We start from the raw sequence: 55474 nt of genomic DNA on the forward strand, positions 1-55474 counted from the left end.
CTCCGGGTCCCCGTCGACCCGGTAGAGCCACTCGGTCCCGTCGGACCCCCGGATGTACTTCTCCTCCCGCGTGCGGACGGCCCGGAGCGTCCGGTCGAACGCGCGGACGCGGTCGGGGATCGACCCGAAGCGCGCTTCGAGCGCCTCCGGCGACGGTTGCGGTCCGAGGTACTCCGCGTAGACCGCGGAGCGCGGCGGGTCGTCCGCGCTCGGGTGGAGCGACCGACCCTGCGCCTCCGCGCGCAGGCGCGGGGCGTCGACGTCCGCCGCGTCGAGCAGGGTCGGGACGAGGTCGAGCGTCTGCACCAGTTCGGTCCGGCGGGCGGCACCGAATCCGCCGCCGTGGACGACGAACGGGACGTGCAGCAGGGTGTCGTGGAGGTCGTACTGGTGGCCGAAGAGGCCGTGGTCGCCGACGTTCTCGCCGTGATCGCCGAGCACGACGAACACGGTGTCCTCCCACTCGCCGGCCGCCGCGAGCGCCGCCCGCAGTCGGCCGAGGTGCTCGTCGAGCGCCGCCAGTTCGCCGAGGTAGAGGGCGCGGAGCATGTCGAACTCCCGCTCGTCGATCGAGTAGTCGCCGACGTCGTAGGCCCGCGGGTCCTGCCTGATCGCCGTCGCCTCCTCGTAACTCGCGCCCGGCGGCAGGTACGGTTCCGCGAACTCCCGCGGCGGTCGGTACTCGACGTGCGGCTCGATGTAGTTGAGAAAGAGGAAGAACGGCGCGTCCCCCGGGTCGCGGCCTCGCAGCCACCCCTCCACCCACGAGGTCGTCCGCTCCGCGCCCTCGTCGTCCGCGAGTTCGTTGTACAGCACGTTCACGGCGTTCACGAACGGGTTACCGTCGAACAGCCGGGCGCGGAGCGCGCGGAGCTTCGCTCGCGGGTGCTCCGCGCGGACCACCTCCCCGAGGTCGACGTCCGACTGGACGTACTGCCAGCCCCGGCGGAGGGTATCGAACCCCCGATCGAAGCCGAACTCCTCGGTGATCCACGTGTTGTTCGACACGCCGACCGTCTCGTAGCCCGCATCGCGGAACGCCTCCGCCAGCGTGGGCAACGAGCCGTCGAGGACGGTGTGGCCCCCGTGAGCGCCGTGTCTGGAGGGGTACGTCCCGGTGAACAGCGAGGCGTGCGCCGGCAGCGTCCACGGCGCGGGCGAGAAGGCGTTCGTGAACTCGGTGCCGGCGGTGGCGAGCGAGGCCAGCCTCGGCATCGGTGACGCGGCGGCCGGGACGGTGTCGCGACCCCGGGCGGTGTCGAGCACGACCACCGCGACGTTCGGTCCGCTCATCACTTCGCACCCGGTCCGCCTTCGCGCGGGCGGCACTGTTCGACCTCGACGGCGATACCCACCGCTCCGGGTCTACACCGGCCCATCACTGCCATACTGATCGATACCTCTCTCCGGGGTCGTTTTGCCTTTGCGGCGGCATACGCAAGGACGTCTGGCGTACGCCCGTCATCGACCGCGGGGCGGCGGAGCGCTCCGCGGCGGCGGGGCCTCCCGCGATCGGCGACGGATCGCCGACCGGGTCGCTCATTATCGCGGGGCGGCGACGGCAACCATGCGAGCGTTCCGGATCGCGTACGACGGGACGTCCTACTTCGGCTACCAGCGCCAGCCGGACGTTCCGACCGTCGAGGGCGAACTGTTCGCCGCGCTCGCTCGCCTCGGCGTCCACGACACCGACGATAGCCGACCGGCGGGCTACGCCGCCGCCGGCCGCACCGACGCGGGCGTCTCCGCGGTGGCGCAGACGGTCGCGCTCGACGCGCCGGAGTGGCTCACCCCACGCGCGCTGAACGGCGAACTCCCCGCCGACGTGCGCGCGTGGGCGAGCGCGGACGCGCCGGCTGACTTCCACGCCCGACACGACGCGACGCGACGGGGGTACGCCTACCACCTCCACGCGCCCGACGCGAACGTCGAACGGGCGTCCCGCGTCCTGGATCGGCTCTCCGGGACGCACGACTTCCACAACCTCACGCCCGACGACGAGGGGACGCGCCGGACGCTCGACGCCGCGCTGGACGTCGAGGGACCGTACCTCGTGGTCCGCGTTGAGTCGCCCGGGTTCGCGCGACAACTCGTCCGCCGGATCGTCGGGCTGGTCGCCGACGTCGCGCGGGGAGAGCGCGAGGTCGCCGTCGTCGATCGAGCGCTCTCGGGGGAGGTGCTCTCCGGTCCGGAGGGCGTCGCCCCCGCGCCGCCCGAACCGCTCGTGCTGACCCGCGTGACGTACCCCGACCTCGACTTCGTCGTCGACGAACGGGCGGCCGAGAGCGTCGAGGGGGTGTTCGAGGCGCGACGCGTCGAGCGGTTGACGGGCGCACGGGTGGCGGCGACGGTGCTCGAAGGGGTCAGCGGTGGGCCGCGTCGATCGGACGACGAGATCGTCTGACGTAACGTTATTACCACCCAACCGTAACGATAGTGCATGTCCTCCGTCACGATGAATCCGAGCCGAATGCCGCAGACCGTCGGGGCGCTCTCGCTCGGAAGCGTGCTCGTCGCCATGGGACTCACGGGGATCGTCGAAGTCGCCTCCGTCGTCCTGCAGACGCACGCCTACCTCGGACTGACGGGCGTGATCCTGGAGTCGCTCGTGCCCGTCGCGGCCGTGTCGGTGTCGGCGCTCGTGCTCGGCTGGATCGTCCTCGGGTACGGGCTCGTCGGCCTCCTCCGCATCGGCACCGCCTGACGGTCCGACGAGGGCGAGTGGGGGCCGAGGACGGATTCCGGGTCCGAATACCGAGATACTTAACGCGGGCGGGGCCAACGGCACAGGTATGAGTACCGTCCCCGACCGAAGCGAGATCGCCGAGGAGCACAAGTGGGACCTCGGCGACATCTTCGCGAGCGACGAGGAGTGGGAGGTCGCCTTCGAGGAGGCGGAGGCGCTCATCGAGGACCTGGCCGCCTACGAGGGGCGGACGACCGAGGACGCCGCCACGCTCCGCGAGGTGCTCGACGCCTACGAGCGGACGATGCGCGCCGTCTCGAACGTTGCCGCCTACGCCCGGATGCGCTCCGACGAGGACACCCGCGATCAGGAGTACCAGGCGCTGTTCGCCAGGGCGCAGTCGCTCACGTCGCGCGCTCAGAGCGCGTCGAGTTACATCGAGCCCGAACTCCAGGCGGAGAGCCGCGAGACCATCGAGGCGTACGTCGAGGAGGAGCCGGAACTGGGGGAGTACGAGCACTACTTCGACGACGTGCTCCGGATGAAGCCCCACACCCGCTCGACCGAGGTCGAGAACCTCCTCGCCGAACTGGGCGAGGTGACGGGCGCGGCCGGCGAGGTCTACACGATGCTGACGAACGCCGACATGGAGTTCCCCACCGTCGAGGACCCCGACGGCGAACCCGTCGAGATCACCCAGAGCAACTTCACGAAGCTGCTGAAGCACCCGAACCGGGAGTTCCGGCAGACGGTCCACGAGTCGTTCTACGAGGAGTGGGCGACGGTTCGCAACGCGGTCGGCGTGGCGTACAAGAACAGCGTGAAGGCGGACGTGAAGCTCGCCAAGGCGCGGAACTACGACACCGCCCGCGAGGCGGCCCTCGACGGTCCGAACGTCCCCGTCGAGGTGTACGACACGCTCGTCGAGGCCGTCCGCGAGAACCTCGGGACGCTCCACGCGCACGCCGAACTGAAGCGCGACGTGCTCGGCGTCGACGAACTCGAGATGTGGGACCTCTACGCGCCGCTCGCGGAGGGCGAGAGCCCCGAAGTGCCCTACGACGAGGCCGCGGAGCACGTGATCGAGGCGGTCGCACCGCTGGGCGAGGACTACCAGCGACGGCTCGCCGAGGGCCTCGAATCGCGCTGGGTCGACGTCTACGAGAACGCGGGTAAGCGAGCGGGAGCCTACAGCGGCGGGACCTACGACTCCCAGCCGTACATCCTGCTCAACTACCAGGACGACATCGCCTCGATGTTCACGCTGGCCCACGAACTCGGCCACTCGCTCCACTCCGATCTCACCAGCGAGGAGCAGCCGTACGTCTACAGCGGCTACGAGATCTTCGTCGCCGAGGTGGCGAGCACGGTCAACGAGGCGCTGCTGACCCACCACCTGCTCGAGACCGTGGAGGACGAGCGCTTCCGAGGGCACGTCCTCGACGAGTACCTCGAGCGGTTCCGCTCGACGCTGCTCCGCCAGACGATGTTCGCCGAGTTCGAGCACGCCGCCCACGAACTCGCCGAGGAGGGCGAGGCGCTCACGCCGGATCGCCTCGACGAGATCTACGGCGACCTGAAACGCGCCTACTACGAGCCGGCGCGCGTCGACGAGCACATCACCCGCGAGTGGATGCGCATCCCCCACTTCTACCGGGCGTTCTACGTCTACCAGTACGCGACGGGCATCAGCGCCGCCGTGGCGCTGGTCGATCGTATCCTCGACGAGGGCGAACCCGCCGCGGCGGACTACCTGCGCTTCTTGCGTTCGGGGTCGAGGGAGTACCCCCTCGACCTGCTCCGGGACGCCGGCGTCGACATGTCCAGTCGCGACCCCATCGAGACGGCGTTATCGACGTACGAGGAGTACGTGAGCGAGTTCGCTCGTCTGACGTAAGGCTGACGGTACCCAAAGTCACTTTTAGCTCAGATGCGTACCTTCGACAACCACATGTCACGCAGCCCCTCGATACCGGATCGCCCCCAGCTCGAACTCGATCCGGAGATGTCGCAGCGAGAGCGACTCGACGCGCTGCTGGATCACTTCAGCCGCCTGTCGGCGGTCAACGAGCAGCTCGAGGAGCAACTCGACGACGCCCAGTCGCGTCGGAACGCGCTGCGCGACGACGTCGACGAACTCCAGCGCGAGAACGAGGCGCTCAAGTCGGCCGCGCGGTACATCGCCACGGTCGAGGAACTCACCGACGACGAGGCGGTGCTCAAGCAACACGGCAACAACCAGGAGGTCCTGACGGACACGCCGCCGCGCCTGCGCGACGGCCTGGAGGTCGGCGACCGCGTCGCGATCAACGACTCGTTCACGATCCAGCACGTCCTCGAACAGGAGACCGACGCCCGGGCGCAGGCGATGGAGGTCACGGCGCGGCCCGAGGTCACCTACGACGACATCGGCGGTCTCGACGAACAGATACTCGAAGTGCGCGAGGCCGTCGAGGAACCCCTGCTCGACCCCGGCCAGTTCGAGGCCGTCGGCGTCGACCCGCCGGCGGGGGTACTGCTGTACGGCCCGCCCGGCACGGGCAAGACGATGCTCGCGAAGGCCGTCGCCAACGAGACCGACGCGACGTTCATCAAGATGGCCGGCTCCGAACTCGTCCAGAAGTTCATCGGCGAGGGGGCGCGACTCGTGCGCGACCTGTTCGAACTGGCGAGCGAGCGCGAACCGGCGGTGATCTTCATCGACGAGATCGACGCGATCGCGTCGAAGCGGACCGACTCGAAGACCTCGGGCGACGCGGAGGTCCAGCGCACCATGATGCAACTGCTCTCGGAGATGGACGGCTTCGACGACCGCGGCGACATCCGCATCATCGCGGCGACGAACCGCTTCGACATGCTCGACCGCGCCATCCTCCGTCCCGGCCGCTTCGACCGCCTCATCGAAGTACCCGAACCCGGCCCCGAGGGGCGAACGCGCATCCTCGAGATCCACACCGAGGGGATGGACCTCGACGACGACGTCGACTTCGCGACGCTCGCGGACCGCACCGAGGGACTCAGCGGCGCGGACCTCGCCAGCCTCGTCACCGAGGCGGGGATGTTCGCCATCCGCGACGACAGAACCCAGGTACGCATGACGGACTTCGAGGCCGCCCACGAGAAGATCACCGGAGACGACGACTCGCCGGGGACCCCGGTCGCGTTCTACTAACGCACCTTTTTGCTGCGCTCACTCGGCTTCGCCTCGCTCGCTGGCAAAAATCTGCACCAAAAACCCTCGTCGCTCCCGTTGGTCGCTTCTCGGTCCGCTCGCTCACGGATGCACCGCTGGTGTAGACGGTGAATCTCCGGTCGGTCCTCCGTACCTTTATACCCGAGAACGGGACCAGAGACCTCCGTGACGTGACGTTCGTCGCGGGGTGCTCGCGGTCGTGCGACGCCACGCCCCGCGAACCGGATCTCGCCCACGGCGTCGCCTGCACGCCCACCGTTTACTGCGCTCGGCGGCTTCGCCGCCTCGCTGGCAAAATCTGGACCACCGCCGCGACGCGATGCGACGCGGCGAGCACTCCCGTGGACCGCCCCGCGAAGCGCAACCGCTTTTCGCGCGCTCCCCCACGTACCGGTAATGGGACTGATTCGGGTCGTGCGGGGCACGGCGAACGCACCCACGCGGATGGCGTCCTACGACGCCGCGCTGGCGGAGGCGGGGATCCACAACTACAACCTCGTGGCCGTCTCGTCGGTGATCCCCACGGGAGCGCACGTAGAGCGCGTCGGCACCGCCCCGGACCTCGGACCGGCGGGAGAACGCCTGACCGTGGTCGAGGCGCGCGCGACCGTCGAGTCCGGGACCGCCGTGGCGGGGCTGGCCTGGGCCACCGAGGCCGACGGCCGGGGGATCTTCTACGAGGCCGGCGGGATCGACGAGTTGGAGGTGCGAGCGCGCCTCGAGGAGGGGCTGGCCGCCGGGAAGGCGCTCCGCGACTGGACGTTCGTCGACGAGGGGCGCGAACTCGTCGCCGTCGACGCCGCGAGCGACGGCTACGCGACCGCCGTCGCGCTCGCGGTCTACGGCGAGAGCGCGCCGCTCCTCTGATCTCGCATCCTTTTTATGCTCGCGCGCCGAGCATCGGGCGAATGCACGGCAACACCCCCCACGCGGGACGTCCGACGGAGGGCCAGTTCACCCCCGAGCAGGTCGAAACGCTGCGTGCGGACCTCACCGCGATGACGGAGGGCGTGCGCGCCCTCCTCCCCGCCGAGTTCGCGGTCGGCTCCGAACTCCGGGAGGGACTCGACGGCCCCGAGGCGACGGTGGCCATCCAGCCACCCGTCGGACCCGTCGTCTCGACCGGCGTTCCCACCGACGCGACCGAGGAGGAGCGGACCGCGCTGGTCCACGAACTCGCCGCCGGAGCCGCGATGCAGGTGAAGCACGCGATCGACGACGTCGCGCCGACGGCCGGATAGGGACGCCGACGGCCGATTCGGAGTCGCTCACAGGAGGACGCCGGACTGGAGGAGCGCGATGAGCGCCGTCAGCGTCACCACGCTCAGCAGCGTCGAGGTGAGCACGGCGGCGCTGACGAACTCCCCGCCCGACAGCCCCTCCGTCTCGGGGCCGAACTCGACGAGCAGGATGAGCGGCGTGATCGCGACGGGCGTCGCGCACTCGAGGACGAATACCTTCGCCGCGGTCGAGTTGGCGGGATCGAGCGCGAGGACGACGACCACGGCGACCGCGGGTGCGACGACGAGTTTCAGGACGTTGACGGCGCTCACGCTGCCGAGCGCCGCGCGCACGTCGGTTCCGGTGAGTTCGCTCCCGAGCATGACGAGCATGAGCGGGATGGCGCTGTCGCCGACGAGCTTCAGCGTCCGCATCGCGCTGCCGTCCGGGGGTGGGAGGACGCCCAGCCAGCGCAGTCCGACGGCGGCGACGACGGCGTAGACGAGCGGGATGGCGAACACGTGGCGGACGCCGCGCAACGGGTTTCCGCCGCCGCTCCGCGAGGCGATGTAGACGCCGACGGTGTACATGATGACGCTCTGGACGGCCGTGAAGAGCACGGCGGTGCTCCGCCCGACCGCGCCGAACGCGAACGTCGACAGCGGGATGCCGAAGTTGCCGCAGTTAGCGAAGGCGCTCGTCAGCACGAACGCGCTGAACAGCGGTTCGCCGTCGGCGGCGAACCGACCGACCGCCGCCGCGAGTGCGATCATGACGAGGACGAACGCGGTGACGCCGACGACGAGTTTCGTGACGGTGGCGGCGTCGAGTGTCGTCGTCGCGAGGCTGTGGAAGACGAGCGCCGGCGCGAAGACGTAGACGACGACGGTGTTCAGGGGATCGACGTCGAGGTTCCGCGTCCGACCGAGGACGTAGCCCACCGCGCCGATGGCGATGATCGGCGCGATGGCCGACGTGAAAATCGAGACGAGCGCCACAGCGCGTCCCTCGAACGGGGCGAGTACAAACGTTGCGTTCGACGGTCACGTCGCCGGCGGATCGACGAACAGCGCGTACCCCACCAGCCCGGTCGCGGGGACGCTCCCGATCGCGAGGCCGACCGCGACCGGGATCGCGAACGCGAACCCGACGAGACCGCCGACTGCGAGCGCGACGGCGACCGCTGCGAGCAGTGCGTCGTATCGACAGTGGACCGCGGCGCTCTCGGTCATGGCATTAGGACGGACGAGCGCCGGCTAATTAATAGTTATTACCGACGCGCGTTAATTTCGTCTCTCATCTCCTGTCTGAAAGGACGGTGGAGGATCGTCGGGCTGGGGTGGGTCGCGACGGGCCGGCGGTCACTTTCCCCAGAAGGGGTCGACCTTGCGCTGCCGCTCCAGGTACTGGCTGAGCGCCTCGCGCTCGTCCGCGGGGATGTCCTCCAAGACCTCCTGTTCGAGGATCTTCGCGTGTTTCTCGGGGAGTTCCGTCCAGAGTTCGTCGCCCTCGTCGATCTGTCGGCCGACCGTCGGGCCGTCGATGGCGGCGGCGACCTGTTCGCCGCTGCGCGCCTCGTCCACGTCCTCGCCCTGCGCTTGCAGGCTCTTGAGGACGCCGACGCGACGCGGGGTGTTCCCCTGGAAGGCGACGACGGGGGAGTTGCGCCGGAGCGTCCCCGACACGATCTCGACGCCGACGACGGCGGGGTTGCTCTGCCGGAAGACGTGATCGTCGAGGATGCGGAACCGACACGGCCGGGAGATCTTGTCCATCACCGCCGTCTGCTGGGCGCGCTCGATCTCGTCGACGTACTCCTCGTACTCATCGACGAGTTGATAGATGACGTCGTCGTCGAACACCCGGATGTCGCGGTCGCGGGCCTGTTGCTCGGCGTCGGAGAGCACGTCGACGTTGAACGCGAGGATGACCTCGTGCTTCGGGTCGTCGGCGGTGCTCGCGACGGCCACGTCGCGGGGGGCCACGTCGCCGACCTCCGCCCGGACGATGGGGACCTCCGCCTCCTCGAGCGCGTTGGCGATGGCCTCCAGCGAGCCGAGCGTGTCGGCCTTGACGACGATGCCGTTCTCGGCGGTGTCCACCTCGATGTCCGCGAGTTCCGCCTCGACCTCCTCGATCACCTCCTCGACGGCGCGCCCCCGGACGACGCGGACCGGCGCGCCCGCGAGGGCGTCGTCGAGGTCCGGGGCGGCGATCTTCACGCCGGCCGCCGCCGTGACCTCCGCTACCTGCTCGAAGCGCTTCTCCGTCCGGATCTCGGCGAGCGGTCGCGGCTTCAGGAGCGCGCGCACCTCGGTGACGATCGGTTCGTTCTTCGCGCCGATGACGATGGTGTCGTCGGTGCGGATGACCCCGTCGTAGAGCACCACGTCGAGCGTCGTCCCGAAGCCGCGTTCCTCCTTCACCTCGAGGACCGTCCCCGCCCCGGGGCCGGTGAGGTTCACCTCCATGTCCTCCTTCATGTACCGCTGTGAGAGCCCCATCAGGACGGTGAGCAGGTCCGGGACGCCCTCGCCCGTCAGCGCGCTGACGGGGACGACGCCGATGTTCCCCCGGAAGTCCTGCACGCGCCAATACATGTCCGCGGAGAACCCGTTGTCGCTGAGTTCGCCGATGATCTCGTAGAGCCGCTGGTTGAGCGTGTTCTCCGCGCGCTCGCTCTGGGCCTCGATCGTCCGGAGCGTCGGCGCGTCCTCCTGGGGGTTCCACCCGGGCGTCGTGTCGATCTTGTTGGCGGCGACGACGAACGGCGTCTGCGTGCGCTTGAGGATGTCGAGCGCCTCGAGCGTCTGGGGCTGAAAGCCGTCGTTCACGTCGACGACGAGGACGGCGATGTCGGCCAGCGCGCCGCCGCGCGCGCGCAGCGTCGAGAACGAGTGGTGGCCCGGCGTGTCGATGAACAGCAGGCCGGGCAGGTCGAAGTCCGAGGGGTCGATGAGGCTCCCCGCGATCTCGGAGATGACGTCGAGGGGGACGGCCGTCGCCCCGATGTGCTGGGTGATCGCCCCCGCCTCGCCCTCGATGACGGCCGACCCGCGTATCTTGTCCAGGAGGCTGGTCTTTCCGTGGTCGACGTGGCCCAGTACCGCCACTATCGGCGTCCTGAGGTCGTTAGCCTCGCCGCCGGCGTTCGGCCCGGTGGTGGTGTCCGTGTCAGACATAAAGAGAAACCCCGTATAGACCTACACCTCGTCGCTCCGGTTAAGTCTTTCAGAACGCGCCGCGTCTCACCGGACGGTCAGCGATCCGCGCATCCCCATCGACTTGTGCGGGACGCAGACGTACTCGTACTCGCCGGGGACGTCGAACGTGTGGGCGTACTCGAACCCCGTGTCGTAGAGCGTCGAGCCGTCGCCCGGCGTCCCGGACCAGTCCGCCCCGTCTGGCTGCGCGGTCGGCTTCACGTTGTGGCCGTCGTCCTTCCAGCGCCAGACGACGGTCTCGCCGGCCCGGATCTCGACCGACTCGGGGTCGAACCGCATCTGGTTGTTCGGCGCGACCGCCACCACCGCGGCGGGGGCGTCGCCTCCGGACCCCGTCGCGTTCTCCGACTCGTTCCCCGTCCGGTTTCCGCTCGACTCGTTCCCGGTCGCGTTTCCGGTTTCGTTCTCCGTTCCCGCGTCGGTGGTCGCGTTCCCGCCGTCTGTCGCGTTTCCACCGCTGGTCGCGTTCCCGTCCGTCGTGTCGTTCGTCGCGTTCGTCGCGTTACCGCCGGCCCGCGAGCCGTTTCCGTCGCCCTCGCCGTCGTCGCCGCCGAGACAGCCGGCGACGCCGACGGACGCGATCACCAGTCCCCGCCTGAGCACTGTTCGTCGATCCATACTATCAGGGACGGCTAGAGGGACTTAATTAACCGCCGCGAAACGCCGCTCAAGGACCGGATAACCGCAGGGGAGCGACCGTTGACCGGAGGGACCGACCACCGACTGGGGCGATCACTGACCAGGGCGACCACCGACCGGGGCGATCGATCGCCGCCCGCTCGCGGACGCGCCGGGAGACGACGCGTCAGACACCTCCACCGAGTTTATATCGGATCGACGGGAACGGTGCGGTGATGGCAGAGATACTGGCGGAGAACCTCTCGGGGAAGGACGTCATCGGCACCGACGGCGCGAAGCTGGGACAGCTCTACAACATCACGATGGACCTGAAGACGGGCGCGCTGAACGAACTCGTCGTGCAACCGCAACGGCACGTCCACGAGGTCGGCTTCGAGGAGAACGAGCAGGGGCACCTGCTCGTTCCGGTCAACGCGGTGCAGGCGGTCAAGGACCACATCGTCATCCGGCGATAGATGCGCGTCCTCGACGCGTCCGCGTTCATCCGCGAACACGCCGTCGACGGGCCGACCGCGACGGTCCCGGGCGTCCGGGAGGAACTCACCCAGCGGAGCGTCTACCGCTTCGACGCGCTCTCCGGCGGCGGGATGCGCGTCCACGCGCCGAGCGACACGTCGCTCGACCGCGTCCGGCGCGCCGCGACCGAGTCGGGCGACCGGGAGGTGCTCTCGGAGACGGACGTCAGCCTCGTCGCCGCCGCGCTCGACCTCGACGCGACGCTCGTCACCGACGACTACGCCATGCAGAACGTCGCGAGCAGGCTCGACGTTCCCGTGGAGTCCATCGAGCGGGAGGGGATCACCGAGGAACGGGCGTGGCGGTTCCAGTGCACCGGTTGCGGCCGAACGTTCGACGACGACGCGGATCGCTGTCCGATCTGCGGGAGCGAGTTGACCCGCAAGCGGTAGTCACGAGCGTTAGCCGCAGTCCGGTCCGGGGTCCGCCTCGATGCCGGAAGCCTCGTCGAGGCCGTCGTCGAGACTTTCGAGTCCCGCGACGACGAGCTGCCGGAGGACGTCCTCCTGTCTGATACCGTACTCGTGGGCGAGTGATTCGACTTCGCGCGCCAGGGACTCCTCGCAGAGCAGGGTGTACCGCCGCATGCGATGGGAGTACCCGAGCGCGACGCATAAACACCGGTCAGACGCCCGTCTGTCGCGGGTCAGACCCCCCCGGTGACCTGCAGGTAGGCGACGAGAAACTGCGTGGCGTTGTAGAGCCCGTGGACCAGCGCGGGGACGGCGAGCGTCCCGGACAGTTCGTAGAGCGCCCCGAGGACCAGCGAGAGGGAGAAGATCGCCGCGAGCGTTGCGACGACGGCGAGCGGTGATCCGGTGAGTCCGAAGACGTGGATCGGCGCGAAGACGGCGCTCGTCAGCACGACCGCGCCGGCCGGGCCGACCGCCCCCCGCAGGCGACCCTGGATCACCCCGCGGTAGAGGAGTTCCTCGGCCGGGCCGACCAGGACGACCGAGAGGCCCGCCAGCGCAAGCAGCAGCGTCGGGTTGGCGAGCCCCGCCTCGACGATGTTCGACTCGGCCAGGCCGACCCCGAGCGCCGCGAAGACCGTCTCGATCCCGAACAGCGCGGCGAGCAGTCCGAGGAAGCCGACGACGACCAGCGCGAGGTCGCGGGCGGTCGGCACCCGGACCGACAGGAGGTCGGTCCGACCGGAGCGCCGGAGGTAGACGGCGACCGCGCCGCAGTAGCCGACGCCCTGGATCGCGAACGTCCCGAGGATGACGAGCAGGGCGCGATCCGAGAGCAGGGCGACGCCGGCCGACTGGAGGGTGGCGGCGGCGACCGCCAGCACGACGTTGCCGGCCGCGTAGGCGACGAGCGCCATCCCCACCGCGAACGAGAGCGCCCGCAGCTGCTCGTCGAGGCCGGAGCGGGTCGTCGCGTCGGTCGCCTCGCTCATGCGCTCCCCCCGGCGGACCCGCCGTCGCGTGCGCTCATCGGCGGGGGTACGTCCACCCCGCGAATAGGTCTTTTGCGACGCGTCGCGCGCCGGGCGTCGCGGTCGGGCGACTCCGTCCGGGTGACCGCCTTCGCGCGACCGCGGTCCGACGTCGGATCGCGGTCGCGGTCACGCCGTCGCGTTCAGGTGCTCGACTCGCGGGCCGGTCCCCTCGGGTCGCTCGAACGTCGCCAGCGCGCGCCCGTCGACGACGATCCGAACGTCGTCGTAGTCGAGCGGGAGCGCCGCGCTCGCGGTCAGCGTCGTCCCGTAGCCGGCCTCGCAGTCGGGCGTACCGCCCTTGCCGCCGGGGACCGTCCACACGTCGAGGACGTACGCCCCCGGCGCGCTTCGGCGGAACTCGGCGCGAACGTCCTCGTCGGCGTCGTGTTCGACCGCGAGGTGGGCGACGAACGTCCGCGATCCGTCATCGACGGCGCGGTAGACCCACCCGTCGGTGTCGTCGAGACAGCCGGTTCCGGCCGAGATCGAACTCGGGATCGACTCGCCGGTCGTTTCGGCACTCGGCGGTTCGGCGCTCGACGGGCCGAACGCGGCGACCAGGCCCCCGCCGACCAGCAGGCCGACGAGGAAGGCGGAGAGGAGGGCAACGCGCGTCATCGTTCGATGCTTCGCTCGTGTCGGCATAACTGTACCGTCGTCTGAAACTACCCGATCTCGAGGCGCTCCTTCCCGGCGACGGCCTCGGCCTCCTCGAAGTCGCCCCCGCCGAGCAGGCCGCGGGCGGCGCGCTTGCCCCACTCGACGGCGGGCTGGGTGAACGTCGAGACGCCCATCAGTTCCCCGGCGAGGACGCAGGCGGCCTCCAGGTCGTAGAGCAGTCGGCCGAGCGACTCGGCGTCGAGGGCGTCGATCTCGATCCGGACGGTGGGGAGGCCCGCCGCCGCGAGGCTGGCCTCCGTCGCCTCGAACTCGGCGTCGAGCAGCGTCCCGAGGTCGGCACCGCCGAGGTACGACAGCCCCTCGATGTCCGTCTCCGGGATGGCGCGCTCCGGTCGTGCGCGCGGGCGGACGAGCGTGACGAGCTTGTCCCGGCGACCGGCCCGGTAGAGCTGGAGCTGGGAGTGCTGGTCGGTCGCGCCGAGCGCGCGGCCGGGCGTCTGGCCCAGCCCGTCCTTGCCCAGGCTCTCGGCCCACAGCTGGGCGAACCACTCCGCGAAGTACTCCAGGCGCTCTGCGTAGGGCATCAGCACGTTCGTCGTCGCGCCGCGCGCCTCGAGGGCGTGGCAGGTCGCGCCGTAGCCGTAGGCCGGGCAGTCGTAGAGGCTCGGCGCGAGCGCGTCCATCCCGGCGCGCCCCCCGGCGAGCAGCCCGTCGAGGTCGTGACCTTGGATCGCCGCCGGGACGAGGCCGACCGACGAGAGCACCGAGAAGCGGCCGGGGACGCCCTCGGGCACGTCGAGGGCGGGCAGGTCGTGTTCGTCCGCGAGCGCGCGCAGGGGGCCGTCCTCGCCGGTCGTGACGACGGTGCGCTCGGTCCAGTCCACCCCGGCGTCGGCCATGGCCTCGCGGACGACGAGGAAGTTCGCCAGCGTCTCCGCCGTGGTGCCGGAGCGCGAGACGACGTGGACCGCCGTCTCGGAGAGCGGGAGGGTCGCGAGGAGTTCGTTCGCGCGCCGCGGGTCCACGTTGTCGAGGACGTAGGCGTCGGCGTCGCCGCGACCGAGGGCGGCCGAGACCGTCGCCGCGCCGAGGGCGCTCCCGCCGATGCCGACGGTGAGGACGGCCTCGCTGTCCGCGAGCGGGGCGACGGCGCGCTCGATCTCGGCGGCGTCGGTCGCCTCGGGGAGCGCGAGCGCGGCGTACCCGAACTCGCGGTCGTCGACGCCGCGCGCGATCCGTTCGTGCGCCCGGGCGACGCGGTCGTCGAGGCGGTCGAGCGAGTCGCGGGAGACGCCCGGCCGGGCGACGCCGGCGAGCGCGTTGCCGATGTCGAGGTGCATGTGCGTGGACTCGCCGCGGGGGGTGATAGATGAACCGACACCCGACCGGCTCGCTCGAGCGACGAGGACCGGGCCGCTTAATCGGCGGGACCGCCAACGGGCGCGCATGACCACGGCGACCGAGGAGCGGACCTACCGCGGGGTGTTCGGGGCGATCCCCTACGCCTTCCGGTCGAGCGACTCCCTCCTCTTCAAGCTCTACGTCGTCGTCGGTGGGTTGCTCGCGTTCGCCGTCGGCGCGCTCTTCGGCCTCGCGCTGGTCGTCCTCCTCGGGAGCACCGCCGCCGCGGGCGCGGGGACGTTCACGTTCGTCCGGTCGCTGTTCGTCGTCATCGCGCTGTTCGCCGTCGCGCCGCTGCTCGCGCCCATCCTCTTCGTGGCCCGACGCCACCGCCGCGGGACGCACGACGCCCGCTACGACCGCCTGTTCGCCGCGACGGGCTTCCTGTTCATCCTCTCGCTCTACCTCGCGGCGGTCGTCACGACGCCCGCGGACCAGCAGGCCCGGAACGCGGGGGCGATCGCCGAACTCCTCTACTCGCTTCCCCGCGCCGTCGGACTCCTCCCCCCGGTCGCCGTCGCCGTCGGGATGTACCTCCTCCACCGCCGCCTGCGCTGACGAGACTGGTCGGCCGGCCTCGACCGCCCGCCGTCGATCTCGACACCGACAAGGGCCGCGCTCCCGTACCCGGAACCATGACGGAGTCGCAGGGCGAGAAGGAGGGTACGTACCTCGTCACGCACGCGGAGGCCGACAGCGCGGTGCTGAAGGACGTCCACGACGGCCAGGTGCACGCGCTCGCGGGGAACCCCGGCGTCGAGGAGCGCGACGTGCTGGAGGCGACGATCGCGCCGGAACCGCCGCTCGACGTCGCCTGGCGGGTGGTCGACGTCGAGTCGCGACGCTCGCTGTCGATCGAACGGAGCGACGAACCGCCCACCGCACAGGAGCGCGAGATCGCGGCCGACCAGGCGGTGGGCGACCTCACTCGACGGGAGCGCGCGGGCGTCGGGGAACTCCACGTGTTCACGGTCGAACCCGAACGGGTTCGGGTTACGGTCGACGACGTGCTCGAGGACGAGGCGACGCTGACCCGGGCGGCCCGCATGGGCGTCGACCGGGTCGAGGTGCGCGCTGCCGACGGCGTCGTCAGCGTCCGGTACCTCCCCTGACACCTCGTAAGCTGATTATAACCATCGATTCGTGCGAAAACAGGCGGCTCGTTCTCCACCCGGACACCACAAGACGTATGCTATCGTGATACACCCGGATTCGTAGAGGTCAGAAATGGGAGAACGTTTGGTGTATGATTCGGCATAATTACGCCATAACACTGAGAATGTTCCCAGCTACTGAGTGAAATAAGGATGAAATCAGTAACGTCAGGGCTGTATTCCCCATATATGCCCAATTTGAAGCCGAATAGTTTATCCGCGTGGAACCTGGCGGTTTAAGCGATGATTTCGGGCCGGGTTACGAACGAGAACGCGGTCACCACGCTCCGCGTCCTGTCGGTGGGAGCCCCGTGCGTCGGCACGGTGGACAGGACGGACGGGTTGACCGTCGGGCGCGTCGCCACGGGAGCGCAGGGGCTAGACCGTATCAGCGGCGGTGGGCGCATCGACTGCGTCGTCTGTAGTTACGACCTCCCTGACATGACCGGGGTGGAGTTCGTCGACCGGGTGCGGGCGCTCGACGTGGGGCTTCCCCTCGTCGTCCACGTCGCGCCGGACGACGACGTCGCGATCGCGGACGCGATCGCGGCGGGAGCGACCGACGTCGTCCGTTCCGAGGGTATCGTCGACGCGACGCTCTTTCGGGCGCGAATCAGGAACGCGGTCCAATCCCACGGCGGGTCGGACACGGCCGAGTACGACGAGGCGATCTCGTCGCTGCGACAGCAGGCGCTCGAGGGCGTCGTGCTCGAGACGCTGTTCGACGACGCGCTCTCGCTCGTCACGCGCGCGCTGGGCGCGACCCGTTGCGGGCTGTTCGAGCGACGGGAGCGGGAGGACAGCCTCGTCCTCCGCGCGGGCGTCGGCTGGGACGACGACGCCATCGAATCGACGCGGGCGAGTTCGAACTCCCTCGCCGTCGCCGCCCTCGGCGCGGACGAGGTGTACACCCACGAGGTCGACGGCGAGGTGCGGACGCTCGCCGTCGGGCTGTCGGTCGGCGACGAGCCGTGGGGTGCGCTCGCCGCCGTGGCACCGGACGACGGCGCGTTCGAGAAGCCCGACACGACGGTCCTCGACACCGTCGCCGGGGTGCTCGAACCCGCCATCGCGCGCGACCGGCGCGCTCGCGAGTTGAAACGGTACGAGACGATCGTCGAGACCATCGACGAGGGCGTCTACGCGCTCGACTTCGACTACCGCATCACCGAGGCGAGCGACGCGCTCTGTTCGATGCTCGGCGTCGACAGGGAGAGGCTCGTCGGCACGGACGTTCGGACGCTCATCGACCTCTCGCTCGAGGAAGCGGACTGCTTCGCCGACGCCGAGGAGCGAAACGGCCAGCGGATCGGGTCGTGCGAGGTCGAACTCGAGACGGCCGACGGGACGCTCCCGGTCGAGACGCACTACTCGGTCCTCCCCGAGGCAGACGGGGGGGAGATCCTGGGCGTCGTCAGGGACGTCTCTCGACACCGGCGGTACGAGCAGACGCTGACGGCGTTGAACAACTCGACGCACGGTCTCCTCCGAACGGAGTCCAGGGAGGAAGTGAGCGAGCGCATCGTCGCCACGGCGAGCGACGTGCTCGACCTCCCCGGCGTCACCGTTTACCTCTTCGACGGAGATACCGGCCGTCTCGAACCCGCCAGCGTCTCGGACGCGATGACGGGGCTGGTGGGCGACCTGCCGCCCCTCGGTCCGGGCGACTCGTCGCTCGTCTGGCGGGCGTTCGTCACCGGCGAGGAACTGCGTAGCGACGACGTCCGCGAGATCGACGAGGTCTACGACCCCGAGACGCCGTTCCAGAGCGGTCTGTACGTCCCGCTGGGCGAGCACGGCGTGCTCGTCGCCGAGTCGACGCGACCCGCCGCGTTCGACGAGACGACCGTCGAACTGGTCGACCTACTCGCCGCGAGCGCGGAGGCGGCGCTCAACCGCGTCGAGCGCGAGACGGAGTTGCGCGCCCGCGACCGCGAACTCAGCGAGCAGAACGCCCGTCTGACGGGACTCCGACAGACGAACGACATCATCCGGGCGATCGACCAGGCGCTCGTGCAGGCCGACACGCGCGAGGAGATCGAGCGGGCCGTCTGCGACGGGCTGGCGACCGCCGACAACTTCGCCTTCGCCTGGATCGGCACGCCGGCCGACGACGGCGCGACCCTCGAACCCCGGGTGTGGGCGGGGAGCGAACGCGGGTACCTGGACACCGTCTCGCTGTCGCTCGAGGAGCCGACGGAACCCGCGTCGCGGGCGACCACGACTCGTCGTCCCACCGTCGTCTCCGAGGTGACGAGCGGCTTCCGGACCGAATCGTGGCGACGGACCGCCCTCACCAACGACTACCTCTCCGTGCTGGCGGTGCCGCTGGTGCACGGGGACGTCCTCTACGGCACGCTAACGGTCTACGCGGACGAGGCGGGGGCGTTCGACGAGATGACCCGGACGGTGCTGAGTGAGGCGGGCGAGACGATCGCCCACGCCATCAACACCGTCGAGACCCAGCGCACGCTACTGGCCGACCGCGTCACCGAACTCGAACTCCGCATCGACGACCCCGACCTCTTCCTGCGGACGCTCGCGACCCGCCTCGGAACGCCCCTCGTCGTCGACGACATCGTCAACGAGTCCGGCGGCGCGTCGCTCGTCTTCCTCACCGTCGAGGACGTGGACGCGGAGGTGCTCCCGCCCCTCGCCGACGAGTTCGTCACCGTCGAGCGCGTCGACGTGATCGCCGAGCGCGACGACGGGATCCGCTGCGAACTGCGACTCGCCGGACCGACCGTCACGTCCGACCTCACGGAGTACGGGGCGATCACGCGCGAGCTGACGGCGGACGCGAACGGGATCCGTGCGGTCGTGGAACTCCCGCACGACGCCGACGTTCGCGAGTTCGTCGAGTCCGTGCAGGCGACGTACCCGAACACCGACCTCGTGGCGCGGCGCAGTCAGGTCTCGTCGGTCCAGTCCGAACGCGACGTCCGGGCGGGCGTGACCGACCGCCTCACGGACCGGCAGTACGAGGTGGTGCGGACCGCCTACGCGAGCGGCTTCTTCGAGTGGCCCCGCGACCGGACGGGCCAGGAGGTCGCGGCCTCGCTCGACATCTCCCAGCCGACGTTCAACAAGCACCTGCGCTCTGCCGAGCGCAAGCTGTTCTCGATGCTGCTCGACGACTAGCACCGATGACGATGCACCGCTCACGACGACGATACCGGTCGGACCGTCCCCCGGACCCGCTCGTGACGGGGCGTCGACGCCCGTCCCCCCGGGGAGGCGCATGAGCGCGAGAGACGACCGGGGGATCGCCGCTCGCCGACCGCTGGACGAGCGGATCGTCCGAACCGTCGCCGCCGTCCGGGGCGTCGACGCGACGTCGCTCGAACAGCGCCTCTACGACGCGATCGATCCCGACGCGCTCGAACGCCTGTTCGCCAGTCGACCGGACGGGTCCCGCCGGGCGCGCGGGCGGACCACGTTCGAACTGGCCGGCTGTCGCGTCGTCGTGGACACCGAGGACGGCATCACCGCCTACCGACTCGACGAGCGGCGCTGATCGGATCCGGGGCGAGAACGAGATAAGAACCCTTATTCGAGGCCCCCGCAGACCGTCGATATGGTTCGTTTCGAGGTGCCGGAGGTCGATTATACCCGGTACACGAACCGCCAGTTAGCGGCCGTCCCCGTGGCCCTGCTGGCGGTCGCGCTCCTGATAATCGCCGGGTGGTACGTCGCCACCGGGACTCCCGTGGCGCTCGGCGTCGACTTCACCGGCGGCACGGAAGTGCAGATCCGGACGACCGACTCGGCCGAGCAGGTCCGCGCGACGTTCGAGGAGCGCGTCCCCTACCCCGTCGAGTCCGTGCAGGCGGTCGGCCTGGGCGAGAGCGACCAGTACATCGTCACCTTCCAGGCGACGAAGGACAGCCAGGTCCGGGAGATCACCGCCGCGGCGAGCGACGCCGGGTACGACGTGCTCGCCTCGCAGTCGCGCTCGCCGACGTTCGGGGCGGACGCCCAGCGCCAGGCGCTCCTCGGCGTCGGCGCGGCGTTCGTCGGGATGAGCGTCCTCGTGTTCCTCCTCTTTCGGACGTTCGTCCCCTCCCTCGCCGTCGTCGCCAGCGCGTTCTCCGACATCGTGATCCCCGTCGCCCTGATGAACCTCTTCGGCATCAAGCTCTCGCTGGGGACGGTCGCCGCCCTCCTGATGCTGATCGGGTACAGCGTCGACTCCGACATCCTCCTGAACAACCACGTCCTCCGGCGCAGCGGCGGCTTCTACGAGTCGACCTACCGCGCCATGCGGACGGGGGTGACGATGACGCTCACCTCGATCGCCGCGATGGCGGTGATGACCGTCGTCGCCTCGCCGTTCGTGTTCGGGATCCCGCTCCTCCCGGAGATCGGGCTGATCCTCGTCTTCGGCCTCACCGCCGACCTCGTGAACACCTACCTCCTCAACGTGAGCCTGCTTCGGTACTACAAGTACGAGGGTGTCGCCCGATGAGTCGCCTCCGCGACAACTGGCGGATCCTCCTGCTGGTCGTCATCCTCGTCGCCAGCAGCGTGGCCCTGTTCGCGCCGCGGGGGAGCGGCGGTGCCGCGGCCGCGAGCGACGGGAACGCCACGGCCGCCGCCGCGACCGGCGGGGGACCGACCAACCTCGACTACGGCCTCGAACTCGCCGGCGGGACGCGGCTTCGCGCGCCGCTCGTCGGGCTGACCGCCGAGGGCGTGAACGTCGACCCGCAGGAGCAACGGAGCGCGCAGCGCGAGATCGCCTCGAACCTCGGCGTCTCCCAGATCGACGTGCAGGTGAGCGCGAACCCCAACGCCAGCGGGGGCGGCACCGTCGAGGTGTTCGCCGAGAACGTCACGAAGGCGGAGTTCGCGCGGGCGCTCCAGAAAGCGGGGTACGACGTGCCGAAGAGCGACATCAGAGACGGCGTCACCCGGCAGACGATGGAGACGGCGGCGGAGGTGCTCGACCGGAAGATACAGGGGTCCGCCGGCTTCGCCGGCGGCGGGGCGAGCGTCGTCACGTCCGCCGACGGGGAGTCGTTCATCCTCGTGGAGGCACCGGGCGTGAACCGCTCGCAGCTCGTCGACCTCATCGGCGACCGCGGGCGCGTCGAGATCGTGGCCGTGTTCCCCGCGCAGGGGAACGCCACGGGCGGCGGGAACGGCACGAACGCCACGAACGGGACCGACTACCGCCGCGTCTCGCTGCTCACGCAGAACGACCTCGCGGACGTGCAACCCGTCACGCGCGACCAGCAGGGGCGACCGGTCGTCCCGGTGGCGCTCGAACAGCAGGCCGCCCGGAACTTCTCGAACGCGATGCAGCAGTTCGGGTTCACGGGGCCGGGCGTCGCGAACTGCCGGTACGAGCAGAGCCCGAACGATCCGGGGTACTGCCTGCTGACGGTCGTCGACGGCGAGGTCGTCTACTCCGCCGCCATGGGCCCGAGCCTCGCCTCGAGCATCGAGCAGGGCGAGTTCGTGACCACTCCGTCGTTCCAGACGAGCGCGCGGAACATATCCGAGGCGCAGGAACTCCGACTGAACCTCGAGGCGGGGGCGCTCCCGGCCCGCCTCGACATCGACTCGGGGACGACGTACTTCCTCCAGCCGAGCCTCGCCGATCGGTTCAAGACGTTCTCGCTGGTGACGGGGCTCATCGCGTGGGTCGCCGTCGCGGGCGTCGTGGCCTACCGCTATCGCAAGCCGAGCGTCGCCGCCCCGCTCATCCTGACGGCCGCCGCCGAGGTGTACATCCTCCTCGGCTTCGCCGCCGCGGTCGGCCTGGCGCTCGACCTCTCGCACATCGCCGGGTTCATCGCCGTCATCGGGACGGGGGTGGACGACCTCGTCATCATCGCCGACGAGATCCTCCAGCAGGGGGACGTGCGCACGGGCAAGGTGTTCCGCTCGCGCTTCCGGCGGGCGTTCTGGGTCATCGGCGCGGCCGCCGCGACCACCATCGTCGCCATGTCGCCGCTCGCGGTGCTCTCGCTCGGCGACCTCCAGGGGTTCGCCATCGTCACCATCGTCGGCGTCCTCATCGGCGTGCTGATCACGCGACCGGCGTACGGCGACGTGCTCCGAAACCTGGTGCTGGGTGAGTAATACGAGGTCGTCTCTGACTGTGCTCACCTGAACTCCCCTCTCATCCGTCCGTCGTATCGAGGAGGTACCGTGCAGTGCCCGGATACAGCGTTACGGCAGGTTCTCGACGGCGTCAACGAGGTCCTCGTCGGTTCGCCATCGATACAGTCGTCCTCCGTCTTCGAGCAGTTCGAAGACGCCGTTCTGCATCCATCCGAACGGGTGGTCTTCGTCTTCGTATTCCCGTTTGAGGACGTGACTCTTCGCGAAATATTCGACCGTCCCGACGAGCAGACCCTGTTCGACGAGGAAGTCGCTGGGGTCCTTCTCGGCGACGCCCACGACGTACGTGACGAGATCGGCGATGAGACAGAATTTCTGAATGCTGTTGTCCCACTCACCGCGGATATCGACCATTCGGAATGCATAGGCATCTTCTCGGCGGTTCAGACGGTCGACTACGAGATTCAATCGACGAATCGGTTCGCGATCGTAGTTCCCGAGGACGAAGTACGAGCGGTCGTTCTCGTATACGGGCGTAAGTTCGCTCAGCGCACGGAGGATCTCCTCGTTGTCTGCCAGCGATAACTCGTCCTGATCGAGTCGATCCCTCACGCTTGTGAGGACTTCTTCGGGAACCGGTGACTCGTCGGTCATACTCAACGGATTGTACGGGAACTGAGCATGATTTACTGAGTAATCTACCGATTCAGGAACCTTTTGTTTACTCCAGAGTAATTTACCCAAGGGTAAATTACTTGCCGCGGCACCTCGTACAGGTCGGTATGAGCGTCGACGTAGGAACGCCCGAAGGCACGGACGCCCGCGAACTCGTTCACTTCGTGACCCAGCGGACGCGGTTCGCGCTGGTCAACAACATCCTCCAGCACCCCGAACAGCTCCCGTCGATGTACGAACTCGAGCAGATGAATCCGAGCGTGAGCGACGCGACGGTCTACAAGCACATTCAGAAGCTGATCGACGCCGGCATCGTCAGAGGGGTCGCGCTCCCGGACGACGAGCGCCGTCAGGGGTATCCGTGGAAGTTTTACGGGCTAACCGACGAGGGCCGGACGTTCCTCGAGGATCACAACCTCCTGGGGGCCGAGGAGACGCTCCAGCGCATCTACGAGACGATCGCCGACAAGCCCGAGAAGATGATCAAGTACGAGAACGCTCCCCGACCTGCTGTCGAATAGTCGGGTCAAAACGCGTCGAGCGACGACTGCTCGGCCGCCGCCAGCACGTCGTCGCAGGTCTTCCACGACGAGCGGGCGCACGCCGGGAGCGCCCCGTGCTCGCGGACGTACTCCCGAAGGAACTCGCGGGTGATCGGGTCGCTCGGGTAGCCGCTCCCCACCTCGCCGTACTCCGCCGCGATCCGGGCGACGCGGGCGTCGCGCTCTACCTTGGCGATCACGCTCGCCGCCGCGACGTGCGGGTGGGTCTCGTCGGCGCGGTGCTCGGGGTGGACCTCGACCTCGGCGTCGAGGGCCGCGGCGACCCGGCGGCCGAACCGCGCGGCGTCCACGTCGCCCGCGTCGACGACGCCCGAGAGCCCCCGCCCCGGGACGCCCGCGTCGGCGATGGCCTCGGCGTGGGCGGCGACCGTGAGCGAGTTCATGTCCGCGCCGGGGTCGTCGATGCGCGCGACCGGGATCCGTGCGACGCCGACGGTCACGTCGGCGTGGGCGCGGAGGGAGGCGGCGAGCGATTCCCGGCGCGCGGGCGCGAGGCGCTTCGAGTCGTCGATCCCGTCGGGGAGCGCCGACGCCGGGGCGACGACGCAGGCGGCGACCATGGGACCGAGCACCGGTCCCTTGCCGGCCTCGTCCGCGCCGAAGTGCATACTCGCCCCGGAGACGCGCAGCGACAAAGGCGTGTCGTCCCGGCGGGAGATAGATACGGGCGGCCGACGCACGGACGGACGATGAGCGCGAGCGGCCCGTGTGAGGTGTGGCGATGGCGGTAGAGGGCGTCGTGGCGGCGCTCGCGGCGGCGAGCCCGCTAGTGCAGGGGCTGGTCGGCGGGACGGTCATCGCGCTGTTCAACGCCTTCGGCGCGCTGCTCGTGCTTGTCTGGCGCGACCCCTCGGAGCGCGCGCTCGACGGCGCGCTGGGGTTCGCCGCCGGCGTGATGCTCGCCGCGTCGTTCACCAGCCTCCTCCTGCCGGGTATCGACTTCGCCTCGCGGCCGGCGTACCGCGCGCTCTCGATCGGCGGCGTCGCGCTGGACGGGATCGTCCCGGTGCTCGTCGGCTTCGTCCTCGGCGCGCTCCTGCTCGACCGGGCGGACGACTGGGTGCCGCACGTCCACGTCGTCGTCACGGGCGACACCCGCCGGGACCCCGGACGCGGGAACCCGCGCACCGCGTCCGTCCTGCTGTTCATCGTCGCGATCACGCTCCACAACATGCCCGAGGGGCTGGCCGTCGGCGTCGGGTTCGGATCGGGGAACGTCGGCGACGCGCTCGCGCTGATGCTCGCCATCGGCGTCCAGAACGTCCCCGAGGGCCTCGCCGTCTCCGTCGCCGCGATCAACGCCGGCTTCGGGCGCTACTTCTACGCCGCCGTCGCGGGCGTCCGGGCGGGGCTCGTCGAGATCCCGCTCGCCGTCTTCGGGGCGCTGGCCGTGACCGTCGCGGCCCCGGCGCTCCCCTACGCGATGGGCTTCGCCGCCGGCGGGATGCTGTTCGTCATCAGCGACGAGATCGTCCCCGAGACGCACTCGCGGGGCCACGAGCGCGTCGCGACCCTGGGGACGATGCTCGGCGTCGTCGTGATGCTCTCGCTCGACGTGGCGCTCGCCCCGTAGGGTAGCCACCGTTCGTCGCCGTTCGCGGCCGTTACGCGCCGATTACCGACGGACGCGCGGGACGTCGGAACCGTCGGCGCGCGTCACCGAGACGGGTTAGTGACCGTCACGTCCGCCCGAGTTCGTCCTATCCCGAACGTAACGATCGTGTAGACACTCACTTACGATGATACGTGACGGCGAGGGGTCGGACATGTCACCCGACAGGCGGCGGACGACCCGTCGCGCGTTCCTCGCGACGGGCGCGCTCGCGCTGGGATCCGGCTGTACCGGCCTCGTGGACACCGAGTCGACGCGACCGAGTCGGACGAACGGTTCCGATCGGACGCCGGGGGGAGGTGGGGGTTCCGAGACGGGGACGGACGCCGAGGCGGAGACGGAGACGCCCGACTCGAGGGCGGTCAGTCCGCCGTACCTCGGTCGGTACTTCTCCGGCGGGCGACTCGTGGACGACATGAGCGACCTCTCGCGCTGGTCCGGCGAGGGGACGATCGTCGCCGACCCGGACGTTCGCTTCGGCGCGTCCCAATCGCTCCGGTACGAGGGACGCCACCAGATGGTCCTGATCGGCGACTACGCCGACGACCCGATCGACCTCTCGGATGCGGCTCTGTCGTTCGCCTCGTACTTCGAGCGCCCCGCGAACTCCCAGCCGACGTTCACGCTCACCGCGTACGCGCCGGACGACGACAACTGGGTCGAGTTCGGGTACCCCTACATCGCGAACAAGGACCTCCGCTGGCAGCGGTTCGACCTCGCGCCGACGCGGACGAAGGGGTCGCCGGACCTCTCGAACGTCACGAAGCTCGTGTTCATGATGTACGCGGGGAACCACCGCCCGATCCGCCTCTGGCTCGACGACCTCCGCGCGCACCCGAAGCCCGACCGCGGGAAGCTGATCTTCCGGTTCGACGACAGCCACCGCCACCACTACACGGACTACTTCACGACGCTCCAGGAGTACGGCTATCCGGCCGTCGAGGCGGTCGTCAAGCGGGAGATCGGACGCAGGACGCGGCTCACGGTCCCGCACCTCCACGAGATGCAGGACGCCGGGTGGGACCTCTGCAACCACACGACCGCACACCAGAACGTCACGGAGTTCTCCGAGGCGGAGTTCCGGGCGAACATCGAGGAGATGAACGCGTTCTTCGACGACATCGGGATCACGCGGGGGACGAACTTCCTCGTCCGACCGTACGGAGCCTACGACGGGACGTCGATCACGGTCGCCGACGAGCACTTCGACCTCGCGTTCGGCGGGAGTTCGCCGACGAACTACGCGCTCACCAACCCGTTACAGGTCGGGGCCGACGACGTCCACGGCGACCTGGAGAGCGCGAAGGAACTGGTCGACCTCGCGGTGGAGCACCGCTCGCTGTCGATCCCCCTCTTTCACCGCTTCGAGGGGTCGAAGTTCGAGAAGCTGGTCGAGTACGTCCACCGGCGGGAGCGGGCCGGCGAACTCGACGTGATCACCGCGAGCGACCTCTGGGAGCACCTCCAGACGGTCGATCGCTGGTGAGCGCGAGTCCCGCCCCGTCGCCGGCGGGAACCGACGAACGGGGACCGACGAACGGGGACCGACGAACGGGGACCGACGAACGGGGACGACGAACGGGAGCGTCAGTCGTCGGCCTCGAGCGGGACGCGTTCGGCGTCCGGCTCCTCGTCGTCGATCTCCCGCGTCCGATCCAGCTCGGTTCGCGCCTCGCGTTCGTAGTGGTAGGCGTACTCCTCCGTGAAGTGGTGACACATGATGCTACACCCTACCACGTCATTGTTACTCAATATCTATAATGGTTGTGGCTCGGATAGCCGCGTACCGCACGCTCGGGGGTGAGAATCGAGCGGGAGGGAGCGTTCGGAGGCGTCGTCAGTGACGATCACATCGACCGAGCCTCCGTATTCGAACCCCGCTGGACGGGGAGGGAGATCACTCGACGGGTTCGTCGCGGAAGAACTCGGGCCGTTCGAACGGCTCGTCCTCCCCCTCCACGCTGAGCACGTCGAGCGCGGTCACCGTCGCGCCGACGCCGAGCAGTCCCGCGAGGCTGGGCTCGGTGCGCCCCTCGTCGCCGGAGACGAGTTCCTTCACGTAGAGCCCGCCCTCGCCGCGGATGTCGACGGTCGCGCGACGCTCGTCGGCCAGTTCGCCGTCGATCTCGTAGACCGTCCGGGTGCGGACGATGTCGGCGCGACGGTGGCTCACCCGATGGGGCGTACGCTGGTCGACCGTGGTCCCCTCGAGTTCGTCGAGCGCCGCGCGCAGGTCCGCCGCGGTCACGGGTTCGGAGAACTCGACGGTCGCGCGGTAGGTCTTCGCCGCGTCGAGGCCCTTCACCCGCTCGACCATGTCGTGGGTCGCGAGGCGGAGTCCCTCGACCTCGGCGCGGCCGTCGGCGAACTCGTTGATCTCGCGTTCGAGTCGCTCGACGTCGACGTCGCGCCGACGCGGCTCCTTCACCTCGATGACGAACGGGCGGCCGCCCTCCAGCATGAGCGCGTCGACGTCCTCGCGGCCCGCGCCGTGGAAGACCGCCTCGCTCCCGTCCATCGCCTCCAGGACGACCGGCGCGGTGAGTTGCTCGACGCTCGTCTCGTAGCGGTAGCCCGTCCCGCCGCACGTCTCGCAGGGTGCCCCGCGGCGCAGTCCCGACGCCCCGCAGTCGGAGCACGGCCAGCGCGTCTGGGGGATGTCGCGTTCGAGCTTCCGGTAGCGGCCGTAGACGAACGCGGAGTTCACCTGCACCTCGATCTCGTCGGTCGCGAGGTCGATCAGCACGAGCACGTCCGGGCGTTCGAGGTCGACCTCGGCGTCGGTGGCCGCGCCGATGCGCTTTCCGACCTCGCGGTTGAACTCGCCGTTCATCCCCTCGCCGGCGTCGGCGGGGAGTCCCGCGTCCTCCCGGAGGAAGCGGTCGTTCTCCTCTAACAGGGGTGGGACGCGCGTCCCCACCTGGTAGGTGCGGAAGTCCCGGCCGTCGAGCGCGGCGAGCGCGCGGTCGGCGTACTCCTCGAAGCGGCCGCACTCGCCCTCGCAGACCCAGCAATCCTCGACCGGGGGGGCCTCGTAGGGATCGTCCGCGGCGAGCGCCCGCGCGACGCGCAGGGCGTCGCCCCGCTTCTCGTTGGTCAGCCCGAAGCTCCGGTCCGCGAGGAGGCGGCCGAGACAGGAGTCACAGACGGGACCCGTCGCGAGCGCCCCCTCGGCGACCTCGATAACGTTCATCGGGAGGACGGACGCCGCCACGCACCTTTGGGCCTTCGGATTCGAGGGCGGGGCGGACGAAGCGTCCGGCGGGGAACGCCGCGTCCTCACGCTCGCACTCGATCCCGCGCTCGCGTCCCCGCGCTCGTCCCGGACCGGCACCGATCTCGTCGGTCGATCCGACGGTCACGACGCGGGCAACAACGGTTTTCCCACCGCGTCGAGAGGGACCGGCAATGCGACAGATGGAGGTGCTGGTGCCGACGGACCAGCGCGAGGCGGCGGAGCGGGTGTTCGAGGAGATGGGGGTGAAACACGTGATCGTCGAGGCCGTCGAACGCGACGGCGTCGTGTTCCACGTCCCCGTGCCGACGGGGGCGGTCGAGGTGGTGTTCGAACGCCTCGAGGAGGCGGGCCTCGACCCGGGCGCGCACACGGTCGTCACGTCCGCCGAGACGATCGTCGGGGCGAACGTGGACGGCCTGACCGAGGAGTACGTCGAGGGACCGCAGGGACAGTTCGGGGTCTCTCACTCGGAACTGCGAGCGCGGGCGCAGGACCTCTGGCCGAACCGGCCGACCTACGTCGTGCTCTCGGCGCTGTCGGCGATCGTCGCCGCCGCGGGGCTGCTGCTCGACTCCTCCATCGTCATCGTCGGCGCGATGGTGATCGCGCCGTTCGCGGGATCGACCCTCTCGGGGGCGGTCGGCATCGTCATCCGGGACCGGAAGATGGTCGCCGACAGCGTCGGGTCGCAGGCGCTCGGTCTCTCCGTCGCGATCCTGACCTCGACGGTCGTCAGCGTGGGGCTCGCCCGGCTGGGGTTCGTCCCGCGGTCGCTGCAGGTCTCGCAGCTCGAACAGGTGGCGTTCTTCCTCACGCCGAGCCTGCTCGCGCTCGCCATCGCCGTCTGCGCGGGCGCGGCGGGCGCGCTGGCGCTGGCGACGGACCTCCCGGTCGCCATCGCCGGGGTCGCCGTCGCGGCGGCCATCGTCCCGTCGGCCGCGACGGTCGGCCTCGGCGTGGTGTGGGGCGACGCGCTGATGTCGGTCGGCGCGCTCGTCCTCCTCCTGATGAACATCGTGTTCATCAACGTGACCGCCTACGCGACGCTGCTCGCGCTGGGATACCACTCGTCGGTCGTGAGCGGCGCGTGGGGCGACCTCGGGTTCGACCTCCGGAGCGCGGCGTACGTCGTCGCGGTGACGTCGTTCGTCGTCATCGGGGTGGTCACGGCCGGGGCGACCTACCAGCACATCACCTACGAGCACGCCGTGGCCAACGAGGTCGCTGGGACCGTCGACGAGGGCCAGTACCGCCAGCTCCAGCTCCTCGGGATCAGCACGCAGTACAACGACGTCGGGCTGTTCGAGCGCCCGGAGACGGTGACGGTCACCTTCGGGCGCACGAGCGAACGGGAGTATACGAACCTCGCGGCGACCATCCAGCGGCGGATCCTCGAACGGACGAACCAGTCGGTCGAGGTCCGCGTTCGGTTCATCGACTACGAGGTCGCCCCGCCGAACGAGCGGCGATCCGGGAGGGGGCGCGCGCCGCGCCTCGCCGGCCGCCCGCCGCTCACAGTATCAGTGCGATGACCGCCAGCACGAGGAACACGAGGACGAGGATCCGCGCGATCTCCATCGAGAGTCCCGCGACGCCCCTGAACCCCGCCAGTCCGGCGACGATCGCCAGCACGAAGAAGATCAGCGCCCAGTAGAGGAACTCGCCGCTGAACTGGAGCGGCAGGAGGGCGGCCGAGAGCGTCATCGGCGGACCCCCTCGCCCGCCGGGCTCGTCCGGGTCGCTCGGATCGTCCCGGTCCCCCGGGTCGACGGGGTCGTGAAACGCGCGTCCGTGGTGGTAGTTCGTAGCACCATACCGGAAACAGTACGCGAGCAGGATATAACAGTTGTCGCCAATACGACAGAATCTGGAGACGAAATCCTTGCCTGTGCGTGGCGAGGTCGAACGCCGGGTGGAAAGTCACAGACGGGTGAGAGTGCCGCCAGCGATCAGGAGGGCCGCGAGGGTTTTACTCCCGACTCGTGTAGTGTCACGCCATCATGGTCTCGGCATCGAGCGAGTCAGCGGCGGACGGGCGGTCGTCGGACCGGCAGAAGTCCCAGGAGGACATCCTGAGCGAGCAGATCCGCGAGGGCCTGAGCGAACTCCGCCGCCCCACCGACGGGCTGTTCCTCTCGGCGCTCTCGGCGGGCCTCGACATCGGGTTCGGACCGCTGCTGATGGCGATCGTGCTGACGCTCGCCGGCTTCTCGTTCTCGAGCGAGTTGCTGAAGGAGTTGCTCATCGCCAACTTCTACGCCGTCGGGTTCATCTTCGTGGTGCTCGGCCGCTCGGAGCTGTTCACCGAGCACACCACGCTCGCCGTCCTGCCCGTCCTCGACCGGCGGGCGTCGGTGGGCGACCTGGCGCGGCTGTGGGGGGTCGTGTACGCCGGGAACGTCGTCGGCGCGGTCGCCTTCTCGGCCATCGTCGTGCTCGTGGCTCCCGCGATCGGCGTCGTCGAGTCGAAGGCGTTCGTCGAACTCGGCTCCAGCCTGGTGAAACACGAGTGGCCCGTCCTGCTGGCGGGAGGCATCCTCGCCGGTTGGTTGATGGGTCTGCTCTCCTGGCTGGTCGCCGCCGCCCAGGAGTCCATCGCGCGGGTGTTCTTCGTCTGGATCATCGCCACCGCCATCGCCCTCGCCCACCTGCCCCACTCCATCGCGGGGACCGTCGAGGTGCTCATGGCGGTGTTCGCCGGGACGAAGCTCACCCTCCTCGACTACGGCTACTTCCTCCTGCTCTCGACCGTCGGAAACGCCATCGGAGGGACGGTCTTCGTCGCGCTGCTCAAGTACGGCCACGTCGTGCGGAGCGGCCCCCAGGTCGAGACGACGGCCGTCGACGACTAGCTAGCGGAGCGCCGGGAAGAACCGCCCGTGGAAGTCGAACGGGATGGCGTGCGGGACCGCCGCACGCGCTCGTTCCTCGAGCGTCTCGCCGTCGAGGAACACCAGCCACGAGTGCGCCTCTTCGGTGTCGAGCGCGACGGCGAGCACGACGCCGTCGTCCTCCGTCGCCGGCCGGGGGGCGGGGACGAAGACGGGCTCGCCGAAGTACCAGCCGTCGCGGGAGAACCGGCGCGTCTCGCCCGTCGTCGCGTCCACCTTCACCACCCGGTGGGCGAAGTCCGTCGCGCGTTCGTCCGTCCCCTGCCCGTAGACGAACCGGTGTTCCCGCTGGCGGACGAGGGGGGAGACCCGCGGCAGGGTGATCCCGCCCGCGTAGCGCGTCTCGCAGGAGACCGGCGGCGGGCCCCGGGCGCGGAGTTCGATCCGGAGGCGCGTCAGCGCGCCGCCGGGCGCGTCGTACGCCTCCCGGCGGAGCACGTCGAGGTACGTTCCCTCGATCGGCGAGGGATCGGGAAACGTCACGAGGTCACAGACCAGTTCCTCGCCGCGCTCGTAGGCGTTGACGTGGTGGAACCCGAACAGCGGCTCGGCGACCGGGCGGGCGACGATGCCGCCCGTGCGCCGGTCGAGGACGGTGACGCGAGTTCCGCGGTCGGGCTCCCATCGGTAGGCGTCGACGAACGACCCGCCGCTGTCGGGTCGGATCATGTCGAGCGGGTCGACGACGAACGGGAACTCGGTCAGGACGACGTAGTTCGGCGTGAGCGCGAAGCTGTGCATGTACGACGGCTCGCGGACGTCGATCGAGGCGAGGAGCGTCCGCTCCCCGCTCGCGTCGGTCGCGTGGACGAGGTACCGCGAGGGCCACCCGAAGCGCACGTCGTACCCCACGACATCGCCCGTCGCCCGGTCGTGGTGGAGGTGGGCGCAGGTGAGGTGCCCCCTGGGCGGGTCCGGACGGACGGTTCCGAGCGTCGCGAGGGTCTCGGGATCGACCGCCACCCGGTAGGGGGACTCGGTCAGCGCGACGTACTCGCCGCCGATCCGCTCGACGATGACGTTCGCGTTGTCCCCGGGCCGTCGCCAGGCGTCGAGCGCCGTCGAGGAGATCGTCGCTCCCTTCCCATCCCCCACTTCGGCGGCGACCAGCGCCTTGAGGCGAGCGAGCGTCGAGTCCGGCGAGCCGACGTCCGCGAACCCCGGGGCGAGCCGTCCGGCGCGAACGGCGCGGTAGGCCTCGCCCCGGAGGAAGCGATTGCGGTAGCGGACGCCGTCGTCGACGGCGAACGCGTGGAGCATCGCGAGTCCGTCGAACCAGTGGACGACGGATCGACCGGCCGCCTCGAACAGCGCGGGGCCGTTCCGAACGAGCGTCCCCGAGAGCCACGGCGGGATCGACCCCTCGACCGGCAGGGAGGCGTCGACCTCCCCGTCGAGCGAGCGGAAGCCGAGTCGATAGCCGGACGTCATCGCAGTCTCTCAGGAGCGACCGGGGTTTACGCTTGTTGGGGGTGATCGGAACTCCCCGAGGGAGTCCACCCCAGAACCATCAGACGACGGCGTCGTGTTCCTTCCGGGCGTGCTCCCTGAGTTCCTCCGCGGTGTCGAAGGTGGCCCCACAGCTACACTTGTGGACGGGTTCAACCTCGTCGAACGACATACCCCCGGTTCGCGTGACGCGACGTTATATGTTGTGTGTCATCACGAACCAGACAGTGCGCGGGGTCGAGTGGTCGCGTCGCCGGTCGATCACCCCATCGCTCGGGAGAGCGGGTCGCGCCACGCCCGGCGCTGGTCGTACGTCGCGAGCGTCTCCCGGATCCGCTCGCCGAGGAGCGGTTCCGCGAGCGCGTCGCGCTCGGCCGACGCGTCCAGACGGCCGAGCGCCCCGGCGAGCGCCCGGCCGTCCTCGATGGCGTCGCTCGCCCCCCGGAGGGTGGGTGCGGGGACGTAGGGGACCGACGCGGCAAGCGTGACGGCGTCGTCGCCCTCGTACCGTTCCGAGATGACGTCGAAGACGGAGCCCTCGGTCGCCTCGACCGGGTGTGAGACGAACCAGTCGACGGCCGAGTCGGGATAGCCGAGCGCCTCGCCGTACTCGCGCTCGGTGCGGGCGCTCGGCTCCGTCCCGGCGGCGTCGAGGAACCGCGGGATCGCGTCGGGGGCGGCGCTCACGAGCAGTTCGTACCACGTTATCTCCTCGTCGACCGTCCGAACGTCCTCGACGGGGGTGAGGTGCCAGTCGAGGTTCGCGGCGTCGAGCCGATCGCCGAGCGCGTCGCGCGTGAGCCGGGCGTCCGGTGCGACGGCGTCCCACGCGGGCGTCCCGGCGGCCGTGAAGCAGGTCGCGACGCCGGCCATGGGCTTCGCGCCGACGCCGGCGGCGAGCACGTCGACGACGTCGCTCACGGAGGCGGCCGGCGCGAGATCCCTCCCCAGCGCGAGGAGCCGGCGCGCCTGCTGGGCGTCGATCCGGGCGGTCGTCCGGGTGGTCGTCCGGGCGGTCATCCGGGAGGTCCGTCCGCCCCGGTGGACGCGGAGCGGCGGTGCGTCGGGACGGTGGCGGCGGGTCCGATACTCGGGGCTCGCGAATCCATGGGGGCAACCGGGACCCTCGACGCATGTAGCTATCGCCTGCTCACACAGGGTGGGAACTGTCACGTTTCGATGAGTTATCCGAGCGTCGACACCGAATCGGTTATGTCGGTCACGGAACGCGAGGAGGTATGGAGGACTCGCTGGCGCTCGCGCTCGTCGTCGGTCTCCTGCAGGGGATCTTCGAGTGGTTGCCGATCTCGAGCGAGGGGCAGATCACGCTCTACCTGACCGTCGTCGAGGGGCTTCCGGGCGTGGTCGCCACGCGCTTCTCGCTGTTTCTCCACCTCGGGACGGCGCTGTCCGCGACGGCGTACTACCGACGCGAGGTGGCGACCGTCGTCCGGTCGATCCCCGAGTGGCGGCCGACGAGCGCCGTCGAGCGAACCCCCGAAGTGACGTTCCTGGCCGTGGCGACGCTGGTCTCCGGGGTGGTCGGCGTCGCGGCCTACGCGACCGTCGAGGGGGCGGTCTCGACGCTGAGCGGCGGTGCGTTCGTCGCGCTCGTCGGCGTCCTCCTGATCGCGACCGGCGTCCTCCAGCGCACGGCGGCGGGAACGGTCGGCGGCCGGGAGACGCTCACGCTCGCCGACGCGCTCCTCGTCGGCGCGATGCAGGGGCTCGCCGTCCTCCCCGGCGTCTCGCGGTCGGGGAGCACGACGGGGGCGCTCCTGCTGCGCGGCCACGACGGGCCCGAGTCCTTCCGGCTCTCGTTTCTCCTGTCGATCCCGGCGGCGATCGGCGCGGGGGCACTCGTCGTCGCAGACGAGGGGATCCCCGCGCTCGCCCCGGAGACGGCGCTGGTCGCGCTGGCGGTGAGCGCGCTCGTCGGCTACCTCACCATCGACGCGTTGATGCGGGTCGTCGAGCGCGTGGCGTTCTGGGGGGTGTGCGTCGGACTCGGGGCGCTTGCGGTGGTCGGCGGGGCGCTGTTGCTCGTCTAGCTACCGATAGAGCGAGATGTAGAGCATGCTGAAGCCGACGATGAACGGGACCGTCTCGACGATCCCGAAGGCGATCGCCCACGACCCGGTACGGGGACCCATGCTGGTGAGCGCCGCGCCCATGCTGATGAACGCGAACCCGACGAACGCGTACTGGAGGGCGGCCGTCTGGCGCTGTGAGTACGCCTGAAAGCTGATGAGCGTCAACCCGAGCGAGAGGGCGAACAGGACGAGTCGCATCCCCATCAGGACGAGTTCGAGCGGCGACGCTACCGCGATCACGGGACACCTCCGGGCCGGCGTCTCGGTCGCATCGTCACGCCCGCTGGAGGTCGTCCCACAGCCGGGTGAAGCGGTCGGGCAGGTTCTCCTCGTGGTAGATCCGGACGTCGTACTCGCTGTCCTCGAGGGAGATGACCGTGCTGTTGAAGTTACACTCGTAGCGCTTGTAGTGGTTGCCGTCGTCGACGACGGTCGTCCGCCCGACGACGAGGTCGTGCTCCTTCAACATATCGAGTCTCCGGTATATCGTCGGCTGCGAGAGGCCACAGAGTTCGCTCAACTCCTTCGCCGAACGCGGCTGGCGACTGATCTCCGCGAGGACGAGCCTCGCCTTCCGGTCGCCGATCGTGTCCAGGACCTCCTCGACGTGCTGTTCGTCCGTCACCGTACCCGACTCTACTCCTCCGCTCTCTTAGCTTTTTGGATAATTTCTACTCTCGTGATATTCACGTATTGATAATAATACCGATAATTTATAATTGATGAGCGTTGATAGTCGAAGCGGTTGTATGCAGAGAGGCGGCAACGAGGGACGGCGATCGCGGAATCGCGTGACTATCGAGGAGTTGTACGACGAACTCACCGAGCGGTCGGCCGACGGGCGGACCGTGGTGGTCGAGCCCGGCGACTCGACCGCCGCGCCCGGCGTGCGCACCCAGCGGCTGGTCCGGGGCGTCGTCGACGACCTCTTTCCGGAGGGGTCGTTCACCTTCGACGAGGCGCTCGTGAAGGACAACCTGGACGAACTGCTCCTGGTGCTCGTCGGCATCAGGGAGTCGAAGACCCACGGCAAGGCGTTGATGGGCGACCTCGCCCGGTCGTTCGACTCCCAGTTGAGCCCGGGGACCGTCTACCCGCGGCTCCACGGGCTCGCGACGTCGGGGTTGCTCACCCCCCAGGAGATGGTCCGCACGAAGGAGTACCGACTCGACGAGCGCGCCGAGGTCGTGGGGCGACTCGAGCGATCGATGCGCCAGCACCTGACGCTCGCGGCGGTGCTCTACGCGGCGCTGGAGGAACTGTAGCGCGGCGCGCCGCCCCTCGGATTCCGGTCGACGCCCGAGAACAGAACTTTGACGGCGGCGGGCGACGCTGATGGGACATGGACATCGACACCGGCGTCGTACTGGCGGCCGGTGAGGGGAGTCGACTCCACCCCCTCACCCACAACCGCCCGAAACCGATGCTCCCCGCGGCGAATCGCCCCATCCTCGAATACGTCCTCGACGCGCTCATCGACGGGGGCGTCGAGCGGATCGTCCTCGTCGTCGGCTTCAAGCGCGACCGCGTGCAGGACCACTTCGGTCCGAGCTACCGCGACGTCCCTATCGAGTACGTCGTCCAGTCGAAACAGCTCGGGAGCGGCCACGCCCTCCAGCAGGCCGCGAGCGTCGTCGACGGCTCGTTCGTCGTCGTCAACGGCGACCGCGTCATCGACACCAGCCTGGTCCGGTCGGTCGTCGAAGCGGCCGACCCCGAGGACGCGGCGACGCTCGCGGTGCTCGAACACCCGCACGCCCGACGGTACGGCGCGGTGACGATGGACTCGGAGACGAACCTCATCACGGCGCTGGTCGAGAAACCGAAGGACGACGACTACCGGCTCATCAACGCCGGGGTGTACGTCTTCGACCGCTCGGTGTTCGACGCGCTGGCCGACAGCGAGTACGAGAACGGGGCGCTCCCGCTGACCACCGGCGTCGAGCACCTCATCGACGAGGCCGACGTGCGCGCCGTCCGCACGGACGGCCTGTGGGTCGACGCGACCTATCCCTGGGACCTGCTCACGGTCGCGAGCGAGGTGCTGCGCCACGGGATCGTCGACGGCCACCAGCACACCCCCGGCGTCTGGGTGGCCGACAGCGCCCGCGTCAACGACGACGCCACCCTCCAGCCGCCGGTCGTCGTCGGTCCCGACTGCGAGGTGGCCGCGGGCGCGGTCATCGGTCCCAACGTCGCGCTCGGGCGCAACACGACCGTCGGGGCGAACGCGACGCTCGCGCGGTCGGTCCTCGACACGGACGCGCGCGTCGGCCCGGGAACCACGCTCCTCGACTGCGTGACCGGGCAGGACGTCCACCTCGGCGCGGGGACGGTCGTCCCCGGCGGCCCGGCGGACGTTCGCGTCGGCGATTCGGTCTTCCGCGAGCGCCTGGGTGCGGTCTTCGCCGACCGCGTCCGCGCCGACGGCGGCGTCACGTGCGCGTCGGGCACGCTCGTCGGGCCGCACGCGCGACTCGACACCGGCGTGATCGTCGAGGGTCGGATCGAAGCGAACGCCCGGGTGGTCCGATAATGTGCGGGATCATCGGCTGCGCCGGGCGCGGCGACGAGACGCTCGACACGCTCGTCCACGGCCTCTCGAAGCTCGAGTATCGCGGCTACGACTCCGCGGGCGTCGCCCTCTCGGGGGCCGACGTGGCGGTGAGAAAGCGCGCCGGCGAACTCGACGCCTTGCGCGCCGCCCTCGCCGAGGCCGACGAGGACCTCTCGGGGAACGTCGGCGTCGGTCACACCCGCTGGTCGACTCACGGCCCGCCGACCGACGCCAACGCCCACCCCCACCGCGACTGCACGGGCGAGGTGGCCGTCGTCCACAACGGCATCATCGAGAACTACCAGTACCTGCGCGATTACCTGACCGACGAGGGCCACGAGTTCAGGAGCGACACCGACACGGAGGTCGTCCCGCACCTCATCGAGGAGCGGCTCATGGCGGGCGACGACCCGGAGACGGCGGTCAGGGCGGCGATCGATCAGCTCGACGGGAGCTACGCCATCGCCGTCGTCGTCGCGGGCGTCGATCGCGTCTTCGCCGCGCGCAACGACTCGCCGCTCGTGCTCGGCGTCGGCGACGACGCCCACTACCTCGCGAGCGACGTCCCCGCGTTCCGCGAGTTCACCGACCGCGTCGTCTACCTCGAAGACGGGGAGTTCGCGGTCATCGACGCCGATAGCTGGCGGGTCACCGACGGCGCGGGAGCGCTCGTCGACAAGCAGGTCGACACCGTCAACTGGGACCCCGAGGAGACCGGCAAGAGCGGCTACGACCACTACATGCTGAAGGAGATCCACGAACAGCCGCGCGCGCTCCGGCAGTGCCTCAGAGAGCGGGTGAACGAGATGGAGGGGCGCGTCTCGGTGGACGTCGACTTCGACCCCGAACGCGTCCAGTTCGTCGCCTGCGGGACCTCCTACCACGCCGCGCTGTGCGGCGCGCACCTCCTGCAGCGGGCCGACATCCCCGCGCAGGCGTTCCTGGCGAGCGAGTACGCCACCTCGCCGCCGCCGATCGGCGAGGACCTCGTGATCGGCGTCACGCAGAGCGGCGAGACGGCGGACACCCTGAGCGCGCTCCGGGAGGCCCGTCGGCGCGGTGCGCGGACGCTCGCCGTGACGAACGTCGTCGGCTCGACGGTCTCCCGCGAGTGCGACCAGGCGCTCTACGTCCGCGCGGGGCCGGAGATCGGCGTCGCCGCCACCAAGACGTTCGCCGCACAGGTCGTCGCGCTCACCCTCCTCTCGCTGACGACGAACGGCGACGAGCGCGAGGCGATCGCCGCGCTGCGCGACCTGCCCGGGAACGTCCAGGCCGTCCTCGACCAGTCGACGGCCCGGGAGGTGGCCGAGGAGTACCTCGACTCGGAGGCGTTCTTCTTCATCGGGCGGGGGCTGTGTTACCCGGTCGCGCTAGAGGGGGCGTTGAAGTTCAAGGAGATCACCTACGAGCACGCCGAGGGCTTCGCCGCCGGCGAGTTGAAGCACGGCCCGCTCGCGCTCGTCACCGAGAACACGCCCGTCTTCGCGGTCGTCACCGGCGACGGCGAACTCGCGCGCAAGACCATCGGGAACGTGAAGGAGGTCGAGGCGCGCGACGCGCCGGTCGTCGCCGTCACCGACGGCCAGTCCGACGTGGAGCGCTACGCCGACCACGTCCTCCGGATCCCCACCAGCGAACCCCGGACGGCCGCCGTGCTGGCGAACGTCCAGCTCCAGCTCGTCGCCTACCACACCGCCGCGATGCTCGGCCGATCCATCGACAAGCCGCGCAACCTGGCGAAGAGCGTCACCGTGGAGTGAGTACGGATCTCCCCGCCGACCACCGTCCGCCTCCCGTGGCGGACGGACGCCGGAGGCGGGGAGGGCTACGGATCTCCCCGCCGACGCTCCCGAGCGTCTCGGCGCTCGTCGGTTCTGACGGCGGGGCGTCGCCGCGGGACGCGCCCGGACGTTTCATTTGACTAATCTCCACCGTTTATGTTTCAGTGATCTCTATGGAACACAAATGGAGGACCGGGTCGCGTGAGACTTGATCGAGCGGAACCCCACCCGTTCACGGGTGGGTCCGAGCGGACAACGCGGCCACAACTGCCGACGGTGGCCCGGCCGGGGTCTGAATGGATACGATACACGTACCGGTGTGGCTCATCTATATACAGTCGATGCCTCGCGGGTACAGCAAAGAGCGGACCTCGGTCCACCGCTTGCACTACTACTTCATCTGGTGTCCGAAGTACCGCAAATCGGTACTCACTGGCGAGGCAAAGGACCGACTCGAAGCACTCATCGGAGAGAAAGCCGACGAACTCGACTCGGAGATACTGGCACTCGCGGTTCGTCCCGACCACGTACACCTGTTCATCGAGGGCAACCCGAAGCTCGCCCCAAACAAAATCATGCAACAGGTCAAAGGCCACTCCTCGCGCCGGATGCGAGAGGAGTTCGACTTCGGCCTTCCGTCACTGTGGACGCGGAGCTACTTCGTGTCCTCCGCTGGCGATGTATCGGACGAAACCGTCGAAGCGTATATCGAAGCCCAAACAGGACAGCGAAGCGTTCCAACACGTTCGACGTAGCACCCCGTTCGCCACGGGACGAAGAGCTACTTCACCGCGTGTTGGACGCTTCGGCCTGCCTGTGGAACGAACTCACCTACGAGTGCCGGCAACGGTTCTTCGGCGAACTCGATGGGAGTGTGTGGGACGCCCCGCGTGTCCACGACCACTACAAGGGCGTCCTCGGTTCGGTTGCCGCGAAGGAGATGAAGCGAAAGAACGACGAAGCGTGGCGGTCGTTCTTCGCGGCCAAAGAGAAGGGCGAACCCGCCGGCCCACCGGGGTACTGGGGCAACGAAGAGGAGGGACGCGACCTCCGCTGGTACGGTCGGTGCGACCAGTACACGCTGGAACTCGGCGACCGTTCCCGCCTCGAAATCCCGGTTGGGTCCGACCTCAAGGAGGAGTACGGCCTCGGCCACACCGAGCGTCTGCGCCTCGAAGTGCGCGGGCGTCCCAAGTGGGACGGCAAGCCCGGTCGGTTGGAACTGTACTACGACGAGTTGGAGGGCCGATTCAGAGCCATTCAGCCTGTCACTACGGACAATTCTCGACAGGATTCACCACTGGCGGACGAAACCGCCGCTCTGGATATCGGTGCGAACAACATCGTCGCCTGTACGACCACAACCGGCCAGCAGTATCTCTACGAGGGGCGCGACCTCTTCGAACGGTTCCGCGAGACGACCCGCCGAATCGCCGAACAGCAATCGACGGTCAAACGCGAGGAGGGCCGGTACACGTCGAAGCGAATCCGACGGTTGTACCGCCGCCGGACGCGCCGACGCGACCACGCCATGGACGCGCTTGCCCGCGACCTCTTCGAGCGACTGTACGAGGAGGGCGTCGCCACCGTGTATGTCGGCGACCTCACCGACGTGCTGGAAACGCACTGGTCGGTGCGGGCGAATCGGAAGACGCACAACTTCTGGGCGTTCCGGGCGTTCATCGACCGGCTCGCCTGCACCGCCGAGGAGTACGGCATCACCGTCGAAGTCCGCCCCGAAGCGTGGACCAGCCAGACGTGTCCGCAGTGCGGTTCGACAGACCGAACGACACGGCATCAGGACACGCTCACCTGTTCGTGTGGCTTCGAGGGGCACGCGGACCTCACGGCGTCGGAGACGTTCCTCCGACGTCATCGGAATTCGGAGATTTCCGATTGGCAAACGAGACACGGAGTGTCTCGTCAACGCCACGAAGCAGACGACAGAGTACCACGGCCGATGGCACGGCCCGTGTGCCTCAAGTGGGACGACCACCGTTGGTCGGCGTCACCACGCGCTCACCGTCCCAACGAGGAGCACACAGACCAGAGTATCCGACGATCGGCGTAGGAGAAAGTTGCCTCCGTGGGGGGTGGCGCTAATGCCAGACCCCCAACGCGAGGAATCCCACGGCTTCGGCCGTGTGGAGGATGTCAACTACCGTCGTGTGCTGGTGACGCGCTGGTCGCGGCGCGACCGGCTCACCGTCGCCGTCGTCGCCGTGACGGCGGCGTTCCTCGTGGGGACGATCGTGCTCCTCACGGGGGTGAGTTCCCAGACCGTCGCGCTCGCGGATCAGCACGGGTCGAGCCTCGTCGCGGAGTGGGACGGGTCGGCCGACGACGCGGTCGTCCTCCGGTTCGCCGACGCGCGCCTCGGTAGCGGCGAGCGCGTCACGGTGGTCGGCGTCCCCCGGGGGGCCGACGTGGAGGGGTTGCCCGCGCCGCCGCCCGACGGCGCGCGGGGACCGACCCCCGCCGTGACCGAGCGGCGGATCGCGGGCGAGGAGCGGACCCTGACGCTCACGGTCCGCCCGCGGCAGGGTCGGACGATCCTCTCGCCGCGGTGGTACGTCACCGACGTCGAGACGGCGGAGCGGCTGGGCGTGACCCGGACCCTCGCCGTCCACCCCGACGACGGGGGCGTCCCGACCGACGGCGTCCCGCTCCGGGGCGCGCTCGCGTTCTTCGTCGTCGGTGCCCGACAGCTCCTCGCGCCGCTCTCGGTCGCCGCCGCCGGCGGCGCGGTCATCGTCGGCGTCCTCGTTCACAGCGTCACCCGGATGTCCGTCCGGGATCGGCGCGACGACCTCCACGCGCTGTACGCGACCGGCGCGTCGCCCGACAGCCTCGCGCGCCTGTTCGCGCTCCGCGCCGGGCTGCTCGCCGCCGTCGGGGGCGCGCTCGGCTACGCGGTCGGCGTCGTCGTCCCCCACGCGATCGTCAACGCCGCCGTCGCGATGGGGTACCCGGTCGCGCTCGACCTGGCGATCGGCCCGCTCGCGGCGCTCCTCGTCGCGGGGCTGTTGGCGGCGATCGCCCTCGTCGGAACGGCCGTCGGCTACCTCGCCGCGCGGTCCGTCCTGCGGGGGACGCTCCGGGAGCGCGAGGGGACGGGGCTCGCGGGGCGGTTGCCCGACGCGATCGAGCCGACGGTGCTCTCGCCGCGCGCGTTCGTCCCGACGGCCGCCTCGCTCACCGTCTTCGTCGTCTTCGTCGTCCTCGTCGGGACGATCGGGGGGACGGTCACCGCCGTCGGCGCGACGGGCGGGACGATCACCGAACCCGGCGCGATCCACCCCGTCGCGAGCCAGCTCGACCAGCGCTACGCGACGACGCTCCGCGAGAACGGGATCGAGGCGAGCCCCGAGGTCCTCCTGTTCGCGATGATCGACGGCCGGCCGGTGTTCGGCCGGGGCGTGAACTTCACCGCCTTCTCGCGGCTCTCGGACGGGCGACTGGTCCGCGGTGAGCCGCCGAGCGGGCCGGGCGAGGCGGTCGTCGGCGAGGCGCTCGCCGAGCGCCTCGGCGTGCGCGTCGGCGAGTCGATCCTCCTCGGGGGGAGCACCGCCACGGGCGTGACGACCGTCACGGTGTCGGGGATCTACGAGGGGGACGGAATCGCCGACGATCAGCTGTACGTCTCGCTGGAGACCGCCCGGTACCTGCGCGACCTCCCCGCCGGGACGGTCAACCTCATCCGCGTCGGGTCGGATCCGACCGCCGCCCTCGATCGCGGCGGGGGCGTGGTCGTCCTCGACGTGGGAACGCCGGAGCGGGTGGCGGCGAACGGGACGATCCCGGTGACCCTCTCGGTCCGGAACCTCGGGAGCGAGTCGGCGACGCGCGCGGTGACCGTCCGCGCCGGACCCGTCGGCCGAACGACGACGGTGACGTTGTCGCCCGGCGAGCGCACGACGGCCCGGACGACGCTCCCCGCCCCGCCGCCGGGGACGTGGAACGTCACGGCCGGCGAGCGCCGGTCGCGGGTCGCCGTCGTCGAGGCCGACGCCCCCCGCTTCGCAGGCGTACCGGAGCGCGTCCCACCCGGCTCGACGTTCTCGGTCGGCGTCCGCAGGGGCGTCTCCTCGCGGCCGGCGAACGCCACCGTCTCGCTCGGCGGGAACCGGACGACGACCGGCGCGGACGGGACCGCGATCCTCCGCGCGCCGAACCGGGAGGGGCGGTATCGCCTCGTCGCGCGTGCCGGGGGGGAGCGCACGGTGCGTCCCGTGACGGTCGACGCGAACGCGACTCGGGACCTCCTCGCGTCGCTTCGCCTCCCCGACTCGGTCGGCGTGGGGCGGTCCGCGACGGCGCGGGTCGCCCTCGTCAACCCCTGGGGCGAGCCGCTGTCGCGCACGGTGCGCGTCGTCGGTCCCGGCGGGACGCGGACGCGCGAGGTGCGACTCGGCCCCCACGAGCGGACGACGCTCTCTGTGCCCCTCTCCCGCCGGCCGCCGGGGACCTACGAGGTCGGCGTCGCGATCGACGGCCGGGGAGCCGTCGCGGAGGAACGCTACGCCGTCACCGGCGACCGTCGGCTGACGGGCGCGCTGGTGAGCAGCGGGTACAGCGCGGGGGCGGCCGCCGGCGGGATCGTCGAGCGGAGCTTCGGCAACCTGTGGGCCGTCCTCGGCGCGATCGTCGCCCAGGGCGCGTTCATGTCCGTCGGGAGTACGGCCGCGGCCTTCGCCGGGGCCGTCCACGCCCGCCGGCGGTCGATCGGCGTCCACCGGGCGACGGGGATGGCCCCGCGCCGCCTGTTCGCGCTGGCGATGCGCGACGCGCTCGTGCTCGCCCTGCCGGCGAGCCTGCTCGCGGTGGGGCTGGGGACGGCCGCGGTGATCGCGGCGACCGAGGCGGGCGCGCTGACGGCTTTCGGCGTCGCGTTCTCGGTCGCCGCGAACCCGGTGGTGCTGGGCGCGACGGCCGGCGCGGCGCTGGCGCTGGCGCTCGGGAGCGCCGCCGGCGTCGTCCTCCGGTTCGCGTCAGAGTCGCCCGCCGACCTGCTGCGGGGGGAGCGACGATGAGGAGAGATCGACGATGAAGGGAGATCGATGACGATGAGGAGAGATCGACAATGAGGGGAGATCGATGACGACGAGCGGGGAGCGACGGGGGAGCGACCGGTTACTCGTCGTCGCCGTGTTGACGCTTGCCGTCGCCGTGCGACTGCTGCCGCTCGCGTTCAGCCCGCTCCCGTTCAACCCCGACGGGTTCGCCTTCGCCGGAAAGGCCCGCGCGATCCTCGCGGCGAACCAGCTCACACCCGGCGGGGGCGCGCTCGACCTCGCGCCCGACGAGTACCTGTTCACCGCGCTGCTCGCCGCCCTGTCGTCGGTCACGGGGGTCCCGCCGCGCTTCGTCGCGCAGGCGCAGGTCGCCGTCGTCGCGGCGGTGCCGCCGCTCGTCGCGGTCGCGCTCGCTCGCGACCTCGCCGGGGCGCGGGGGCTGTCGGTCCCGACGCGGCGCGTGGCGGCCGCGGCGGCCGGCTGCGGACTGGCCGTCGAGGGGCTCTACCTCTGGCGGACGACGACGGTGAGCAGCGAGGTGCAGGGGCTGTCGTTCGTCGCCCTGCTCGGGCTGGCGCTCTATCGGGGGGTCGTCCGTTCGTCGCGGCGGTGGACCGCCGTCGCGGTCGCCCTCCTCGCGCTGCTCCCGTTCACCCACAACCTGAGCACGACCGTCGCGGGACTCGTGCTCACCGTCTACCTGGCGACCGCCGCGGCCCGCAGACCCCGACTGACCCTCCCCGGGACCGCCCTCGTGATCGGGTTCTGGGTCTACGCGTTCGGGTACTACCGGCTTGCGGGCCTGCGGGAGATCGGTCGGTTCACCTCGTCGCCCGGGCTGTCGCTCGCGTGGGTCGTCCTGATCGTCGCGCTCGCGTACTGGCTGACGACGACCAGCCCGCGGGTCCAGCGGGGCGTTCCGAACGGCCTCCTGTTCGCCGGCCTCGGCGTGTTCGCCGTCAACGCCGTCGTGCCGATCTACCCGGGGTCGGTCTCGACCGACCCGCTCATGCTCGCGCTCATGCTCCCGCTGGTCGCCGTCGCCGCGATGGCGGCCTGGGCGCTTCCCCAGGCCGCGAGGGCCGCGGAGCGTCCCGTCCTCGCCCTGACGCTTGCCCCGGTCGCGGTCATCGGCATCGGGCTGACCGCGGGACTGACCGTCGACTACCAGGGGATGGTCACGCGCTCGCAGACGTTCATGCACCTCGGCGTGCTCGTGCTCGCCGGGGTGTTCGTCGCGCGCGTCGTCGGGAACCGCCGGCGCGCGGTCCGCGTCGCCGTCGCCGCGCTGTTCGTCGTCTCCCTCGTCGCCACGGTGCCGTTTCCCTACACCGAGCACCGGACGAAGCCGTACCAGGCGATCACCTACCCGCCGGAGTTCGAGGCGGCGACGTTCGCCGCCGAGCGCGTGCCCCACCGGTGGGCCGGCGACGACCACGTCGTGAGCGTCGCGGTCAAGTACACGGGGGCGGAGGCGACCGACCTGGCGGTCGCCGAGTGGCTGGGCGGCGACGCCCCGCCACCGACGTGCGCGGTGGTCGCCCAGCGGTCGTGGACCACGGTCGGCGCGCAGTCGTTCCCGCGGATGCTCCGGATGGAGGAGCGGGCCTACGAGCGCTGGCTCGCCCGCGAGGACGTCGTCTACGCCGTCAGCGGTCCCGACCCCCTCCACGTCGTGGCCGGACGGGAGGGCTGCGAGCCGATGCCTTTAGCACCGTAACCGCGGAGGGGTAACCGTGGTCGAACCCATCATCCGCGCGACCGACCTCGTCGTCAGACGCGGCGGGACGGCGGTGCTCGACGGGCTGTCGCTGTCGGTTCCGCCCGACGCGTCGCTGCTCGTCCAGGGCAGGAGCGGGTCGGGCAAGTCGACCCTGTTCGACGTGCTCGGCCTCCTCTCGCCCCCCGACGGGGGGTCGGTCGTCGTCGGGGGGACCGACGTGTCCGCGGCGGGCGAGTCGGAGCGCGCGCGACTGCGGCGCGAGGTCGTCGGGTTCGTCTTCCAGAACTTCCAGCTGCTCGACGACCTCACGGCCCGGGAGAACGCGCGCGTCCCGCAGGAACACGCCGGGGCGGTGGACGAGGCGTGGCTCGACGAGCTGTTCGCGGACCTCGGCATCGAGGGGGTCACAGACCAGTACCCGCCGTCGCTCAGCGGCGGGGAGAAACAGCGCGTCGCGCTCGCGCGGGCGCTGGCGAACCGCCCGGCCGTCGTCCTGGCCGACGAGCCGACGGGTCAGCTGGACCCGGAGACGACCGAGACGGTCCTCGACCTGTTGCTCCGGACCCGCGAACGGCTCGGCACCGCGCTCGTCGTCATCAGCCACGACCCGCAGTTCGCCCACCGGTTCGACCGGACGCTCGTCCTGGAGGGCGGCGCGCTCTCCCCGGTTAGCGGTTCGACGCCGCCCCGCGAGCGCGACGCGCGGCGGTGAGGAGGCGATCCCAGCCCGGGTGTCCGTCCCGCACCCACGCGAGGGCGGCCAGTCCCGTCAGTGCGAGTTCGACGGCGAGCGTCGGCGACGAACCGAGGTTCGCGAGGTGCGCGGCGAAGCTCGGTTCGGTCGAGTAGGTCGGGAGGGGCAACAGCGGCCAGACGAGGAACGTCAGTTCGTGGAGGTCGCCCCGGACCAGCGGGAAGACGCTGTCGCCGAGGAGGTGCGCCGCGTAGCCGAACAGGAGCGCCCCGGCCGCGCGACGGCGGTCGAGGAGTCGTCCGACCGCGAGGACGACGGCCACGAGCGGGAGGAGGAACAGGACGGAGTGGGCGAGCGACCGCCCGGCCGGAAGCACCGCGACCGTCCACGCGAGCGGCTTGTCGACGAGGTCCGGCAGCTGCGTCCCGAGGGCGAGCGCGACGACGGCGATGGCGTCGACCGTCCGGCCCCTCCATCGGGCGTAGACGTGATAACAGAGGTACCCGAGCGCGAGGTGTCCCCACGGCCACATTCGTCCCGACCTGCGTCCCGGAGCCGTATAGGCGGTGCGGTCGTCGCCGGCGTGCGCGCGCCCGCCCCCCGACGGGTCGATCGCGCCCCGGATCGACCCGACGGTCGATAGATTCGTATTCGATGCGCCTGAGGAAAAGATATGGCTACGGCTCGGCGGATGCGGTTCGTCACGGGGCACCTCGCGTGGACCCTCGGCGTCATCGTGGTCCTCGCGGCGCTCGGCTCGCTGGCGCTCGATCTCGTGTTCGTCCTCTCGTATCTCGGGTTCCTCGCGCTCATCGAGGTGACCGCGCCGGTCGACGTGTCGGTCGCGTGGCGGCGTCGACTGCGCTGGTTCGTCGGACTCGGCCTCGTCGCGTTCGCCTACCTGGTGGTCAGGCGGGTGCTCTCGCTCCTCCCCGGAGGGGTCGTCTGATGGACGTGGACGTGGATCCGCCGCGGGCCGGTCTCGCCGTGTTCGCCCTGCTCGTCGTCGCCGGCGTCGGCGTCGCGGCGGGCACCTCGGGCGCGTCGTTCGGGCTGTACAACTTCGGGTGGGACGGCGCGAGCGAGCTACGCGCGCTCTCCGAGGACGCCGACGCCCGTCCCGTCGTCGTCAGATCCACGGCGGCGTACGAGCGCCTGCCCGCCAACGGCACCCTCGCGATCGTGCTCTCGCCCGACGAGGGGTACGCGGCGAACGAGAGCGCGCGGCTCCGGGAGTTCGTGAGGCGCGGCGGAACGCTCGTGGTCGCGGAGGACTTCGGCGCGCACGGGAACGAACTGCTCGCCGCGGTCGGGGCGAGCAGCCGCGTCGACGGACGACTGCTCCGCGACGAGCGGCACAACTACCGATCGCCGGCGCTCCCGGTCGCGACGAACGTCGAGAACGTCTCTGCGGCCGGCACGAAGAACCTCACGCTCAACTACGGCACCGCGGTCCGCCCGAACGGGGCGAACGTGCTCGTCTCCAGTTCGGGCTACGCCTACCTCGACGCGGACGGGGACGCCAGGCCCGATCCGGGCGAGCCGATGGAGAGCCACCCCGTCGTGACGAGCGAACGCCTCGGCGAGGGGCGCGTCGTCGTGGTGAGCGACGCGAGCGCGCTGATCAACGCGATGCTCGACCGGCCGGGCAACCGCGCGTTCGTCGCGTCGCTCGTCTCGGGTCACGAGCGCGTCGTGCTCGACTACTCGCACTCCGAGCGGTTCCCGCCGCTGGCCGTCGCGGTCCTCGCGCTCCGCGAGTCGGCGATCCTCCAGGTCGTCCTCGGGACGCTCCTCGTCGGACTCGTCGGGGCGTGGGCGCGGTGGCCGACGCTCCGGGGACGCGGGGTGGTCGCCGAACTCCGCGCGCGAGCGACCGGCGAGCGGTACGACCCGCCGGAGATCGGACTGCGCCGCGAGGAGGTAGTCGCGTACCTCGCGCGGGAGCACCCCGAGTGGGACGAGCGACGCGTCGAGCGCGTCGCGAGCGCCGTGGTCGACCGTCGCCGGGGGTGACTGTCGCGTTCCGTGACGATCCCGATCTCGGCCATACAATACTTAAGTGAATCAGAAGAGTACAGGAAACGAATGACGTCACGCGAACCCGCGGAGTTCTACTCGGCGCTCAAGTCGGAGGTCGAGACCGTCCTCGTCGGTAACACGGACATCGTGGAGGGGCTCACGATCGCGCTGCTCACCCGCGGGCACGTGCTGCTCGAGGGCGTCCCGGGCGTCGCGAAGACGACGATGGCGACGCTCTTCGCCCGCGCGAGCGGACTGGAGTCGGGGCGGATCCAGATGACGCCCGACGTCCTCCCCGCCGACATCACCGGGACGCACATCTACCGGGAGAAGACGGGCGAGTTCGAACTCCACCGCGGTCCCGTCTTCACGAACGTCCTCATCGCCGACGAGATCAACCGCGCGACGCCGAAGTCCCAGAGCGCGCTCCTCGAGGCGATGCAGGAGCGAAGCGTGACGATCGAGGGCGAGACGCTCTCGCTGCCGAATCCGTTCCTCGTGGTGGCGACGCAGAACCCCATCGAGATGGTGGGGACGTTCGAACTCCCGGAGGCCCAGCGCGACCGCTTCCAGCAGCGGCTCGTCGTCTCGCTCCCCGACCGCGAGGACGAGCGGCGGATCGTCGACGCGTTCGACGAGCGGCCGACGCTCGGGCCGGACGCGGTCGAGGCCGTCGCGACCCCCGACGAACTCCGGGCGTACCGCGAACGGCTCGACGAGGTGCACGTCGAATCGTCCGTGAAGGAGTACATCCTCGATCTGGTCGCCGCCAGCCGCGACCACCCGGACGTCAGACACGGGACCTCCCCGCGCGCGTCGCTCGCGCTGCTCAACACCTCGAAGGCCAGGGCGATGCTTCACGGTCGACCGTACGTCATCCCGGACGACGTGAAGGAACTGGCCCACCAGGTGATCACCCACCGGCTGATCCTCGACACCGACGCGGAACTCAGCGACACGTCGCCGGAAGCCGTCGTCGACGACCTCCTCGAGCGGGTCGACCCGCCGGGGAGCGTCGCGCTCGACCGCCGGAACGGACTCGGGGTGGGGGAACCGGTCGCCGAATCTCGGGAGTGAGGGCGGAGGCGAGAACGCGCGGGGCGCGACGGAACGTCGGAGCGACGAGGGGACGAGGGGACGGGGGACGGGCGGACGGCTCAGTTCGCGCGGTCGTCCCGCGTCGACTCGCCGGCGCTCGTCGGGCCCCGCTCCCTCGCCGTCTCGCCGTCGACCGCCGCCCCGCTCCCGTCGCTCCCCTCGTCCCCTCCCCCTCCTTCGCTTCCGTCGCCTCCTTCCCGCCGTCCGCTTCCGTCGCCTCCGTCGCCCCCTTCGACCGTCCACGAGCAGACGACGAGCGCGTCGTAGCGCTCGTCGTCCGGTTCGACGACCGAGAGCGTGACGGGTCGGCCGAGCGCGCGCGCCAGGCCGACCGCGACGAACGAGGCGATCGGGTTGTCGAAGCCGTCGACGGGGGCGTAGGCGGGCCCGGCGACGCCGACGCTGACCCGCCCGTGGCTCGCGTCCGTCTCCGCGTCCGCGCGTTCGACGAGTTCGAACTGCTCGACGAGCGCCGAGGCGAGCCTCGCGGCGACGGCGGCCGGTTCCGCGGGCGCGTCGTCGGTGTCCTCGAACAGTTCCGCCAGCCGCCGGCCCGTCGGCGTCAGCGCGAGGCCCCGCTCGCGCTCGCGCCGCGGGAGGACGAACGTCGCGTCGAGGTCCTCGTCCGCGGGGACCTCGTACCGCTCGCGCTGCGGGACGAACAGCGTGACGCCGTCCTCCCGCGGGACGTAGACGCGCTCGTCGGCGAGTTCCAGTTCGCCGACGATCCGGCCCCCGTTGTCGGCCAGCGCTCCGTAGACCGCCTCCCCGACCCGCGCGGGGACGAACCGCTCGGGCGTGAGGAAGTACGTGAGGACGCCCGCGAAGACGCCGGTCCCCCCGAGCGCGAACATGACCGTCCGCACGCCGGGGAAGAGCCACCCGGCGAGGAGCGCGAGCGCCCCCAGCGCGCCGAAGCCGGCGGCGGTCTGCCGGTACCGCGTCCGCATGGCGTCCCGGTAGACGGCGCGCAGTCGGCGGTTCTCGGCCGCGAGGAGTTCGACCTGCGCGGCGAGTTCGGCCGCGTTCCGCCCGTCGCCCCTATCCTCGCCCTCGCTCCCGTCCTCGCGGTCGCCGCGAGCGGCCGTGGCGCGCCCGTCGGCGCTCACGCGTCCACCTCCACGAGGCCGAGTCGGACGAGTTCGTACCGGTAGAGCGCGTAGGCGGCGAGCGCGACGACGAGGGCGAGTCCGCCGGCGACCCGCCAGAGGTCGAACCGGACCGAGAGCGCCGGGAGGACCGCCGCGCCCAGCGCGAGCGCGGCGAACGCGCCCAGCGCGACCGACGGTGCCGACGCGTCGCGCAACTCGCCGGCGACCGTCGCCGCCAGACCGAGGGTCACGAGCGCGGCCGCCGCCGGCGACGGGGCCGGGGCGGGGAGGATCGCACCGGCGACGACCGAGCCGAGCGCGGCCGCGCCGAACGGCGTGACGAGCCAGCACGCGGCGAGCGCGACGCCCGCGAACAGCCCGACCGGTCCCGCGTACCAGAGGCCGTAGGCGGTCGCGCCGACGCCCGCCAGGCCGAGCGCCGACCACCGATCGAGCGGGGGGAGCGCGTCACGCATCGCTCGCCCTCCGCAGTCCCGTCCCGGCGGAGAGGACGGCGTCCACGCGATCGCCGGGCGCGACCTCGAACGCGCTGACGTCGTGTAGCCCGGCGAGTTCGCGGCGGAAGCGTTCGAAGGCGACGTACTCCCGGTGGGTCGCGTCGAGTTGCGCCATCGTCCGCCGCTCGAACAGGACGGTCGGGGCGAGGATCACGACCACCTCGATGCCGCCGCCGACGAGCGCGCGCACGGCGTCGATGACGGCCGCCCTGTCGGTGTCGTCGGTGAAGACGAACACCCGCCCGCTCGCGAGCCGCGACCGGATCGTCTGCGCCGCGGCGACCAGCGGTCGGTCCGCCGTCTCGACGGTTCCGGCCGCGTCGAGGTACGCCTCGACGGTTCGACCGAACGCGCCGTCGAGGACGGGGACGCGGCGCACGGACAGCGGTCGGACGCCGACGGCGCTCGCGGACGAGTCGATCGCCGCGGCGAGTTCGTCGAGTCGGCGTTCGACCGTCTCGGCGTAGTCGCGACTCGTCCCGGGCGAGAGGCGCGATGTGATCCCCCGGTCGTCGACCGTGTAGCAGCCGATCGGGTCGTCGGCGCGCGCGGCGTACTCGACGACGCTGCTCGCGACCGCCCGGAGGTAGTCGAGCTTCGTCTCGCCGGTGAGCCCCTCGCCCGTCGACGAGCCGTGATCGACCAGGAGGACGGTCGTGAGGGTGGTCTCGCTCTCGAACTCCCGGACCTGTAGCTCGTGGAGGCGGGCCGTCGACTTCCAGTCGATCCGGCGGGCCGCGTCGCCGGGCACGTAGTCGCGGACGCTCACCGGCTCCGTGCCGGCGGTCGATCGAACGCCCGGGTGTTCGCCGTAGGCGACGCCGATGGTACTGCCGCCCCGGCCGACGCGTACCTCCGACGGGGTCCGCGCCGAGACGTCGACCGTGACCGCCTCGCCGGCGGCGAACGACGTTCGGAACAGGCCGGCGGGGTCGGTCGCGGTGATCGTCGGCGGGTCGAACGTCGCCCGTCCGGCGACGGGAAACTCGGCCTCGAACGCCGTCTCGGCCCGGGTCGAACCGGCGGGCAGTCGCGCGACCCGTTCCGGACCGGCGTCGACCGTGACCGGCGGGGTGGCGGAGACCCGCGCGTCGAGGCGGCTCGGCCGATCGGCGGTCGCGACGAGCGAGACCTCCGCGGACGCCTCGGTCGCGACCTCCCGCCGGCCGATCGACTGCTCGACGTCGAGGCGGTCGTCGAACCGGCCGACGGCGACGGCGAACGAGAGCTGCTGGGCGAGCACCCACGCGCCGACCAGTCCGCCCCCGACGAGCGGCCAGACGCGACCCGAAACGACGGCGAACGCCGCGAGGACGGCGGCGAGCGCGACGGTCGCCCAGTACCGACGGGTGAACTCCATACCAGTACCATTCCTCACCGCTGTTTGAATCTACTGGTCGGTATTGGGAATAAAATACATCTACCAGGAGCGCGGACGGTTCGAGTAGTGACTCGATTGACGCTCGCGTGCTGTGCGTTACTCGTCCTCGCCGCGGTGGCCGGTGCCGTCGGTCCGGGGACGGCGGCCGGTTCGTTGCAGGAGCAGGGGGAAGACGGGACGAACGGGACGGCACAGCCGACGCGACACGAGAATCCGAACAGCGCTAACGGGGAGGGCGACATGGCCCAGGTGGAACGGTGGCTCGTCCAGTCGCTGGCCGACCGGCTCGGGAAGAGCGCGGTTCGGCTCGAGTCGGGGGAGTACGACGCGGCGCGACGGCTCCTCGGCGACGAGTACGAGAGCCAGCTCGGTCGGCTCGTCGAGGTCAGCGGCGAGACGAACACGACGCGCACGTACGAGCGGACCCGGAAGAACCAGCGCGAGGTCGTCCGCGGCGCGTCGCGCTACGACAGGACGCTCGAACGGTACCGAGAGGCGCGCGAGGCGGGGAACGAGACGCGCGCTCGGCGGCTGGCTCGCGACCTCCAACGGATCAGCCGCAACGTAAACCGGAACGCGGTGCAGACGACCGAGGGGTACGATCGGCTCGGTTCGCTGACCGGACGGAACTTCACGAACGCGACGCGGGCGACGACGGCCGTCGCCGAGAACATCTCCCAGCGACAGGCGGAGATCCGGGAGGCGTCGTTCGTGCAGACGGACCTGGCCACCATCGCCGAGGGCGAGGACGTGTCGTTCGTCGACCCGCTCACGATCCGCGGCGAACTCTCGATGGAGAACGAGACGGTCGTGGCCGACCGGGAGATCGCCCTCCGGATCGGAAACCGGACCTACGAGACGACGACCGACGGCGAGGGGGAGTTCGCCGTCGAGTACCGCCCCACGCTGTTGCCCGCCAACGCGAGCAACGTGACCGTCGAGTTCCTGCCCCGGCGGGGGTCGCCGTACTTCAACTCCACGGACTCGCTTCCGGTCTCCGTCGAGCAGGTCGAGCCGAACGTCGCCGTCGAGCGCTCGCCGAAGAACGCCTCGTTCGGCACGCCCGTCACCGTCTCCGGGCGCGTCACCGCCGCCGACCGCGGCGTCCGCGTCCCCGTGGCGATCCGGATCGCGAACGAGACGATCGCGCGGGGGATGCCGTCCGACGACGGGCGCTTCGCGGTGACGGTCCCCCTGCCGGCGTCGGTCCCGGCGGGGAACCAGTCGGTCGTCGCCGTGACGCCGCTTCGCGGTCGGGCCATCGCGAGCGCCGCGGCGAACGCGACGCTCTCGGTCGCCTCGACGCCGACGAGGCTGGCCCTCAACGGGACGCAGGTCAACGAGAGCGCGATCGCCGTCGACGGGCGACTGACGACCGACGACGGCCGTCCCGTCGTGAACCGGTCGGTCGAACTCGCGCTCAACGGGACCGTGGCCACGACGGTCCGGACCGACGAGAACGGGACGTTCGAGACGACGGTCCCGATCCCGGAGTCCCGACGCGACGACGCGACGCTCCTCGTCGGGGCGGCCTACGGCGGCGGCGGGACCAGCCTGGAGGCGGCGCGGGCGAAAGCGCGCGTCGAACTGGCCACCGCCGGCGAGTCGCTGCTCGGGACCGCGGCGCTCGCGCTGGGTGCGCTGCTGCTACTCGCGCTCGCGCTCGGCGGCTGGTACCTCCATCGCCGCGACGAGGAGACCGAAGAGGAGGTGCTCTGGACCGACGAGTCGTCGGACGAGAGCGACGGGACCGTCGACGAACCGACCGCGGCGACTGAGGGGTCTGAGCACTCGCTCGACCGCGCCCGCGAGTTGATCGAGCGCGGCGAGACGAACTCGGGCGTCGTCACGGCGTACCTCGCGGTGAGAGAACGCCTCTCCCGGCGCGGAGACGTAGACCGGGGGCGCACGCACTGGGAGTTCTACGCCGAGAACGTCGAGAACGTCTCGGCAGACGAGGCCGACTCGTTGCAGGACCTCACCCGGGCGTACGAGCGGGCGGCGTTCGCCCCGGGCCGACTCCCGGAGTCGCTCGCACGACGCGTGGTCGACGCCGCCGGCCGCTTCGACGGGTCGGACGACGAACCGACCGAGGGGACGACCGCCGACTGAACGGCACGGGTTTTTATCCAATGAATACGAGTAGGATCCAATGAATCCACGGCTACTCGTTCCGCGCCCCGTGCGCGAGTTACCGGCGGACCTCGCCGCGGTGGTCGCGCTGACGCTGCTCGCCGACGTCGCCGCCGTCGCGCCGGTCGTGAGCGAGACCCCGATTCGCGTCCTCCTGGGGCTGGCGTTCGTGTTGTTCGTGCCCGGATACGCCGTCGTCGCCGCGCTCTTCCCGGAGCGCGGGGGAGAGAAGGCAGACGGGGGCGGGATCTCCGGCGTCGAGCGGGTCGCGCTGTCGATCGGAACGAGCGTGGCAGTCGTCCCGCTGCTCGCGCTCGTCCTGAACTTCACGCCGTTCGGGATCCGACTGGTACCGATACTCGTCGTCCTGAGCGTCGTCACGCTCGCGGCGGCGGCGGTCGCGGCGCGACGGCGGCGACGGCTGCCGCCCGACGAGCGCCTCGTCGTCCCGTACCGGCGCTGGTGGGGCGCGATCGGCGACGGCGTCCTGCGGGCGGACACGCGAACCGATCGGGTGCTCAACGTCGTGCTCGTGGTGAGCGTGCTCGTCGCGATGTCGGGCGTGACCTACGCGTTCGTGACGCCCAACGACAGCGAGCAGTTCTCGGAGTTCTACCTCCTGACGGAGACCCGGGACGGGAAGCTGGTCGCCGACGACTACGCGACGAACCTCACGCGGGGCGAACGGGGGACGGTCGTGGTCGGCCTGGAGAACCACGAACACGAGCGCACGACGTACACGGTCGTCGTGAAACTCCAGCGT

General features: G+C 70.5%; 55 protein-coding genes (2 of these 55 running past the window's edge). 33 read left to right on the forward strand and 22 right to left on the reverse strand.

What is annotated here, in order from left to right; all coding sequences use genetic code 11:
- Window positions 1-1293 carry the 5' portion of a sulfatase family protein gene (locus NKI68_RS07275; RefSeq protein WP_254546048.1) on the reverse strand. 162 nt of this gene lie to the left of the window's left edge, so only the first 1293 of its 1455 coding nucleotides appear in the window; the start codon lies at window positions 1291-1293; its stop codon lies beyond the left edge, outside the window.
- 274 nt (window positions 1294-1567) lie between these two features.
- On the opposite strand from NKI68_RS07275, the gene truA reads away from it, so the two are divergent.
- The 6 genes from truA (at window position 1568) to NKI68_RS07305 (ending at window position 7120) form a co-directional block, all read left to right on the forward strand.
- Entirely contained in the window at window positions 1568-2404 is an 837-nt protein-coding gene (gene truA / locus NKI68_RS07280) for a tRNA pseudouridine(38-40) synthase TruA (RefSeq protein ID WP_254546049.1), read from the forward strand.
- 36 nt (window positions 2405-2440) lie between these two features.
- Window positions 2441-2704 carry a hypothetical protein gene (locus tag NKI68_RS07285; protein ID WP_254546051.1) on the forward strand — a complete coding sequence of 88 codons (264 nt, stop codon included), beginning with the start codon at window positions 2441-2443 and terminating at the stop codon, window positions 2702-2704.
- Between the two features lie 88 nt (window positions 2705-2792).
- Entirely contained in the window at window positions 2793-4583 is a 1791-nt protein-coding gene (gene pepF, locus NKI68_RS07290; RefSeq protein ID WP_254546052.1) for an oligoendopeptidase F, read from the forward strand.
- A gap of 54 nt (window positions 4584-4637) precedes the next feature.
- Window positions 4638-5858 (forward strand): proteasome-activating nucleotidase Pan2, encoded by a 1221-nt coding sequence (gene pan2 / locus NKI68_RS07295; protein ID WP_254546053.1) that lies wholly within the window; start codon window positions 4638-4640, stop codon window positions 5856-5858.
- A gap of 417 nt (window positions 5859-6275) precedes the next feature.
- Window positions 6276-6746, forward strand: coding sequence for a pyruvoyl-dependent arginine decarboxylase (locus tag NKI68_RS07300; RefSeq protein ID WP_254546054.1), 471 nt, complete (start codon window positions 6276-6278; stop codon window positions 6744-6746).
- A gap of 41 nt (window positions 6747-6787) precedes the next feature.
- Complete coding sequence (locus tag NKI68_RS07305; RefSeq protein ID WP_254546056.1) at window positions 6788-7120, forward strand: DUF5811 family protein; 333 nt, start codon at window positions 6788-6790, stop codon at window positions 7118-7120.
- A 27-nt stretch (window positions 7121-7147) separates the two neighbouring features.
- Here the strand turns inward: NKI68_RS07305 and NKI68_RS07310 are convergent, their stop codons facing one another.
- From NKI68_RS07310 to NKI68_RS07325, 4 genes are all read right to left on the reverse strand, one after another.
- Window positions 7148-8098 carry an AEC family transporter gene (locus tag NKI68_RS07310; RefSeq protein ID WP_254546057.1) on the reverse strand — a complete coding sequence of 317 codons (951 nt, stop codon included), beginning with the start codon at window positions 8096-8098 and terminating at the stop codon, window positions 7148-7150.
- Window positions 8099-8143: 45 nt separating this feature from the next.
- Complete coding sequence (locus NKI68_RS07315) at window positions 8144-8332, reverse strand: DUF8015 family protein (protein ID WP_254546058.1); 189 nt, start codon at window positions 8330-8332, stop codon at window positions 8144-8146.
- A gap of 129 nt (window positions 8333-8461) precedes the next feature.
- Entirely contained in the window at window positions 8462-10282 is a 1821-nt protein-coding gene (gene infB / locus NKI68_RS07320) for a translation initiation factor IF-2 (protein WP_254546059.1), read from the reverse strand.
- Between the two features lie 66 nt (window positions 10283-10348).
- Window positions 10349-10942, reverse strand: a complete 594-nt coding sequence (locus NKI68_RS07325; protein ID WP_254546060.1) for a plastocyanin/azurin family copper-binding protein — start codon at window positions 10940-10942, stop codon at window positions 10349-10351.
- A gap of 236 nt (window positions 10943-11178) precedes the next feature.
- Between NKI68_RS07325 and NKI68_RS07330 the strand changes: the two genes are divergently transcribed.
- Together NKI68_RS07330 and NKI68_RS07335 are read left to right on the forward strand one after the other, a co-directional pair.
- Window positions 11179-11418, forward strand: coding sequence for a PRC-barrel domain-containing protein (locus NKI68_RS07330; protein WP_254546062.1), 240 nt, complete (start codon window positions 11179-11181; stop codon window positions 11416-11418).
- Window positions 11419-11871 carry an NOB1 family endonuclease gene (locus NKI68_RS07335; protein WP_254546063.1) on the forward strand — a complete coding sequence of 151 codons (453 nt, stop codon included), beginning with the start codon at window positions 11419-11421 and terminating at the stop codon, window positions 11869-11871.
- Window positions 11872-11880: 9 nt separating this feature from the next.
- Here NKI68_RS07335 and NKI68_RS07340 read toward each other — a convergent pair whose 3' ends face one another.
- From NKI68_RS07340 to NKI68_RS07355, 4 genes are all read right to left on the reverse strand, one after another.
- Window positions 11881-12066 carry a CopG family transcriptional regulator gene (locus NKI68_RS07340; RefSeq protein WP_254546064.1) on the reverse strand — a complete coding sequence of 62 codons (186 nt, stop codon included), beginning with the start codon at window positions 12064-12066 and terminating at the stop codon, window positions 11881-11883.
- Between the two features lie 59 nt (window positions 12067-12125).
- The gene (locus NKI68_RS07345) at window positions 12126-12884 is read right to left on the reverse strand and encodes a CPBP family intramembrane glutamic endopeptidase (protein WP_254546065.1); all 759 of its coding nucleotides are present in this window, start codon (window positions 12882-12884) and stop codon (window positions 12126-12128) included.
- Between the two features lie 168 nt (window positions 12885-13052).
- Window positions 13053-13544, reverse strand: coding sequence for a hypothetical protein (locus tag NKI68_RS07350; protein ID WP_254546066.1), 492 nt, complete (start codon window positions 13542-13544; stop codon window positions 13053-13055).
- A 47-nt stretch (window positions 13545-13591) separates the two neighbouring features.
- Window positions 13592-14887: a phosphoglucose isomerase-related protein gene (locus NKI68_RS07355; RefSeq protein ID WP_254546067.1), complete on the reverse strand. Its 1296-nt coding sequence runs from the start codon at window positions 14885-14887 to the stop codon at window positions 13592-13594.
- A 106-nt stretch (window positions 14888-14993) separates the two neighbouring features.
- Here NKI68_RS07355 and NKI68_RS07360 point away from each other — a divergent pair, with 106 nt between their 5' ends.
- The 6 genes from NKI68_RS07360 to NKI68_RS07385 all read left to right on the forward strand — a co-directional run bounded on the left by NKI68_RS07360 (window position 14994) and on the right by NKI68_RS07385 (window position 22192).
- Window positions 14994-15506, forward strand: coding sequence for a DUF8056 family protein (locus NKI68_RS07360; RefSeq protein WP_254546068.1), 513 nt, complete (start codon window positions 14994-14996; stop codon window positions 15504-15506).
- Between the two features lie 77 nt (window positions 15507-15583).
- Entirely contained in the window at window positions 15584-16060 is a 477-nt protein-coding gene (locus NKI68_RS07365) for a DUF5812 family protein (RefSeq protein ID WP_254546069.1), read from the forward strand.
- A gap of 285 nt (window positions 16061-16345) precedes the next feature.
- Window positions 16346-19243, forward strand: coding sequence for a bacterio-opsin activator domain-containing protein (locus tag NKI68_RS07370; RefSeq protein ID WP_254546070.1), 2898 nt, complete (start codon window positions 16346-16348; stop codon window positions 19241-19243).
- Between the two features lie 100 nt (window positions 19244-19343).
- Window positions 19344-19619 (forward strand): HalOD1 output domain-containing protein, encoded by a 276-nt coding sequence (locus NKI68_RS07375; protein ID WP_254546071.1) that lies wholly within the window; start codon window positions 19344-19346, stop codon window positions 19617-19619.
- 60 nt (window positions 19620-19679) lie between these two features.
- The gene (secF, locus tag NKI68_RS07380; RefSeq protein ID WP_254546073.1) at window positions 19680-20570 is read left to right on the forward strand and encodes a protein translocase subunit SecF; all 891 of its coding nucleotides are present in this window, start codon (window positions 19680-19682) and stop codon (window positions 20568-20570) included.
- The gene (locus NKI68_RS07385; protein WP_254546074.1) at window positions 20567-22192 is read left to right on the forward strand and encodes a preprotein translocase subunit SecD; all 1626 of its coding nucleotides are present in this window, start codon (window positions 20567-20569) and stop codon (window positions 22190-22192) included. Before secF ends, NKI68_RS07385 begins: the two co-directional genes overlap by 4 nt.
- A gap of 90 nt (window positions 22193-22282) precedes the next feature.
- Here NKI68_RS07385 and NKI68_RS07390 read toward each other — a convergent pair whose 3' ends face one another.
- Complete coding sequence (locus NKI68_RS07390) at window positions 22283-22828, reverse strand: DUF8170 family protein (RefSeq protein WP_254546075.1); 546 nt, start codon at window positions 22826-22828, stop codon at window positions 22283-22285.
- Between the two features lie 128 nt (window positions 22829-22956).
- Between NKI68_RS07390 and NKI68_RS07395 the strand changes: the two genes are divergently transcribed.
- Window positions 22957-23370 carry a helix-turn-helix transcriptional regulator gene (locus tag NKI68_RS07395; protein ID WP_254546076.1) on the forward strand — a complete coding sequence of 138 codons (414 nt, stop codon included), beginning with the start codon at window positions 22957-22959 and terminating at the stop codon, window positions 23368-23370.
- Between the two features lie 5 nt (window positions 23371-23375).
- Here NKI68_RS07395 and rnhB read toward each other — a convergent pair whose 3' ends face one another.
- Window positions 23376-24020, reverse strand: coding sequence for a ribonuclease HII (gene rnhB, locus NKI68_RS07400; protein ID WP_254546077.1), 645 nt, complete (start codon window positions 24018-24020; stop codon window positions 23376-23378).
- A gap of 113 nt (window positions 24021-24133) precedes the next feature.
- Between rnhB and NKI68_RS07405 the strand changes: the two genes are divergently transcribed.
- The gene (locus tag NKI68_RS07405; protein ID WP_254546078.1) at window positions 24134-24985 is read left to right on the forward strand and encodes a ZIP family metal transporter; all 852 of its coding nucleotides are present in this window, start codon (window positions 24134-24136) and stop codon (window positions 24983-24985) included.
- A 193-nt stretch (window positions 24986-25178) separates the two neighbouring features.
- Entirely contained in the window at window positions 25179-26510 is a 1332-nt protein-coding gene (locus NKI68_RS07410; RefSeq protein WP_254546079.1) for a polysaccharide deacetylase family protein, read from the forward strand.
- Between the two features lie 101 nt (window positions 26511-26611).
- Here the strand turns inward: NKI68_RS07410 and NKI68_RS23550 are convergent, their stop codons facing one another.
- Window positions 26612-26743, reverse strand: coding sequence for a hypothetical protein (locus NKI68_RS23550; protein ID WP_256562680.1), 132 nt, complete (start codon window positions 26741-26743; stop codon window positions 26612-26614).
- A gap of 178 nt (window positions 26744-26921) precedes the next feature.
- Window positions 26922-28217 carry a tRNA pseudouridine(54/55) synthase Pus10 gene (locus NKI68_RS07415; RefSeq protein WP_254546081.1) on the reverse strand — a complete coding sequence of 432 codons (1296 nt, stop codon included), beginning with the start codon at window positions 28215-28217 and terminating at the stop codon, window positions 26922-26924.
- Window positions 28218-28432: 215 nt separating this feature from the next.
- On the opposite strand from NKI68_RS07415, the gene NKI68_RS07420 reads away from it, so the two are divergent.
- Window positions 28433-29794, forward strand: a complete 1362-nt coding sequence (locus NKI68_RS07420) for a DUF389 domain-containing protein (RefSeq protein WP_254546083.1) — start codon at window positions 28433-28435, stop codon at window positions 29792-29794.
- Here the strand turns inward: NKI68_RS07420 and NKI68_RS07425 are convergent.
- On the reverse strand, window positions 29775-29966 hold the full coding sequence (locus NKI68_RS07425) for a DUF1328 domain-containing protein (protein ID WP_254546084.1): 192 nt from the start codon (window positions 29964-29966) through the stop codon (window positions 29775-29777). The two genes, NKI68_RS07420 and NKI68_RS07425, sit on opposite strands and share 20 nt — an antisense overlap.
- A gap of 296 nt (window positions 29967-30262) precedes the next feature.
- Here NKI68_RS07425 and NKI68_RS07430 point away from each other — a divergent pair, with 296 nt between their 5' ends.
- Window positions 30263-31114: a formate/nitrite transporter family protein gene (locus tag NKI68_RS07430; protein ID WP_254546085.1), complete on the forward strand. Its 852-nt coding sequence runs from the start codon at window positions 30263-30265 to the stop codon at window positions 31112-31114.
- Here NKI68_RS07430 and NKI68_RS07435 read toward each other — a convergent pair whose 3' ends face one another.
- Entirely contained in the window at window positions 31115-32584 is a 1470-nt protein-coding gene (locus NKI68_RS07435) for a carotenoid oxygenase family protein (protein WP_254546086.1), read from the reverse strand.
- Between the two features lie 279 nt (window positions 32585-32863).
- Entirely contained in the window at window positions 32864-33622 is a 759-nt protein-coding gene (locus NKI68_RS07440) for a hypothetical protein (RefSeq protein WP_254546087.1), read from the reverse strand.
- A gap of 218 nt (window positions 33623-33840) precedes the next feature.
- Here NKI68_RS07440 and NKI68_RS07445 point away from each other — a divergent pair, with 218 nt between their 5' ends.
- Window positions 33841-34653: an undecaprenyl-diphosphate phosphatase gene (locus NKI68_RS07445; protein ID WP_254546088.1), complete on the forward strand. Its 813-nt coding sequence runs from the start codon at window positions 33841-33843 to the stop codon at window positions 34651-34653.
- Here the strand turns inward: NKI68_RS07445 and NKI68_RS07450 are convergent, their stop codons facing one another.
- Both NKI68_RS07450 and NKI68_RS07455 read right to left on the reverse strand, forming a co-directional pair.
- A complete protein-coding gene (locus NKI68_RS07450; protein WP_254546498.1) occupies window positions 34654-34899 on the reverse strand; it encodes a DUF7521 family protein in 246 nt (81 codons plus the stop codon).
- Between the two features lie 70 nt (window positions 34900-34969).
- Window positions 34970-35320 (reverse strand): winged helix-turn-helix domain-containing protein, encoded by a 351-nt coding sequence (locus NKI68_RS07455; protein ID WP_254546089.1) that lies wholly within the window; start codon window positions 35318-35320, stop codon window positions 34970-34972.
- A 124-nt stretch (window positions 35321-35444) separates the two neighbouring features.
- Between NKI68_RS07455 and NKI68_RS07460 the strand changes: the two genes are divergently transcribed.
- From NKI68_RS07460 to NKI68_RS07495, 8 genes are all read left to right on the forward strand, one after another.
- Window positions 35445-35960 carry a helix-turn-helix transcriptional regulator gene (locus NKI68_RS07460; protein ID WP_254546090.1) on the forward strand — a complete coding sequence of 172 codons (516 nt, stop codon included), beginning with the start codon at window positions 35445-35447 and terminating at the stop codon, window positions 35958-35960.
- Window positions 35961-36037: 77 nt separating this feature from the next.
- On the forward strand, window positions 36038-37231 hold the full coding sequence (locus NKI68_RS07465) for a sugar phosphate nucleotidyltransferase (RefSeq protein ID WP_254546091.1): 1194 nt from the start codon (window positions 36038-36040) through the stop codon (window positions 37229-37231).
- On the forward strand, window positions 37231-39015 hold the full coding sequence (gene glmS, locus NKI68_RS07470; protein WP_254546092.1) for a glutamine--fructose-6-phosphate transaminase (isomerizing): 1785 nt from the start codon (window positions 37231-37233) through the stop codon (window positions 39013-39015). The genes NKI68_RS07465 and glmS overlap by 1 nt, the downstream gene beginning before the upstream one ends.
- Window positions 39016-39377: 362 nt before the next feature.
- Window positions 39378-39791, forward strand: coding sequence for an IS200/IS605 family transposase (gene tnpA, locus NKI68_RS07475; protein ID WP_254546499.1), 414 nt, complete (start codon window positions 39378-39380; stop codon window positions 39789-39791).
- Window positions 39719-41107, forward strand: a complete 1389-nt coding sequence (locus NKI68_RS07480) for an RNA-guided endonuclease InsQ/TnpB family protein (RefSeq protein WP_254546500.1) — start codon at window positions 39719-39721, stop codon at window positions 41105-41107. The genes tnpA and NKI68_RS07480 overlap by 73 nt, the downstream gene beginning before the upstream one ends.
- Window positions 41108-41138: 31 nt before the next feature.
- Entirely contained in the window at window positions 41139-44069 is a 2931-nt protein-coding gene (locus tag NKI68_RS07485; protein WP_254546093.1) for an FtsX-like permease family protein, read from the forward strand.
- Window positions 44070-44133: 64 nt separating this feature from the next.
- Window positions 44134-45771 carry a hypothetical protein gene (locus NKI68_RS07490; RefSeq protein ID WP_254546094.1) on the forward strand — a complete coding sequence of 546 codons (1638 nt, stop codon included), beginning with the start codon at window positions 44134-44136 and terminating at the stop codon, window positions 45769-45771.
- A 16-nt stretch (window positions 45772-45787) separates the two neighbouring features.
- Window positions 45788-46486, forward strand: coding sequence for an ABC transporter ATP-binding protein (locus NKI68_RS07495; protein WP_254546095.1), 699 nt, complete (start codon window positions 45788-45790; stop codon window positions 46484-46486).
- Here the strand turns inward: NKI68_RS07495 and NKI68_RS07500 are convergent.
- Complete coding sequence (locus tag NKI68_RS07500; protein ID WP_254546096.1) at window positions 46443-47000, reverse strand: metal-dependent hydrolase; 558 nt, start codon at window positions 46998-47000, stop codon at window positions 46443-46445. The genes NKI68_RS07495 and NKI68_RS07500 overlap by 44 nt on opposite strands.
- A 141-nt stretch (window positions 47001-47141) precedes the next feature.
- Here NKI68_RS07500 and NKI68_RS07505 point away from each other — a divergent pair, with 141 nt between their 5' ends.
- From NKI68_RS07505 to NKI68_RS07515, 3 genes are all read left to right on the forward strand, one after another.
- Window positions 47142-47417 carry a DUF8044 family membrane protein gene (locus NKI68_RS07505; RefSeq protein WP_254546097.1) on the forward strand — a complete coding sequence of 92 codons (276 nt, stop codon included), beginning with the start codon at window positions 47142-47144 and terminating at the stop codon, window positions 47415-47417.
- Window positions 47417-48484: a DUF4350 domain-containing protein gene (locus NKI68_RS07510; protein ID WP_254546098.1), complete on the forward strand. Its 1068-nt coding sequence runs from the start codon at window positions 47417-47419 to the stop codon at window positions 48482-48484. The genes NKI68_RS07505 and NKI68_RS07510 overlap by 1 nt, the downstream gene beginning before the upstream one ends.
- A gap of 72 nt (window positions 48485-48556) precedes the next feature.
- Window positions 48557-49567, forward strand: coding sequence for an AAA family ATPase (locus NKI68_RS07515; protein ID WP_254546099.1), 1011 nt, complete (start codon window positions 48557-48559; stop codon window positions 49565-49567).
- A gap of 80 nt (window positions 49568-49647) precedes the next feature.
- On the opposite strand, the gene NKI68_RS07520 is transcribed toward NKI68_RS07515, so the two are convergent.
- From NKI68_RS07520 to NKI68_RS07530, 3 genes are read right to left on the reverse strand one after another with little or no spacing between them, the layout of a single operon-like run.
- Window positions 49648-50697, reverse strand: coding sequence for a DUF7982 domain-containing protein (locus tag NKI68_RS07520; RefSeq protein ID WP_254546100.1), 1050 nt, complete (start codon window positions 50695-50697; stop codon window positions 49648-49650).
- Entirely contained in the window at window positions 50694-51155 is a 462-nt protein-coding gene (locus tag NKI68_RS07525; protein ID WP_254546101.1) for a DUF8163 family membrane protein, read from the reverse strand. Before NKI68_RS07525 ends, NKI68_RS07520 begins: the two co-directional genes overlap by 4 nt.
- Window positions 51148-52557 (reverse strand): DUF58 domain-containing protein, encoded by a 1410-nt coding sequence (locus tag NKI68_RS07530; RefSeq protein WP_254546102.1) that lies wholly within the window; start codon window positions 52555-52557, stop codon window positions 51148-51150. The genes NKI68_RS07525 and NKI68_RS07530 overlap by 8 nt, the downstream gene beginning before the upstream one ends.
- A gap of 87 nt (window positions 52558-52644) precedes the next feature.
- Here NKI68_RS07530 and NKI68_RS07535 point away from each other — a divergent pair, with 87 nt between their 5' ends.
- Window positions 52645-54690, forward strand: coding sequence for a DUF4129 domain-containing protein (locus tag NKI68_RS07535; protein WP_254546103.1), 2046 nt, complete (start codon window positions 52645-52647; stop codon window positions 54688-54690).
- Between the two features lie 40 nt (window positions 54691-54730).
- Window positions 54731-55474: the 5' portion of a DUF1616 domain-containing protein gene (locus tag NKI68_RS07540; RefSeq protein ID WP_254546104.1), read on the forward strand. The gene runs 228 nt beyond the window's last position; the window shows 744 of its 972 coding nt (coding positions 1-744); it begins with the start codon at window positions 54731-54733; the stop codon falls past the right edge of the window.

The organism is Halomarina pelagica (assembly GCF_024228315.1).
GTDB classification, from domain to species: domain Archaea; phylum Halobacteriota; class Halobacteria; order Halobacteriales; family Haloarculaceae; genus Halomarina; species Halomarina pelagica.

What these genes read in the sequence shown, in the direction of transcription:
- pan2 (WP_254546053.1), top strand. Translation starts at nt 4,638, where the DNA reads ATGTCACGCAGCCCCTCGATACCGGATCGCCCCCAGCTCGAACTCGAT.
- NKI68_RS07445 (WP_254546088.1), top strand. Translation starts at nt 33,841, where the DNA reads ATGGAGGACTCGCTGGCGCTCGCGCTCGTCGTCGGTCTCCTGCAGGGG.
- NKI68_RS07365 (WP_254546069.1), top strand. Translation starts at nt 15,584, where the DNA reads ATGACGGAGTCGCAGGGCGAGAAGGAGGGTACGTACCTCGTCACGCAC.
- NKI68_RS07510 (WP_254546098.1), top strand. Translation starts at nt 47,417, where the DNA reads ATGGACGTGGACGTGGATCCGCCGCGGGCCGGTCTCGCCGTGTTCGCC.
- NKI68_RS07410 (WP_254546079.1), top strand. Translation starts at nt 25,179, where the DNA reads ATGTCACCCGACAGGCGGCGGACGACCCGTCGCGCGTTCCTCGCGACG.
- NKI68_RS07460 (WP_254546090.1), top strand. Translation starts at nt 35,445, where the DNA reads ATGCAGAGAGGCGGCAACGAGGGACGGCGATCGCGGAATCGCGTGACT.
- NKI68_RS07355 (WP_254546067.1), bottom strand. Translation starts at nt 14,887, where the DNA reads ATGCACCTCGACATCGGCAACGCGCTCGCCGGCGTCGCCCGGCCGGGC.
- secF (WP_254546073.1), top strand. Translation starts at nt 19,680, where the DNA reads ATGGTTCGTTTCGAGGTGCCGGAGGTCGATTATACCCGGTACACGAAC.
- NKI68_RS07330 (WP_254546062.1), top strand. Translation starts at nt 11,179, where the DNA reads ATGGCAGAGATACTGGCGGAGAACCTCTCGGGGAAGGACGTCATCGGC.
- NKI68_RS07350 (WP_254546066.1), bottom strand. Translation starts at nt 13,544, where the DNA reads ATGACGCGCGTTGCCCTCCTCTCCGCCTTCCTCGTCGGCCTGCTGGTC.
- NKI68_RS07515 (WP_254546099.1), top strand. Translation starts at nt 48,557, where the DNA reads ATGACGTCACGCGAACCCGCGGAGTTCTACTCGGCGCTCAAGTCGGAG.
- NKI68_RS07340 (WP_254546064.1), bottom strand. Translation starts at nt 12,066, where the DNA reads ATGCGGCGGTACACCCTGCTCTGCGAGGAGTCCCTGGCGCGCGAAGTC.
- truA (WP_254546049.1), top strand. Translation starts at nt 1,568, where the DNA reads ATGCGAGCGTTCCGGATCGCGTACGACGGGACGTCCTACTTCGGCTAC.
- NKI68_RS07305 (WP_254546056.1), top strand. Translation starts at nt 6,788, where the DNA reads ATGCACGGCAACACCCCCCACGCGGGACGTCCGACGGAGGGCCAGTTC.
- NKI68_RS07335 (WP_254546063.1), top strand. Translation starts at nt 11,419, where the DNA reads ATGCGCGTCCTCGACGCGTCCGCGTTCATCCGCGAACACGCCGTCGAC.
- NKI68_RS07465 (WP_254546091.1), top strand. Translation starts at nt 36,038, where the DNA reads ATGGACATCGACACCGGCGTCGTACTGGCGGCCGGTGAGGGGAGTCGA.
- NKI68_RS07285 (WP_254546051.1), top strand. Translation starts at nt 2,441, where the DNA reads ATGTCCTCCGTCACGATGAATCCGAGCCGAATGCCGCAGACCGTCGGG.
- NKI68_RS07300 (WP_254546054.1), top strand. Translation starts at nt 6,276, where the DNA reads ATGGGACTGATTCGGGTCGTGCGGGGCACGGCGAACGCACCCACGCGG.
- NKI68_RS07530 (WP_254546102.1), bottom strand. Translation starts at nt 52,557, where the DNA reads ATGGAGTTCACCCGTCGGTACTGGGCGACCGTCGCGCTCGCCGCCGTC.
- infB (WP_254546059.1), bottom strand. Translation starts at nt 10,282, where the DNA reads ATGTCTGACACGGACACCACCACCGGGCCGAACGCCGGCGGCGAGGCT.
- NKI68_RS23550 (WP_256562680.1), bottom strand. Translation starts at nt 26,743, where the DNA reads ATGTGTCACCACTTCACGGAGGAGTACGCCTACCACTACGAACGCGAG.
- NKI68_RS07390 (WP_254546075.1), bottom strand. Translation starts at nt 22,828, where the DNA reads ATGACCGACGAGTCACCGGTTCCCGAAGAAGTCCTCACAAGCGTGAGG.
- NKI68_RS07425 (WP_254546084.1), bottom strand. Translation starts at nt 29,966, where the DNA reads ATGACGCTCTCGGCCGCCCTCCTGCCGCTCCAGTTCAGCGGCGAGTTC.
- NKI68_RS07385 (WP_254546074.1), top strand. Translation starts at nt 20,567, where the DNA reads ATGAGTCGCCTCCGCGACAACTGGCGGATCCTCCTGCTGGTCGTCATC.
- NKI68_RS07360 (WP_254546068.1), top strand. Translation starts at nt 14,994, where the DNA reads ATGACCACGGCGACCGAGGAGCGGACCTACCGCGGGGTGTTCGGGGCG.
- NKI68_RS07315 (WP_254546058.1), bottom strand. Translation starts at nt 8,332, where the DNA reads ATGACCGAGAGCGCCGCGGTCCACTGTCGATACGACGCACTGCTCGCA.
- NKI68_RS07370 (WP_254546070.1), top strand. Translation starts at nt 16,346, where the DNA reads ATGATTTCGGGCCGGGTTACGAACGAGAACGCGGTCACCACGCTCCGC.
- NKI68_RS07435 (WP_254546086.1), bottom strand. Translation starts at nt 32,584, where the DNA reads ATGACGTCCGGCTATCGACTCGGCTTCCGCTCGCTCGACGGGGAGGTC.
- pepF (WP_254546052.1), top strand. Translation starts at nt 2,793, where the DNA reads ATGAGTACCGTCCCCGACCGAAGCGAGATCGCCGAGGAGCACAAGTGG.
- NKI68_RS07420 (WP_254546083.1), top strand. Translation starts at nt 28,433, where the DNA reads ATGCGACAGATGGAGGTGCTGGTGCCGACGGACCAGCGCGAGGCGGCG.
- NKI68_RS07325 (WP_254546060.1), bottom strand. Translation starts at nt 10,942, where the DNA reads ATGGATCGACGAACAGTGCTCAGGCGGGGACTGGTGATCGCGTCCGTC.
- NKI68_RS07485 (WP_254546093.1), top strand. Translation starts at nt 41,139, where the DNA reads ATGCCAGACCCCCAACGCGAGGAATCCCACGGCTTCGGCCGTGTGGAG.
- NKI68_RS07375 (WP_254546071.1), top strand. Translation starts at nt 19,344, where the DNA reads ATGAGCGCGAGAGACGACCGGGGGATCGCCGCTCGCCGACCGCTGGAC.
- NKI68_RS07395 (WP_254546076.1), top strand. Translation starts at nt 22,957, where the DNA reads ATGAGCGTCGACGTAGGAACGCCCGAAGGCACGGACGCCCGCGAACTC.
- NKI68_RS07525 (WP_254546101.1), bottom strand. Translation starts at nt 51,155, where the DNA reads ATGCGTGACGCGCTCCCCCCGCTCGATCGGTGGTCGGCGCTCGGCCTG.
- NKI68_RS07430 (WP_254546085.1), top strand. Translation starts at nt 30,263, where the DNA reads ATGGTCTCGGCATCGAGCGAGTCAGCGGCGGACGGGCGGTCGTCGGAC.
- NKI68_RS07505 (WP_254546097.1), top strand. Translation starts at nt 47,142, where the DNA reads ATGGCTACGGCTCGGCGGATGCGGTTCGTCACGGGGCACCTCGCGTGG.
- rnhB (WP_254546077.1), bottom strand. Translation starts at nt 24,020, where the DNA reads ATGCACTTCGGCGCGGACGAGGCCGGCAAGGGACCGGTGCTCGGTCCC.
- NKI68_RS07490 (WP_254546094.1), top strand. Translation starts at nt 44,134, where the DNA reads ATGACGACGAGCGGGGAGCGACGGGGGAGCGACCGGTTACTCGTCGTC.
- NKI68_RS07405 (WP_254546078.1), top strand. Translation starts at nt 24,134, where the DNA reads ATGGCGGTAGAGGGCGTCGTGGCGGCGCTCGCGGCGGCGAGCCCGCTA.
- NKI68_RS07500 (WP_254546096.1), bottom strand. Translation starts at nt 47,000, where the DNA reads ATGTGGCCGTGGGGACACCTCGCGCTCGGGTACCTCTGTTATCACGTC.
- NKI68_RS07440 (WP_254546087.1), bottom strand. Translation starts at nt 33,622, where the DNA reads ATGACCGCCCGGACGACCACCCGGACGACCGCCCGGATCGACGCCCAG.
- NKI68_RS07415 (WP_254546081.1), bottom strand. Translation starts at nt 28,217, where the DNA reads ATGAACGTTATCGAGGTCGCCGAGGGGGCGCTCGCGACGGGTCCCGTC.
- NKI68_RS07450 (WP_254546498.1), bottom strand. Translation starts at nt 34,899, where the DNA reads ATGGGGATGCGACTCGTCCTGTTCGCCCTCTCGCTCGGGTTGACGCTC.
- glmS (WP_254546092.1), top strand. Translation starts at nt 37,231, where the DNA reads ATGTGCGGGATCATCGGCTGCGCCGGGCGCGGCGACGAGACGCTCGAC.
- NKI68_RS07345 (WP_254546065.1), bottom strand. Translation starts at nt 12,884, where the DNA reads ATGAGCGAGGCGACCGACGCGACGACCCGCTCCGGCCTCGACGAGCAG.
- tnpA (WP_254546499.1), top strand. Translation starts at nt 39,378, where the DNA reads ATGCCTCGCGGGTACAGCAAAGAGCGGACCTCGGTCCACCGCTTGCAC.